Genomic DNA, 57,671 nt, shown 5'->3' with positions numbered 1-57,671 from the left:
CAACGTGCGCGTGGACACCCAACCGGAGCAAGCCCAGGATCTGGAAGTGCCCATCACCGCCACCCTGGACGCCCGCAACAAGTGGTCCTATCTGGCCGGCGTGGGCCTGAGCACGGATATCGGCCCCCGATTGCGCCTGGGCCTGGAAAACCACCGGGCCAACCGCTCGGGGCATCGCTACAGCGCGGACCTGGAACTGGCACCGGTGCGCTCCAGCATCGGCCTCAACTATCAGATCCCCCTGGGGGATCCAGCCCGTGAACGGGTGGATCTCACCACCGGGTTCCAGACCGAAAGCACCGACAACGCCGATGGCGACCTGTTCACTCTGGGCATCGCCCACATCCGGCAGAAGCCCTCGGGCTGGACCCACACCCGCTTCCTCCGCTACGAACACGAGGATTATGAGATCTCTGATACCCGGGGCACCTCACGTCTGCTGACCCCCGGGCTGGAGTGGTCCCGTATCCAGTCAGATCACCCCATCTTCCCGCGCCAGGGTTGGCGCCTGAGCGCCAACGTACGTGGTGCCTCCGAGGACCTGCTCTCCACCGTCACCTTCGGCCAGGCCACGGGTCGGGCCAAGCTGATCATCCCCCTGGGCCGGGGTCGGCTGCTCACCCGGGCTGACGCCGGCATCACGGCAGTCGACGAATTCGTGGAGCTGCCCAGTTCCGTGCGCTTCTTCGCCGGTGGCGACAACAGCGTGCGCGGCTATGGTTATCGTGAACTGGGCCCCACCGATGACGACGGCGAGGTGATTGGTGGGCAGCACTTCTTCACCGCCAGCCTGGAGGCCGAGTACCCTATCGTCGGCAAATGGAGTGCCGCCGTCTTCGTGGACGGCGGTAACGCCTTCGACGACCTGGACGACTACAAGGCCAAGTACGGCGTCGGCGCCGGTGTGCGCTGGCGTTCACCCATCGGCCCGATCCGTATGGATATCGCCCACCCGACCGATGGCGACGACAATTTCCGACTGCACCTGACCATGGGGATGGACCTGTGATACGCCGCGCCCTGATCAGCCTCGCCGTGGTGCTGTTGCTGCTGGTGGCCCTGGTCCCCGGCCTGGTGACCGCCCTGGTGGCCACCGAACCCGGCGCGCGCCTGCTGGTGAAGCAGGGCGTGGGCTTCGTGCCGGGGGAGCTGCACATCGAGCAGGTGAGCGGCACCCTGCTCAGCGGCCTGCGGGCCGAGGGAGTGGTCTACACCCACGAGGCCCTGACCGCCTCCCTGGAAAGTCTCGACCTGCAGATGGAACTGCTGCCCCTGACCCGTCTGACGGTGCATATCAATGCACTGGATGCCCAGGGTCTGGAGCTCACTCTCACGCCGGATCCCAACGCGCCACCGCCGGACCCGGATGAGCCCTTCACCCTGCCCGAGGCCATCCCCATGCCGGTCACGGTGGATCTGACCCAAGGGGTGATTCAGAACATCCGCTTTCGCACCCAGGAGCAGGCCGAACCGATCCTCGTGGATGAGGTGCGCCTGAGCCTGCACCTGGATGCCGAGCGTGCCCTCATCCGTGATCTGAACGTCCAGACGCCCGACGTCCAGGCCAGGGCCTCCGGCCGTGCGGCTCTGGCCCAACCTTACCCCCTTGCCTTGTCGCTGGACTGGCAACTGGATCTGCCCGAGGCCACCCGGGAGCTCTTGCCGAACGAACCCGCCCGCGGGCGACTGGCCCTGGAGGGGGACCTGGACAGTCTGGCGATCCATCACCGGGTGCTGGGCCCGGTGTCCCTGCTCAGCGCCGGTCGCATCGATCAACCAATCACCGATCTCCATCTTGACCTGGCCCATCAGTGGGAGCCCTTCGAGCTGGAACTGGCACCCGAACAGCGCCTGTCCGTGGCCTCGGGCACCCTCACCACGCGAGGTGGTCTGGAGGCTTATGAACTGGGCCTGAGCGCGGCCCTGCAGGTCACCGACCTGCCCGCTGTAAACCTGGCCCTCGCCGCCGATGGGAACCTGGAATCCCTGAATCTGGCTCCCCTGTCCGTGACCAGTCCGGCCGGCAACCTGGAAGTGGCCGGTCGCCTGGGCTGGGTCGATGCCCCGGACTGGGCACTACAAGTCCGTGGACGGGACCTGAATCCCGCTGAGTTCATGGCGGACCTGACCGGTCGCCTCAACCTGGATCTGCACACCCAGGGGCGTCTGGATCCGGAACAGGGGGTGGTGGCACAGGTGGACCTGCAGCGTCTGGCGGGGCAACTGCGTGACTATCCTGTGACGGGCCAGGGGCAGGTAGTCATCGACGGCACCACCCTCAACACCCCCGGCTTGAGACTGGGCGTGGGCGACAACCGCCTGAGCACCCGCGGTCGGATGAGCGATACCCTGGCACTGGACTTTGATCTCAATGCCCCGGACCTGCCAGCCCTTTGGCCGGGCCTGGAAGGTCGGGGCACCGCCAGTGGACAGGTGAGCGGCCCCCTGGAGGCCCCTGTGATCTCCACCCAAGCCGATATCCGTGAGCTGGGCCTGGGGGATTTCTCCCTGGCTCGACTGGACCTGGATCTGGAGGCCGGGGTGAGTCCCGACAACCCCGTACGCCTGGACCTGCAAGCCCGCAGCCTGCAGCTGGGCGAGGGCCTGGAGTTGCGCAGCCTGAGCCTTCAGGGTCGTGGCACCGCGCAGGCTCATGAGATGACCCTGGACCTGGAAGCCGATCAGGGCCAACTGGGACTCACCCTGGCCGGCGCCCTGAACGAAGGGCCCGCCTGGGCGGGCCGGCTGACCCGCCTGACCGTGGAGCAGCCCCAGGCCGGCGCCTGGCAGCTGGAAACCGACGTGGGGCTCAATGCCTCCCCCAGCAGCGCGCGTCTGGAAGACCGCCTCTGCCTCGCACAGGACACGGCCCGGTTGTGCCTGAACGGTGACTGGTCCGCTGAGGCAGGCACCACGGCCGACCTGCAACTGAACGATCTCTCCCTGGCGGTGCTAAAACCGTTCCTGCCCCCCAACCTGCGGCTGGATGGCTCAGTTGGGGCCACCGCCAGCCTGCGCCTGGACGATCAACTGTGGCTTGAGGCACGGGTGGAGCCCAGTGCCGGCGAGATCCGTCTGCGGGACCTGGACGACGAGGAACACATCATTCCCTACCAGGACGGCCACGTGGATCTGCAAGTGGATGACCGGGACATCACTGCCCGCCTGGCGCTGGGCTTTCTGGAGGGCGGACGCATCAATGGCCGACTGGACGCCCGTCAGCGGGACGACAGCGACCTGAATCTGGACGGTGAGCTCCAGGTGGCCCTGGACGAATTCCGCTGGCTGATACCACTGGTCCCCCAGGTGACTGACCCCGGAGGTCGCCTGCGGGTGGACCTGGCCGTGAACGGCACCACCGCCGACCCTCGCATCGAAGGCCAGCTGAACCTCACCGAGGGCACAGCCTTCATCTCCGAGGCAGGCATTACCGTGGAGGCCCTGAACCTGAACCTGCGCAACGACGGCCTGGAACGTCTGGTTTTCGAAGGGGACATGCGCTCCGGTCCCGGCACCCTGGCGGTGGATGGCGAGGTGCAATTGGGCGATGAGGATGACATGCCCATCATCATCAACATCCGGGGGGACCACTTCCAGGCAGTCCGCCGCCCCGATATCCAGGCCCAGGTCACCCCGGACTTGCGCATCACGATCATTGGCCAGCGGGTCATCGTCACCGGCCAGGTGGAGATCCCCAAAGCACGGGTGGAACTGGTGGAATTGCCGCCCCAGGCCGTCTCCGTCTCCGGGGACGAACTCATCGTGGACAAGGGAGACGAGGAGCAGGAAGGCATGATGGTGATCGCCCGGGTGCGTGTCATCCTGGGTGACGATGTGCGCATCAGTGGCTACGGCCTGGATGCCCGTCTGACCGGCGACATTGCCGTACAGGACTCACCGGGCATGCCCACGCGCCTGGTCGGCGAGGTGCGTGTGGCCGAAGGCCGCTACAAGGCCTATGGGCAGGACCTCACGGTGGAGCGGGGCATCATCCTGTTCCAGGGGCCACCAGAGAATCCGGGCCTGAATGTGCGTGCCTCACGGCGCGTACCCGCCCACGATGTGGTCGTGGGGCTGGAGATCGGTGGCACCCTGGATGAACCACGCTCACGGGTCTTTTCGGAGCCTCCCATGGAAGACAGCGAGGCCCTGGCATTCCTGGTGACGGGTCGCCCCCTCTCCGGGGCAGGCGAAGGTGACGGCAATGCCATCGTCTCCGCGGTGGCTCTGTACGGGATCGAACAGGGCGGCTTCATCACCGATCGAGTGGGTCAGGAACTGGGCCTGGACGAGTTTACCGTAGACACGGATACCGGACTGGAAGAGTCGGCCCTGATGATGGGCAAATATCTCTCCCCGCGCCTCTTCCTGCGCTACAGCGTGGGCCTGTTCGATCGAGTCAACACTGTCATGCTGCGCTACGAGCTCTCCCGCAACCTGAGCCTGGAGACACGCTCCAGCAGCGAGGCCCAGAGCATGGACCTGCTTTATCGGCTGGAGCGTTGACTCACGGCCCCTGCGCACCCGGGACAAACGCGATGCCCGGGTGCCGCACTGGGACAGACGCTGGAGATCTGACCTCAGCGCTTGAGCTTCAACTGGGACAGGTCACGCACGGCCCCCTGTGAGGCCGAGGTGGCCATCAGGGCGTAGGCCTGCAGGGCCTGGCTCACCACCCGCTGGCGGCTCACCGGCTGCCAGGCCCGCGCCTCGCCCCGGGCCTCCATGGCCTGGCGGCGTCGATCCAGTTCCGCATCCTCCACGGCGACACGGATGCTGCGACCGGGGATATCGATCTCGATGGTATCCCCCTCTTCCACCAGACCGATTGCGCCCCCCTCGGCCGCCTCTGGAGACACATGACCGATGGACAGTCCCGAGGTGCCCCCGGAAAAGCGCCCGTCGGTGATCAGGGCGCAGTCCTTGCCCAGTCCCTTGGACTTCAGATAGCTGGTGGGATAGAGCATCTCCTGCATGCCAGGGCCACCCTTGGGGCCCTCGTAGCGGATGATGACCACGTCCCCTGCCTTGATCTGATCCGCCAGGATGGCCTCGACCGCCGTATCCTGACTCTCGAACACCCGCGCCGGACCGGAGAATTTCAGGATGCTCTCATCCACGCCTGCAGTCTTCACGATGCATCCGTCCATGGCCAGATTACCCGCCAGCACCGCCAGCCCCCCGTCCCGGGAGTAGGCGTGGGCCACGTTGCGGATGCAGCCCTGTTCGCGATCCAGATCCAGGTCGTCCCAGTGTTGTGACTGGGAGAAGGCCTCCTGGGTGGGCACCCCGCCGGGTGCCGCCAGATAACGCTCCCGCGCCTCTTCCGAGCGGGTGGGTCGCGCCACATCCCATTCATCCAGGGCCTTCCCCAGGCTGGGGCTGTGCACCGTGGGCACATCCGAGTGGATCAGGCCACCCCGATCCAGTTCACCCAGGATGGCCATGACCCCACCGGCCCGATGCACGTCCTCCATGTGGTATTTCTGGGTGGCCGGGGCCACCTTGCAGACATTGGGCACCTTGCGGGAGAGCCGGTCGATGTCCTCCATGGTGAAGGGCACTTCCCCTTCCCGGGCCGCCGCCAGCAGATGCAGCACCGTATTGGTGGAGCCACCCATGGCAATATCCAGGCTCATGGCATTCTCAAAGGCCTTCATGCTGGCGATGGAGCGGGGCAGCACGGCGGCGTCGTCACCTTCATAGTAGCGCCTCGCCAGCTCCACCACCTGGCGACCCGCCTGCAGGAACAGTTCGCGACGGCCGGAATGGGTGGCCAGCAAGGAGCCATTGCCGGGCAATGACAGGCCCAGGGCCTCGGTCAGGCAATTCATGGAGTTGGCGGTGAACATGCCCGAACAGGAACCGCAGGTGGGGCAGGCGGAACGCTCATATTCCATCACGCTCTCATCGCTCTCCCCAGGCGTGGCCGCTGCCACCATGGCGTCCACCAGGTCCAGACTGATCACCTGCTCGCCGCGGCGCACCTTGCCCGCCTCCATGGGGCCGCCGGAGACAAACACCACAGGAATGTTCAGGCGCATGGCGGCATTGAGCATCCCGGGGGTGATCTTGTCGCAGTTGGAGATGCACACCAGGGCATCGGCGCAGTGGGCACTCACCATGTATTCCACCGCGTCGGCAATCACCTCCCGTGAAGGCAGGGAATAAAGCATGCCGCTGTGGCCCATGGCGATGCCATCGTCCACTGCAATGGTGTTGAATTCCTTGGCCACGCCGCCGGCCTTCTCGATCTCCCGCGCCACCAGTTGTCCCAGGTCCTTGAGATGCACGTGCCCAGGTACGAACTGGGTAAAGGAATTGGCGATGGCGATGATCGGCTTGTCGAAGTCCCCGTCCTTCATGCCGGTGGCGCGCCACAGGGCGCGGGCCCCGGCCATGTTGCGTCCGTGGGTGGTGGTGCGAGATCTGTACTGGGGCATGGGGTGATTCCGAAGATTGTTGCTGATGGCACACAGTCTACACCGGCACCCGATCCGTTCCGAGTGCCCTCACCGCAAATCATGCGGCGAACACCCGCTCCCGCGGGGTACCACGGGTGAATTGTCATGCTTCTTTACAATGCCAGGCGATAAGCAGCCCCCAAAAACACCATCCCCTTGATTGATCGATAGAATTCAGCATGGGCACAAACCCTGCAGGAAGTTCCTCAAGATAAGCCGAAGACAGGCCATTACGCATGGACTCTGGTGCCATGAACGCACACAGGTTGCTCTGGGTGGACCTTTTGGACAACCCGGAGACCCCGCCCTTTTTGACGCCTGGGTGGGAAATCCTGGTCGCTTCCTCACTGGGTGAAGCAGAGACCCTACTCAGGGATCCCAGCATCATGGTCGGGGTCTTTTCGCTGAGGCCCGACTCACTGGAACACCTGCCGGCGCTGGAGCGCTTTCTTCAGCATCACGGCACCCGGGAATGGCTTGCCCTGGTGGAACCCGACCTCCTTTGGGATCCTCGAGTACGCGAGATCCTGCGCCATTGGTGTTACGACTTTCATTCCTTCCCGTTGGATACTCCCCGGCTGGAAGTGGTGCTGGGACATGCCTTCGGCATGGCGGCACTGCTTGCTCAATCGAGCATCCCCTCCTGCGGCTCGGGAGAAGAGGATCCCCTGACTGGTGAGAGTCCTTCCATGGAACAGGTACGCCGCACCATCTGCAAGGTCGCGCGCGTGGCCGCCCCGGTGTTGATCACCGGCGAGAGCGGCACCGGCAAGGAACTGGCGGCTCGCGCCGTACACGAGGCCTCCCCCAGGGCCGGCAAACCCTTTGAAGCCATCAATTGCGCTGCTGTGCCCGCTTCTCTCATTCAATCGGAACTCTTCGGTCACGAGCGCGGGGCCTTCACCGGTGCCCATCGCGCCCGAGGTGGCCGGGTGCAGGCCGCCCATGGCGGCACCCTGTTCCTGGACGAGATTGGTGACCTCCCCCTGGAGGTCCAGGCCTCATTGCTGCGGTTCCTGCAGAACCAGACGGTGCAGAGGGTGGGCAGCGACCATGAAGACAAGGTGGATGTGCGTGTCGTGGCCGCCACCCACGTCAACCTCACCGACGCGGTGAAGGAGGGGCGTTTCCGGGAGGATCTGTTCTACCGCCTGGATGTCCTGCACTTCGAGATGCCACCGTTGCGGGAGCGGGATGGGGACGGCGTGCTACTGGCACACCATTTCTTTCAGGCCTTCGCCCGGGATCGCAGTGCCCGGGTGAAGGGGTTCAGTGCATCCGCCCTGGAGGCCATCCGCCGACACCCCTGGCCCGGTAACGTCCGGGAACTGATCAACCGCGTGCGGCGGGCCATGGTGTTGTGCGAGAACCGTTTCATCCAGCCAGAGGACCTGGGGCTTGAGGACGCCCTGGAAAACACCCTGCCCCAGGCCTCACTGGAAGCGGTGCGGGCAGAAGCGGAACGCAAGGCCATCACCCGAGCCCTCAGAACCTGCGAGGGCAATGTATCCGCCGCGGCTCGCCGCTTGAATGTCTCGCGCATCACCTTGTATCGGCTCGCCCGACGCCATGACATCCCCTTACAGGGACAAACGACCGTCAAGAGCTAACCCATGACATGGCGCGCGGGCAAGGCGGCATCGCCCAACATGCCTGCTGGATGCCTGCCTACCCGGACACCCCCTGCAAAGGAGCCCCAAGGACATGAGATTCACCCGCACACACCTGGTACTCGCCTGTTCCATATTGCCATGGGTCATTCCCCAAACGGCCTGGGCCCAGGAGGCACCGCCCCGAGAGGTTGGCGAACGCCCTCCCCAGGAAGAAGCCCAACCCGACGTGGCGGCGGTTTTCCAGGAGCGCGGGCTGCTGACCCCCAAGGGGAGCTGGGTGGTGGAGCCGTCCCTGCAGTATGTGCATAGTTCATCAACCACGGTGGCAGTGGACGGCTTCACCATCCTGCCCGCCATTGCCGTCGGACTGATCGACATCAGCGAGGTACAGCGAGACACACTCACTGCAGCCCTTTCTTTCAGATACGGTCTCTCCGATCGAACGGAAGTGGGCATTCGTATCCCCTATGTCTGGCGGGATGAGTCACTGCGGCGGCGCGAGGTTCTGGTGGGTGCTGATGCCGGAGCACTGAGCGAATCTGATGGCGACGGCCTCGGGGACGTTGAACTGGCCCTGCATTACCAGTTCAACCGTGCGGTCACCGGTAAACCCTTCTTCATTGGCAACTTCAGGGTAAAGGCGCCTACCGGATCATCTCCCTTCGATGTGGACCGAGTGCCGGCAGTGAACAGTGACGGTGAAGAGATACCCGGGCTGTTCATCCTCCAGGAGCAACCCACCGGCTCGGGTTTCTGGGCCATCCAGCCCAGCCTCACCATGACCTATCCCACGGATCCAGCGGTGATCTACGGCAACATCAGTTACCTGTGGAATATCGAACGTGACGTGGATGACGACATCGGCAAGATCAACCCGGGCGATGCTCTGGGCATCAGCCTGGGCACCGGGATCGCGTTGAATAATCAGACATCCATCAGCCTGGGCTATGACCACAGCATGGTCTTCAAGACAAAATACGAACGCGGCGCCCCACTGGACCCCTCATTCGACCGCATCCAGGTGGGTACCTTCCTTTGGGGCCTGTCACACCGCTTTTCACCGCGAACCAGCATGAACCTGTCCGTGGGGATCGGAGCCACCTCGGCCGCCCCGGACACCCAGGTCACACTGCGCATTCCCATGCGGTTCTGACATGTCCTCGCGAGGCGACTCAGTAGCCCCGCAAACCCTGAATCACCTGCGCATCCAGCATGCGACGCATGTCCATGCGGTTCAGGTTCATTCCCGCCAGGTCCACATTCAGGGTGGTCTGATTGCTGATGATCTGATTGCTGAGCTGGTTCTGGACAACGGATGCCCAGTTTGAACCGGATAGTGCCTGAACCGTCAGGCCATCCAGGGCATTGCGGACGTGTACTCCACCAGTCGCCATAGGGGTACCAACGCCGGACCGGTCCATCAGCACTGTGCGAGCCACCACCTCGCCATTGATGGCCGTGGTGCGCTCGATGCCCAGGGCCAATTCAAAGCCTTCACGGCGAATCAGGCCACCCCGCTGCTCAGCCAACTCCTCATCGGGCACCACGGCCCACCTCATCGCGGCAAGGGGGTCGCCGGCAGCGCCGTCGAGGGTCGCAGGCCAATCACCGTGGGCGGGCAGGACAAACCCCACGACACAGGTCAACAGCAAAGCCTTGGGCGGGCGACACAGCAGCCGCCCCATCGTCGTTCGCAGACCCGAAAACCATTGCATGTTTGCCTGCACCTCGGCTGCTACCAGTCAGAATGGCGTGGCAGAGCCAGGAGAAAATCTGCCAGCCCATCACGCGCCAGGGCCGTGCCATAGGGGGGCGTGGTCAGGGCCTCCCAGGACACAGGGGCGTTGAAATGTTCGCGCCCCAAGTCCAGGCGGTCACGAATCAGGAAAAGAATATCGTTACTGCGAATCGCCTCAAACTCCGTGCGACCGTAGTCTTTCACTCCCAAGGCGGGATCCCCCACCAGCACGCGGTCACGCCGAATACCCTTGACCACAACGAAATGGCGATACCCTTCAATATCCACCAAGGCAATGGCGGGAATGCCCAGTTCTTCCAACTTTTCCAGGGGGATTCGGAAACCATCCGACGCGATGCCCTGAGTACCCAGATAACGCTTCATATCCAGCATTGAAAAACCCTGCTCCCGGATGCGCGCCTGATCCCCCATCTCGTACATGGTGTCAAAGGTCTCGCGTTCCCCGGTGGATCGATCGTAGTGATAAGTCAGCAGGGTCGCCAGAGCCGCCGACCCGCAACTGAAGTCATATCGCTGGCGCACCACCGTCTTGAAACGCATACCCTGCAGACTGGTCACCGACATCTCGTGAGTACCCATGGCTCCCGGAATATGGACCATCCCCGAGCCCTGCCCTATCTGCGGCATGACCAGAGCCAATGCACCGCAGGTGATCGCTACGGCAAACACTCGACTCCACTGGCTGACACTCGCCATGAAATTATGGCGCCACATTGACATTGAGAATCAGGGATTCCTGGATGATCACATTGTGACCGGAGTTCTGGATCACCGTGCTAATCCCCTGGGCATGATCAAAAGCCCCCGTACCCAGCACGTTGTCGCCGCTGGCAAAGGCTCCCTGCATTTGAGTATTGGACAACTGAGCATTGGATGTCATGTGACCCAGTTGTACGGAAGAAATGTTATACATGGCGCGCTGATTCCCCAGCGTCTCCGCGCCCACGGCCGCCGGCAAGTGCAGTGATTCAGTCTGCGCCAACACGGGGGCCGTCACCAACAACATCAACACCAGGGGAAAACCGTTTCTCCCCCATGCACTACCTCGCTTGGCGCCCATCACCCTTCACCTCCTGGGTCCTGGAGTTGGCCGGGACCAGAGGCGGTGGTCGTCTGCCCACCGCCTCTGGTCACCTCTCAACAGACGTCAGGCGCGGGGGTTACTGACCCAGGCCCAGGTGTGCCTGCACGGACACCTGCTGCTGGGTGAGACTGTTGGTGCCGCTGTTCTGGGACACCTGGGTAATACCCGCGGAGTTGCTCAACCCACCCTCACCGATGGTGTTATAGGCCGAATAAGAAGATTCGGACTCAATGTGGAGCGAGGTATTGGTCACCGCACCACCAAGATCATTCTCGCTCACCACCATGGCGCCAATGTTGAACGAATCGGTGACACTGTTATCGGTGGAGATGCTATTGTCGTTATTACTGTCCACGACGTTATTACTGTTATTCACGCTGCTGTTCGAGTTATCGTTGTTACTATTCGCGACATTGTTGCTGTCGTTCATGCTGTTATCGGAGTTATCCGACGAGTCATTCCCGGAGTCCGCAATATTGGTGTTCCCGGAATCAGCGATGTTCGTGCTGTTATCGTTCTGAGAATTGTCGTTTCCGGAATCGGCCACATTGGTGCTGGCATCCGTATTGAATGAATCGCTGACGTTACCAGAATCGCTGGTATTGCCGCTATCGTTCGTGCTGTTATTGCTGTTGTCGTTGTTGGAGTCCGTCCAGGCCATATTGTTACTGTTATCGGAATTATCGCTATTGTCCGAGTTATTGCTATTATCCGAATTATTGCTGTTATCGGAGTTATCGTTCAGCGAGTCCGTCCAGGCCATGCTGTTGTCGGAGTTGTTGCTGTTGTCCGAATTGTTGCTGTTATCGGAGTTATTGCTATTGTCCGAGTTATCGTTCAGCGAGTCCGTCCAGGCCATGCTGTTGTCGGAATTATTGCTGTTATCCGAGTTGTTGCTGTTATCGGAATTGTCGTTCAGCGAATCGGCCCAGGACTGGTTATTGCTGTTATTGGAAGCGTCATTGCCGGAGTCGGCAACATTGGTACTGGCATCCGTTTGGGAATTATCATTCCCGGAATCCGAAATACCAAGGCTGGTGCTGGCATCGTTCTGAGAATTGTCATTACCGGAGTCGGCAATATTGGTGTTGCCAGAGTCCGCAACGTTGGTGCTGGCATCCGCCTGGGAGTTATCATTCCCGGAGTCTGCGATATTGGTACTGGCATCCGTTTGGGAGTTATCGTTCCCGGAGTCCGCCACACTGGTGCTGGCATCATTCTGAGAGTTGTCGTTCCCGGAATCGGCGACATTCGTATTACCCGAGTCCGCCAAATTGGTGCTGGCATCACTCTGGGAGTTATCATTCCCGGAGTCGGCCACATTGGTGTTGGCCGAGTCACTCACACTATTGTCCGAGCTGTCATTGGCAGAGTCAGTCAGGCTGGTGTTGCCTGAGTCAGCAATCGGAGTATTGAAGGATTCGCTGGCATTGTAGGAATTCTGATCCCCAAACTCACCTTCGCCGGTGTTGGCAGCATCCGCCCAAGCTGGGGCAGACATACCGAAGGCCAGGGCAATGGCTGCGGAGATTGCGGTCTTCTTGAACGTCATCATGAAATCATTCCTCCTCACTTGAGCTGTCGTCCGGCCGGCGGGCGAAGGGCCTTACCAGTCCGTAAACCCACCTTTGCAACAAGCAGGCCAAAACAAAAAAATCAATCAAAAACAACATCTTGAAACGCATCAGGCGCAGCAATGTCCATAAGTGCACATTTTTGGGGTCGAAACCTGTTCAGATGCTGTTACACCTCAAGGCATAAGCACATAGCCAAACACCGGGAAACCCCTTTCAGGCCTGGCCTGCGGGGAGACAGGCACACCTGTCACGCTTGCGATACACCGACTCATATTCCAACCGGGTTCGCATTGTTGCCCTGGGCCAGGCAGCGTATCTTGGAGAAAACTCACCTGGAGCCCTGTCATGCACCAGCCTGACCTCATGCACATGCTCAAGCGGCTCATCGAAATCCCCTCGGTGAGCAGCGTCTCGCCGGCTTACGACATGGGAAACCGGCCGCTGATCGACGCACTGGCAGGATGGTGCGAGGCAGGAGGCTTTCGGGTGGAGATCAAGCCCCTGCAGGGCGTGGCGGACAAGGCCAACCTGGTGGCCTGCCTGGGCCAAGGGCCAGGGGGGTTGGTACTGGCCGGGCACACCGACACCGTACCCTGCGACCCACACCTGTGGTCCCAGGACCCCTTCCAGGGCGTCATCCGGGATGACCGTCTCTACGGCCTGGGCAGCTGTGACATGAAGAGTTTCCTTGCCCTGGCCCTGGAGGCGGCAGCGGGTTTTGACCCAAAGGATTTCCGACACCCGCTGGTGATCCTGGCCACGGCGGACGAGGAGAGTTCCATGCGCGGTGCCCGGGCCATTGCCGAGGCCGGGCAGCCCCTGGGACGACAGGCCTTGATCGGCGAGCCCACCAACCTGCGTCCCGTGCGCATGCACAAAGGCATCCTCATGGAGGGCATCAGAGTGAATGGCCAGGCCGGGCATTCCAGCGACCCCAGCCTGGGGAACAGCGCCCTGGAGGGCATGCACCGGGTGATCAACGAGATCCTGGCCTGGCGGGACGAACTCCAGGCCGCCCACCGGAGCCCGCAATTTCAGGTGGCTGTCCCCACGCTGAACCTGGGTCACATCCACGGCGGCGACAACCCCAACCGGATCTGTGGCCAGTGCGAGCTCCATATCGACCTGCGCCCCCTCCCCGGCATGAACCCGGACGCGCTGCGCCGGACCCTGAGCGAACGGGTGAGGAAAGCACTGAAGGGCACGGGCCTGGATCATGAAGTCTTTCGCCTGATCCCAGGCATCCCCCCCATGGAGACACCCGCCGACAGTGAACTGGTGCGGGCGACCGAGGCCCTCACCGGCCATACCGCCGAGGCGGTGGCCTTTGGCACGGAAGGCCCCTTCCTGCGCCAGATGGACATGGACGTGGTGATCCTGGGTCCCGGGGACATCCGCCAGGCCCATCAACCGGATGAATACCTGGCCCTGGACCGCATCGACCCGATGCTGAAGATCCTACGCGGGCTCATCCAACGGTTCTGTATCGAGCCGTAGCCCTCAAGCCAGGGGGATTGACGCCCCTGCCCCCGCGGATGGAGCGCGCCCGCGTTTGGCAGCGGGGCAGGCAATTGCTTATCATCGTGCCGCAGACGCCCTCACCGCCTAAGGACCTGATGGCCTTGAAGAAAACCCCTACCTCCCCCCATGTCGCCTGGTTTCGGGACGCCGCCCCCTACATCAATGCCCACCGGGAACGCACCTTCGTCATCTGTTTTGGTGGCGAGGCAGCCCTGCAACCGGGCTTTGCCACCCTGCTGCACGATATCGCCATCCTTCAGACCCTGGGTGTGCGACTGGTCCTGGTGCACGGGGCGCGTCCACAGATCGAGGAGCGGCTGCGTGCCCGAGGGGCACAGATACAGTACGTGAACGGCCTGCGGCTCACTGACGATTCCGCGCTGCAGGCGGTCAAGGAGGCGGCGGGTTCGCTGCGCGCGGAGATCGAGGCCCTGCTGTCCATGGGGCTGGCCAACACCCCCATGTCCGGGGTGCGGGTTCGGGTCTCATCCGGCAACTTCGTCACCGCCCGCCCCCTCGGGGTGCGCGGTGGCGTGGACTATCAGCACACGGGCGAGGTCCGGCGGGTGGACACCGAGGGCATGAAACACCACCTGCGAGCCGGCGACATGGTCCTGCTGCCGCCCATGGGCTACTCCCCCACGGGGGAGATCTTCAACCTCACCGCCGAGGACGTGGCCACCGCCGCCGCCACGGCCCTGGGGGCGGATAAACTGATTTTCTTCAGCGATACCCCCGCCTTGCGCGATACCCGCCGGCGCCCCATCACGCAGATGACCGCGGATCAGGCCCAGGCGCTCCTGAACGGTCGTCGCCGCCTGCCCGAGGAGCTGGCCGCGCACCTGAAATGTGCCATCAGCGCCTCGCGCCAATCCGTGGAGCGCGTACACCTGGTGGACCGTCACCGGGACGGCGCCCTGCTCATGGAGCTCTACACCCGCGAGGGGGCCGGCACCCTGATCACCGGGGAGAACTACGAACGCCTGCGTCAGGCCACCATCGAGGATGTGGGTGGCATCCTGGAACTCATCCAGCCCCTGGAGGTGGAGGGTATCCTGGTGCGGCGCTCCCGCGAGCAACTGGAACTGGAGATCGAGCGGTTCTATGTCATCGAGCGCGACGGCATGATCCTCGCCTGTGCCGCCCTGTACCCCTCAACCGAGGAGGCCGTGGCGGAAGTGGCCTGTGTGGCGGTGCACCCGGATCACCGCGGCGGTGGCCGGGCCGACATGCTGGTGGAACACCTGGAGGCCCAGGCCCGCGACCTGGGCATCACCCGGCTGTTCGTGCTCACCACCCGCACCGCGCACTGGTTCCGGGAGCGGGGGTTCGAACCCGGGGAGATCCAGTCCCTGCCCATCAGCCGGCAGCAGATGTACAACATCCAGCGAAATTCCAAGATCTTCATCAAGCCGCTCCAGCCCCGGTACAAGCGCCGTCAGCTCGCCTGAGAGGCCTCAGCGCTTGCGCGCCAGGGTGAGACCATCCCCGATGGGCAGCAGGCTCAGGGTCACGTTCGGGTCCTCGTGGGCCAGGGCATTGAAGGCGCGGATGGACTCTGTATCGGGTTCGTGGTCGTTGGGGTCGGCCACCCGGCCACCCCATAGGGTATTGTCCAGACAGACCACCCCGCCCGGGCGCATCAAACGCAGGCAACGCCGATAGTAATTCACGTAATTGGCCTTGTCGGCATCGATGAAGGCCAGATCAAAGTGGCCCGCCTGGCCGTCTGCCAGAAGGCCATCCAGGGTGTCCAGAGCCGGCGCCAGGCGCAGATCAATGCGATCGGCCAGTCCGGCCTCGGCCCAGTAACGACGGGCGATGGCCGTCCACTCCTCGCTGATGTCGCAGCACACCAGCTCCCCGTCTTCAGGCATGGCCCCCGCCATCCAAAGGGCGCTATAGCCTGTGAAGGTACCGATCTCCAGGATGCGACGTGCTCCCAGCAATTCCACCAGCAGCCCCAGAAACTGGCCCTGCTCGGGCGCCACCTGCAGGTTGTGCTCGGGCATATGGGCGGTTTCCTCCCGCAGGCACCGATACAGGGCGGGCTCGCGCAAGGTGACCGAGCGCATATACGCCTGCAGACGCTCATCCATTGGCGTAGTCAGGTTGGACATCAGGGGACTCCTTGGCGTGCTGTGTCGCCGGGCCGTGACGGTTCCGTCAAAGCATTGTCAAAGATTTCGGTTATAATCCGCCCATCCGGAGACAGAGCGGTGTCTTTTTATACACCTTTTGTCTGGAAATTGCCTTACCCCTGCTCACGGAGGTAGTCATCATGAGCTACACGGGCGCGCAAGTCAGACCACTGCGAATCCTTCAGATCACCGATCTCCACCTCTGCCCGCAGCCGGGCGATGTCATGGATTCGGGCATCAACACCGATGATAGCCTCCAGCGTGTGCTCGCCCAGGTCAAGCAGCAGGAGCCGCACCTGGATCGAGTGCTCGTGACCGGAGACCTGGTCCACGAGCCGGTACCCGAGGCCTACCAGCGGGTCAGCAGACAACTCAGCCCCCTGCCCTGCCCAGTGCATTGCCTGCCCGGCAACCATGACGATGCCGATCTCATGGAGGACACCCTCGCGGCCAGCAACCTGCATTGCGGCAAGATCCTCAGCCTCGACGACTGGCTCATTGTACTGCTAAACAGCACGGTGCCCGGAGCAAGCCACGGCAAGCTGGACGAGGCCGAGCTGGAACTGCTGGAAGAGAGTCTCTCCCGCCACCCATCAAGCCATGCACTGATCTGTCTGCATCACCCGGTGATCCCCGTCGGCAGCCCCTGGATGGACCGCATCGGGCTGTGCAATGCCGATGACTTCCTGGGCGTCATCGATGAGCACGACAAGGTGCGCGGCGTGCTCTTCGGCCACGCCCATCAGGCGGTGGACAGGACTCGCAACGGCGTGCGTCTGCTGTGCGCGCCCTCCACCGGTGCCCAGTTTGCCCCCAGGAGCCAGACCCCGCGCCTGGACGACCTGCCCCCCGGTTACCGGCGTCTGGACCTTTTCCCGGACGGGCGCATCGACACCTGGGTGAATTACCTGCCGCAGGTACCCGAATGGCGGCTGTGCGGCACGTAAGGCACAGCCCTTACTCGATCCCGTTGCTGGTGCGCGGTACGGGGCGGCTGGCATTCACCATCAGTACCAGGGAGCGCCCCTGCAGCGGATAGACCTCGTGGCTGTGGAACTTGCGATGGTCCGGACGGGGCCCGCGGGGGTAGACCGTATCCAGGAGCACATCCCAGCGGGTGCGCTCCGGCTTGGCCGGCAGTCGAAAGGAAATGGCTTCGTGATCCGAATTCATTAACAGCAGCATATCGGTATCCCGCACCCGCCGACCGCGCTCGTCATACTCCTCGAACAGATCCCCCGCGATGAACATGCCCAGACTGCGAGCAAAACCCTGCTGCCAGTCCTCGTCGTCCATCTCCTCGCCATCGGGGCGGATCCAGGCCAGGTCCTTCACCCCGGCCCCCATGATGGGACGCCCCTGGAAGAAATGCCGCCGCCTCAGTGCCGGGTGTTCACGCCGCAAGGTGATCAGATATTGCACGAATGGCAGCAGGTCGCGCCCATACTCATCCAGGGCCCAGTCCATCCAGGAGATTTCGTTGTCCTGACAATAGGCATTGTTGTTGCCCTGCTGACTGCGCCCGCGCTCATCCCCGGCCAACAGCATGGGAATGCCCTGGGAGAGAAACAGGGTGGCAAGAAAATTGCGCTTCTGCCGCGCCCGAAGATCCAGGATGTGCTTGTTGCGGGTGGCCCCCTCCTCGCCACAGTTCCAGGAGAGATTGTGGCTCTCGCCATCCCGGTTTTCTTCGCCATTGGCTTCGTTGCGCTTGTCGTTGAAGCTCACCAGGTCATCCAGGGTGAAGCCATCGTGACAGGTCACGAAGTTGATGCTGGCGTAGGGCCTCCGGCCACTGGACTCGTACAGATCCGATGAACCGGTAAGACGATAGGCCATGTCGCCGATCAGACCATCCTCGCCCTTCCAGTAGGCACGCACCGTATCCCGGTAACGCCCGTTCCATTCGGTCCAGCCTACCGGGAAGTTACCCACCTGATATCCCCCCTCACCCAGATCCCAGGGTTCGGCAATCAGCTTCACCTGGGAGAGCACCGGATCCTGGTGAATGATGTCGAAGAAGGCGCCCAGACGATCCACCTCGTGCAGTTCACGCGCCAGCGCCGAGGCCAGGTCGAAGCGGAAACCATCCACGTGCATCTCCTGCACCCAGTAGCGCAGCGACTCCATGATCAGCTGCAGCACCCGCGGGTGCTGCATGTTCAGGGTATTGCCGCAACCGGTGTAGTCCATGTAATAGCGCGGCTCGTCGTGCACCAGCCGGTAGTAGGCCCTGTTGTCGATGCCACGAAATGACAGTGTGGGGCCCAGGTGACTGCCCTCGGCCGTGTGGTTGTACACCACATCCAGGATGACCTCGATCCCCGCCGAGTGCAGGGTCTTGACCATGGTCTTGAACTCGTTCACGTGCCCCGAGGCGCTATAGCGCATGTCCGGCGCGAAGAAGGACATGGAATTGTAGCCCCAGTAATTGCGCAGCCCTTTCTCCACCAGGTGCCGGTCATCCAGAAAGGCATGCACTGGCATCAATTCAACCGCGGTCACGCCCAGGCGCTGCAGATAGGACACCACCGGGGCCGTGGCCAGCCCGGCATAGGTACCACGCAGCTCCGGGTGCACCTTGGGATGCTGGGCCGTGAAGCCCTTGACGTGGAGTTCATAGATGACCGTCTCGTGCCAGGGGGTCTTGGGAGGCTTGTCGTCCCCCCAGGTGAAAGCGGTATCAATGACCTGGCACTTGGGCATGCCGGGAGCGGAATCCCGGGGGTCCATGACCAGATCCGCCTCGTCGGCGCCGATGCGATAACCAAACAGCGCATCATTCCATTTCACATGCCCATACAGGGCCTTGGCATAGGGATCGATGAGCAGTTTGTTGGGGTTGAACCGATGCCCGGCGGCTGGCTCCTGAGGGCCATGCACCCGGTAGCCATAGAGCAGCCCCGGACGCGCCTCCGGCAGATAGCAGTGAAAGACCTGATCGGTCTGCCACCGCATTTCAATGCGTTCCAGCTCCCGCCGACCACTCTCGCTGAACAAGCACAGCTCCACCCGCTCAGCATGCTCGGAAAACAGCGCGAAATTCACCCCTTCACCATCCCAGGTGGAACCCAGAGGATAGGGACTGCCGGGCCAGATGGCCCAGTTCGGTTGGTTCATGCGGATAACCTTTTGCGCCTGTGGGCGCCCATGGAAAACACGCGGCCGCAGGGACCGACGCTATTATGATCACCCGAGCATCACCCCGTCGGTCAATGGGCAGGGGGCATTGGCTCAGGCCGCGGGCATGTAATAATGACACGGCGCAAGAACCACCGCTCTGGAGATCCCTGCCCCCCATGACAGTCGCCACCATCGAAGCAGACCCGCGCCTGGAGGCCATTCAAGAATGGCTCCAGGCGCTGTTGGGGCCCGACACGCCCCCGCCCACCCTGCTTTCGGCCGATGCCAGCTTTCGCCGCTATTTCCGCCTACGGGACCACAATGCCTCCCGGGTGATCATGGATGCCCCGCCCGACAGGGAATCCGCCGAAGACTTCGTGCATATCGCCGAAATCCTGCAGGAACTGGGCCTCAGCGCGCCGCGCATCCATGCCTTTGACCGGAGCCAGGGATTTCTTCTGCTGGAAGACCTGGGCGATCACACCTTCAGTCGCGCCCTGGGCGAGGGCGCCGACGAGGCGGGTCTATACCGACTGGCCACCGACACACTCGTGGAACTGCATCGCAACTGGTCACGCCATCATACCCGTCGCATCCCCCCCTACGACGAGACTGCGCTGCTGCGCGAAGCCGATCTATTCACCCAATGGTACTGGCCCGAGGCCTTTCACGCAGGATGTGACACCCACGTACAGGAAAGATTCCAGCAGGCCTGGCGCCAGGCACTGGAGCCGGTGTATCGACTTCCCCCCACCCTGGTGCTGCGAGACTATCACGTGGATAACCTGATGGTGCTGGCGGGCCGCCAGGGCGTCGCCGCCTGCGGCCTGCTGGACTTCCAGGATGCCCTGATCGGCTCACCTGCCTATGACCTGGTCTCCCTGCTGAGGGACGCCCGCCGGGACGTGGATCCCACCGTGGCCGAGACCATGGTGGCCCGCTACCGGGATGCCTTCCCGGGCCTGGACGCCAACACCCTGGACGACAGTTTCTGGATCCTGGGGGCGCAACGCACCACCAAGATCATTGGCATCTTCACCCGCCTGTGGCGACGTGATAACAAACCCTCGTATCTGCGCCACCTGCCGCGGCTGTGGCGCCTGCTGGAACAGGAACTGGCCCATCCGGCGCTCACGCCGGTACGTAAGTGGTTCGACACCTACCTGCCACCCGAGCACCGCCTGGCCCTCCAGGCCGGGGTATTGGCACGCTCCGATCAGCCCCCTCTCCAAACCCAGATTCGACCGGAGACCTGAGCATGCATGCCATGATCCTGGCCGCCGGTCGTGGCGAGCGCATGCGCCCGCTCACCGATCACACCCCCAAACCCCTGCTCTGCGCCGGCGGCCGCCCGCTGATCGTGCATCACCTTGAGCGACTGGCGGCTGCCGGCTATCGGCACGTGGTCATCAACCTGGCCTGGCGGGGCGAACAGATCCGCGAGCACCTGGGTGATGGCCGGACATGGGGCCTGAACATCCAGTATTCTCCCGAGCCCGAGGCCCTGGAGACCGGCGGCGGCATTCGTCAGGCCCTGCCCCTGCTGGCATCCGACCCCTTCCTGGTCATCAATGGAGATGTCTGGAGCGACCACCCGCTCACCCCGCCTGCGCTGTCCCGCGATACCCTGGCCCACCTGATCCTGGTGGACAATCCACCGCATCATCCCGGGGGAGACTTTCGGCTTTGCGGGGAACGGGTGCTGAATGGGAGAGAGATCGCGGCCCCCTGCCTTACCTTTTCCGGCATGGGCTGGTACCGTCCTGCCCTGTTTGCGAACACGCCCGCCGGGGCCTTCCCCCTGGCTCCGCTGCTACGCAAGGCCATGGACCGTGGCCAGGTCACCGGTGAACATCACCCCGGGCAATGGCTGGACATCGGCACCCCGGAGCGCCTGGCGGCCCTGGATCAACGATTGACCTGATCCCCCCGCTTGGGACACAACTCAATCCCCGCTAGAATTGTGCCAAGGATTCAAGGCCACACCGCCCTTCTCGATAGGTACCCGACACCATGCAACTGCCCACCCCCCCCGTCCTGCTTCCCCTCGGCGTCGCCCTGCGACTGCTGCCCGACGCCGTTCACACCCGGCTCTTCTCGACCCTGGTCAACCACCTGCTCAAGGGACAACCGGCGGCGGAGGAACTGGGTCCACTGGAAGGCAAGCGCATCTGCCTCTCGGTTACGGACCACCCGGGTGGGATCTGCTTTCTGGTGAAGGAAGGCGGCGTCAGCCCCTGGGACTGCAAGGCGGATGACGACTGGGACGTGCGCATCCGCGGCCGCCTGGAAGACTTCTGGCGCCTGGCCGCCCGCGCCGAGGACCCGGACACCCTGTTCTTCAGCCGCCGCCTGGACCTGGAAGGCGAGACCGAGGCCGGCCTGTACCTGAAGAACCTCCTGGACACCGCCGAACCCGACTGGGAGAGTCATATCCACGCCGTCCTGGGAGAGCGTGCCGGTGCCAAGGCCGTGTGCATGCTCAATCAGCTGGGCCTGGGCAAGCTGCTGCCGGGTGGGCTGCACCCGAGCCAGTAGACATACTCCCCGCATCAGAGGCCCCTCTCCCGCCTGCGGGAGAGGGGTTGGGGTGAGGGCCGTCGTCCGCACCGTACCCACCGCCCCCCTCTTCCCCAGCTCTTCTCCCCCAAGGGGATAAGAGAGATTCAGGTGCGCCTGCCAAACAGATCATGCTCAGAGGCCTCGTCCACCTCCACCTCCACAAACTCCCCCACGGCCAGCCCCTGGCCCTCCTCCACGAACACCAGACCATCCACCTCTGGCGCGTCCGCCGCTGAACGGGCGATGGCCGTGCCCTCGGCATCGATCTCGTCCACCAGCACCGTCATGCGCTGCCCCACGTGACGGGCCAGACGCGCCTGGCTGATCCCCGCCTGCATCTCCATGAAGCGCGCCAGGCGCTCCTCCTTCACCGGCTCGGGCACAGCGTCGGGCAGTGCGTTGGCCGGCGCGCCCTCCACCGCCGAATAGGCAAAGCATCCCACCCGATCCAGTTGCGCCTCCTGAATAAACTCCAGCAGTTGCTCGAAATCGGACTCCGTCTCCCCGGGGAAGCCGACGATGAAGGTGCTACGCAGGGTCAGATCCGGACAGATCTCGCGCCAGCGATGAATCCGCTCCAGCACCCGCTCCGTGGCCGCCGGCCGACGCATCGCCTTGAGCACCCGCGTGCTGCCATGCTGCAGGGGCACATCCAGGTAGGGCAGGATGCGGCCCTCGGCCATCAGCGGGATCAGGTCATCCACGTGGGGATAGGGATAGACATAATGCAGGCGCACCCACACCCCGAGGCTACCCAGGGCCTGGGCCAGGTCCTGCACGTGGGTGCGCAGCGGGCGACCGCCCCAGAAACCGGTGCGATATTTCACATCCACCCCGTAGGCACTGGTGTCCTGGGAGATCACCAGCAACTCACGCACCCCGGCCTCCACCAGCCGCTCGGCCTCCGCCATCACCTCGCCCACCGGGCGGCTCACCAGATCCCCGCGAAAATGCGGGATCACGCAGAAACTGCACCGATGATTGCAGCCTTCGGAGATCTTCAGGTAGGCGTAGTGGCGAGGCGTGAGTCGCACCCCCTGTGGCGGCACCAGGCTCTGATAGGGGTCGTGCGGGGCGGGCAGATGCTCGTGCACTGCCCCCATCACTGCCTCGAAGGCGTGGGGTCCGGAGACCGCCAGCACTCCTGGATGAGCGGCACGCACCTTATCCGCGTCCGCCCCCAGGCACCCGGTGACGATCACACGCCCGTTCTCCGCCATGGCCTCGCCAATGGCCTCCAGCGACTCGGTGACTGCCGCGTCGATGAATCCACAGGTGTTCACCACCACCAGATCGGCGTCCTGGTAGGCACCGGTGATGCCATAGCCCTCCGCCCGCAGACGCGTCAGGATGTGCTCGGAATCCGACAATGCCTTGGGGCAACCCAGGCTGACAAAACCCACCTGGGGCACAATCGCCTGCGGGCTGCTCACGATGCCCCCTCAGCGCGGATACCCGCCGGTAAACACGGATATTTATACACACTGGCCACCGTAGGCACCGCGGTGCCTACACGCTTCTCTTCCAGACCGCAACAGGTCACGCTGAACAAATTCAACTCCAATAAAAACAAACAGTTAGAAATATGTACAAAAAATGACCGATCTGACTCAAGCCTTGACGGCACGCGCCCTGGAGGCACTTTACCCCAATTCATCCACATACTTATCCACAGCTTTTGTGGAAAAGAGAAGAAAATGAAGCGTTGGGGAGGATTTAGCTGCAAAGGCTCATGCGTCGTTTGGAAAATGGCGGCTAAACCGAGCGGCAGATCTTTCGGACCCATCGGTCCGCCTGGGCGGGCCTTGCCACCCGGAGCGAGGTCCAGTATATTACTCGTCTTTTTTCAGCGCTACAGGCTTTCGAGGGTGCTTGCATGAAGCCGGAAATTCATCCTGATTACCATGAAGTGAACGTGACCTGCAGTTGTGGGAACGCGTTCCAAACCCGCTCGACTCACAAAGGCGACGCCCTGAACGTGGAAGTCTGCTCTGCATGCCACCCGTTCTACACGGGCAAGCAGAAGATGCTCGACACGGCTGGGCAGGTGGACAAGTTCCGTCGCCGCTACGGCATGTAACACCCGGGGCTCGCCCCATGGCAGGAAAGATGAGATGGAGCACAAGGGCGCCATGGGTCGGCGCCCTTGTTGCGTTGTGTCTGGGCACAGCCCAGGCAGCCGACCTGCCCGACAGCTGCGGAGGCCCTCAGGGCCACATCAACCCGGGGCAGGTGAATCACGTCTATGACGGCGACAGCGTGCGCCTGACCAACGGCACCCGGGTGCGGCTCATCGGCCTGGATACGCCGGAGATCTTCTGGCACGAGCAAACGGTCGAACCCTACGCCCACGAGGCCCGCGACACGCTCATGGAGCTGCTGCGGGACCACGACCATCGGGTGCTGCTGGTGCATGACGCGGAACGCAAGGACCGCTATCAACGCACCCTGGCCCACCTGTTCACACCTGACGGCCAGCCCATCACCGCCCTGCTGCTGCGCCAGGGGCTGGCCACCGCCATGACCATACCCCCCAACGACTGGCACCTGGACTGCTACCGCGACGCCGAGGCCCTGGCCCGCGCCGAGGCCCTGAAGGTCTGGTCACTGGAACACCTGGAGGCCTTCGAGGCAGAGGAACTGCCCCGCGACGCCGAGGGTTTTCGCATCGTGACAGGAGAGGTGGTCCGCCTGGGGCAGAGCCAACGCGCCCACTGGATCAATCTGGAAGGGGATGTAGCCTTTCGCATCGACCGGGAAGACATGCACTACTTCCCCGACCTGGATATCGACGCCCTACGGGGCGAGCGAGTGGAAGGCCGCGGTTTCGTCTACACCCACCGAGGCCAACCCCGAATCCGCATCCGCCACCCGGCGGATCTGCGCATCCTGGAGTAGCAAAAAGGGGACAGACACCTTTTCCGTGCGCGCCGCTGGCGCACGGAAAAGGTGTCTGTCCCCTTTTTGCTTCCGAAGCTCCCTTCTCCCCCATGGGGGAGAAGGGCTGGGGATGAGGGGGTGGGGGAGGCGCTGTGCCGGCCCTCGCCCCAACCCCTCTCCCCTCAGGGGAGAGGGGCTCAATATGGGGGAAAGAGGGGCGGGTCTGCCCCCCGTTTCTGATCAGGGCAGCAGGTGCGCCACCCCGTCGCGCTCCTCGCGCAACTCCTGCTCCGTGACCTGCATGCGCTCGCGACTGAAGTCATCAATCTCCAGCCCTTGCACGATGCTGTAATCGCCATCCTTGCAGGTCACCGGGAAGGAATAGATCAGGCCCTTCTCAATGCCATAGCTGCCATCGGAAGGCACGGCCATGCTCACCCAGTCGCCGTCCGGCGTCCCCATCACCCAGTCGCGGATGTGATCCACAGCGGAACTGCCCGCCGAGGCGGCGCTGGAGGCACCACGCGCCTTGATGATGGCGGCACCGCGTTGCTGCACCGTGGGGATGAAGTCCGATTCATACCAGTCCCGCGGCACCAGACCAGAGGCGGCATCACCCTTCACGACGGCCTGACTGATATCCGGGTACTGGGTGGCGGAGTGATTGCCCCAGATGATCATCTTCTGGATGTCGGTGGTGGAAGCGCCGGTCTTGCCTGCCAGCTGCGCCATGGCACGGTTATGGTCCAGACGCGTCATGGCAGTGAAATTGCGCGGGTTCAGATCCGGGGCATTACGCTGGGCGATCAGGGAATTGGTATTGGCCGGGTTACCCACCACCAACACCTTCACATCACGACTGGCCACGGCATTGAGCGCCTTGCCCTGCTCGGAGAAGATGGCGGCATTGGCCTCCAGCAGATCCTTGCGCTCCATCCCCGGGCCGCGCGGACGGGCACCTACCAGCAGGGCCACGTCCGCCTTGTCAAAGGCCTCTTCCGGCTTGTCGGAGGTGGTGATCCCCGCCACCAGCGGGAACGCGCAGTCTTCCAGTTCCATGACCACACCACGCAGCGCGTCCATGGCCGGAGTGATTTCCAGCAACTGCAGGATCACCGGCTGGTCCTTGCCCAGCATATCGCCCGAGGCGATGCGGAACAGCAGGCTATAGGAGATCTGGCCAGCAGCGCCGGTAACGGCGACGCGCATGGGGTTCTTCATGAAGCTACCTCCAGTAAGGTCTTTAATTTGGTGTAAATGCTCGGCCCCGAGCAGCAGCACTTGTGGTCCCGCTGCTCGAAGACGGACAAAGGATACACCCCCACCCCTTGGTTTTCCGCATGGCCCACACTGTTGGGCCAACGCATGACCTGTCAATCAGGCCTATTTATTGTTGTCATCCTTGGTGCCACTCTGAGTAAAGGCCTGCCAGAACAGCTTCTGCATGGCATCCATATTGGCCACGCCACTCTGCATCAGCGGCTGCATCATCGCCAGGGATTCATAACCCTGCTGCCCCTCGCGCATGCGCTTGGACAGATCTTCCATCATCTCCTGCTGCAGGGGCGCCACATCGGGCAGGCCAAGAAAGGCACGGATTTCTTCGGGGGTGGCATCCACCTCCACATTGATCTTCATGGGAACTCCTCCGCCTGTCTGATGATTGCAATGCTGTGACCGGGACGGACAAAAGTAAAGCCGCATCGCGGTTTATCACGCCCCCCTGCATACACGTTACCAAAACCCACCCCATCACGCAGGTACGACCTCGCCCCCGTGGGAGCGGCCCTGGCCGCGAAGGCTTTTCCCATGAAGAGGCCACCGATGTACCCGAACCCCGGTGGGGCCGTGTCTCCGGGAGCGGGTGTTCGCCGCATGGATGCGGCGGTCAAGCCTACAAGGATGTATTCACGGCGTCCCGCGGACAGAGATACGGCCCCACCGGGGTTCTGCCCCGGACATCAAGCTCAGGCAACCGGGGCTTCGGCAGAGTATTCGCGGCCAGGGCCGCTCCCAGGGGCAACCACCGCTGGCACCAGGGGCACCAGGGGCACCGGCTGGCACCGCTGGCACCGCTGGCACCCTGGCATCCTGGCATCCTGGCATCCTGGCACCCTGGCACCGGAGGCACAGGGGGGCACCGCCAGGATGGCCCTGCTGCATCGCGGCGGGTAGACTCCCACCGGTGAACACGCCCACCTATTTGATCGACTCCAGCATCTTCGTCTTTCGCGCCTGGTTCGCCCTGCCCGAGACCATCACCTGTCGCGATGGCCACCCGGCCAACGCGGTCCATGGCTTCGTGCGGTTCGTGCACACCTTGCTGCAGAGCGAACGACCCGCCCGTGTCGCCTTTGCCTTCGACCAAAGCCGGGGCACCTCCTATCGTCATGCCCTCTACCCCGCCTACAAGGCCAACCGCCCCCCGGCCCCGGAAGAGCTCAAACGCCAGTTCGCCTGGTGCCGGGAATTCGTGAGCGCCCTGGGCCTGGCCCACCTCTCCAGCCCGACCTTTGAGGCCGACGACCTCATTGGCACACTGGCCGCAAGGGAACGCCAGGCGGGTCGCGCGGTCGTACTGGTCACCGGCGACAAGGACCTCTCCCAGCTCGTCCACGAGGGGGATGTGTGGTGGGACCCGCACCGCAGTCAGCGGCTCGACCCCCGGGGCATTGAAAAACGCCTGGGGGTACGCCCCGACCAGGTGGCGGATCAGCTGGCCCTGGCCGGAGACAAGGTGGACAATATCCCCGGCATCCCCGGCGTGGGCATGGCCACGGCGGCCCGCCTGCTGCGCCGCACCGACACCCTGGAGGCCCTGCTGGCGGACATCCCGGCCATTGCCCACATGCCCCTCCGCGGCGCCCGGCGCCTGATGGGGCTGGTGGATACCCACCGCGACACAGTGCGTCTGGCCCGCCAACTCACGGGCATCCACCTTCAGGCAGATCTGCCGACAGGGCTGGACCTGGAGCGCGGAGGTCCGGATGGGGCCCGCCTGGAAGCGCTGATGGACCAACTGGCCCTGCCACCCTCCCGGCGGTTTGACTGGGAAAGCATCTGACAGGACAACGTGCCCACGCCCCCACGGCGCCCACCCGTACGGGTCGTTCGCGAACGACCCCAAACGGAGCACCGGAAATCACCAGGCCATCGGGATACGCCGATGACAAGTTACACGCCGTCGGGGCGCTTCCCGAAGCGCCCGTACAGAGAGACACGAACACAAGACCTGCACCTCATCCGTTCGCGCCCATCGGGAACGGCCCCAGGCCTTTCAGCCACCCATCGCCTTGTCGGTATGTCGAGACCATGAACATGAACAGCCGCCCAGCCATCCCCGGAGATTGCCCACGCCCTGCCCATCGCCTTCGCCAGGCAGTCGTGGGCGGACTCTTGCTCACCCTGCTCTGGGCGGCCCCGGCCCACAGCCACCCCCATGCCTGGATCGACCTGCAGGTCACCGCCGTCTTCAATGCGGATGGCCACATCACCCAACTACGCCAGGCCTGGCTGATGGACCCTTTCTACAGCACCTTCCTGCTGGACGACATGGCCCAGGATGCCAGCGGCGACACCCAGGAAGAGCGTCTCGACAGCATCGCCCGCAAGATCATCGAAAACCTGGATGATTATCATCACTTCACCGAGATTCATCATGGCGACACCGCCATCCAGGACGCCAGGGCAGAAAATCCCCAACTGGTGCAGAAACAGCGTCGCCTGGAGTTGAGCTTCAAGCTCAGCTTCCAGCAACCCCTGGATCCCACCGAAGCACCCCTGAAGTATGCAGTGTTCGATCCCACCTACTTCATCGAGATCCTGCATGCCGAGAGTGGCGGCGTCCATCTGGAGGGCGGCTCCGAGCGCTGCGACATGGACCTGCGCATCCCGCGCCCCGACCCCGCCTTGGTGGCCCGGGCCGCCGTGCTCGACTACGACCAACAGGGCGACCCCGACATGGGTAAACACTTTGCCGAACGGGTGACCATCGAATGTTCCCGCTGAGTGCCCGCCGCGCCCCTCATCCCCGGCCCTTCTCCCCAGAGGGGAGAAGGGAGTCACGCTACTGTCCCACCGAAGGCAGAAGGGGGTCGTCGAGCCCCTCTTCCGCCGAATGCAGAAGGGAGGTGAGCCCCTCTCCCGCTGGCGGGAGAGGGGTTGGGGTGAGGGTGGAAGGAACGAAGGCTTGGGGTACGGGCCGACCCTGGAGCCTACTCACCTTGTTCATCCTCCTCATCGCCACCCTGCTCCCACTCGGGCATGCCACCGCCTCCCCACTCACCGGCGGCGCCCCGGCCCAGGAAAGCGCACAGGCGCAGGATGCCCCGGCAGAGGCCATGGAAGCCGACAGCCTCCTGGACCGCTTCGTCGCCTGGACCATCACCCAGCAACGGGCCCTGCATCGCCAGCTGGCCGATGGCATGGAGGCCCTGCAGACCGCCCCCACGGCGGCCAATGCCGGCGCGCTGATCCTCATCAGCTTCCTCTACGGCATCTTTCATGCGGCAGGCCCTGGACATGGCAAGGCGGTGATCACCACCTATCTGCTCACCCACCGACAGTACCTGCGACGCGCCCTCACCCTGTCCTTCGCCGCTGCCCTGATGCAGGGGCTTACCGCCGTGATCGCCGTGGCCACTGTATTGTTCATCGTCGGTCGTACGGGCCGGGATGCCATGGGGCAGGCGCCCATGCTGGAGCAGGCCAGCTTTGCCCTGGTGGCCCTGCTGGGGGCCTGGCTCGTGCTGCGGGCACTGCGGCAGTTGATCCGCATGATCCGGGAGCGGCGCCGCAAGCCTGCGCCCTCCCCTGCAGCCGGTGCCGCCCCGGTGTTCATGGCGCCACCCTCACCGTCGGGGGCACCCGCACCCCTGGCGCCATCCATCACCCCTCATGCAGCCCATCACGAGCAAGGCCCCGATTGCGGCTGCGCCCATCACGTGGACCCGGGCCAGGCCGCCCGTGCCGATAGCCTCTGGGCCATGCTGGCCACGGTCGTGGCAGTGGGCATCCGTCCCTGCACCGGAGCCATCCTGGTCCTGGTGGTGGCCCATATCATGGGGCTGTGGGCCGCAGGCATCGCCGCCGTGATGGCCATGTCCGTGGGCACGGCCATCACCGTGTCGATTCTGGCCATCGTGGCGGTGCAGGCCCGCGCCCTGGCTACCCGGCTCTCCGGCGGACCGGGCCTGAAGGCGCAGATCGTCGGCCATGGAGTCGGCCTGCTGGGCGGACTGCTCATCCTGGGCATGGGGCTGATCCTGTTCATGGGCAGCCTCACCAGCCGCGTACCCCATCCCATGGGCCTTTGAAACCATGACCCCTTCCCGCAAACCCCTTTCCCGCAAATCCCAGGCTTCAGGCAGGGAGTCCGCCCGCGTCATCCTGTTCAACAAGCCCTTCGACGTGCTCACCCAGTTCACCGACAAGGAGGGTCGCAAGACCCTGGCCGACTTCATCCCGGTCCCCGGGGTGTATGCCGCCGGCCGCCTGGACAGGGACAGCGAGGGCCTGGTGGTACTCACCGACAACGGTCGGCTTCAGGCACGCATCAGCCACCCGGACCATGCCATGAGCAAGACCTACTGGGCGCAGGTGGAGGGCATCCCGGACGAGGCCGCCCTGCAGGCCCTGTGCAAGGGGGTGGAACTGCGCGACGGGCCCACCCAACCGGCCCGCGCCCGCCTGATGGACGCACCTGTGCAGCTCTGGCCCCGCGACCCGCCCATCCGCGAGCGTCGTCACATCCCCACCACCTGGGTGGAACTCACCCTCTCCGAGGGCCGCAACCGCCAGGTGCGACGCATGACTGCCGCCGTTGGCCACCCCACCCTGCGGCTGATCCGTTACCGTGTGGGCTCATGGACGCTGGATGGTCTGGGACCAGGGGCGTGGTATACAGTGCAGGCCTAATCCCCCTTGTACACCTACCCGCCCCGGGTATCCGGCTCCCTTGGAAACCTTGAGAGCACCGCACCCCGTACGGGCGCTTCGGGAAGCGCCCCGCGGAGGCATCCGATGCCCCAATGCCAACCCGCCAGGCCCCATCAACCCCGGACACACCGCCGGGTCGTTCGCGAACGACCCCTACAGGCATTCTGACCCGCCCCTTATCCACCCCCCCAGGCCATCACAACCCACGGATAGACCGCCGGGCCCGAGGCACACCCTTTCGCGGCCAAGGGCCGCTCCCACACCAGCCCCCCTTGCGGGAACTTGTGTCACGGCCTTAGAGTCATCCATGGATGTGCACCGGGCACTCACCCGGAAGGGGTTTATTGATGTCATCGATCCGACTGGCCGGCCTGCTCATTCCGGCCCTGCTCCTGCTGCCGGGAATGGCAGCGGCCCTCACCTCCCAGAGCGCCGCCGAGCGCGATGCTTTCGAGCGCGCCGAATCGGCCCTGAACCGCGGAGACCGCCAGGCCTTCCAAACGGGCGTCAAGGCCCTTCAGGGGTATCCGCTACTGCCCTACCTGCTGCATGCCGACCTCAACGACCGATTCCCTCAAATCTCCTCGGGCGAGGTAGAACAATTCCTGGATCGCTGGGGCGATACGCCGCCGGGGCGCCGCCTGCAGGTCCGGTGGCTCACCCAACTCGCCCAGGATGAAGACTGGGGCACCTACCGACAACACTACCAGGAGGGGCTGGGTACCACGCTCACCTGTCATCACCACACGGCCCTGCTCAAGACGGGCCAGCGCAAACGGGCCCTGGAGGGTGTGGAAGCGCTCTGGCTGGTGGGGCGATCTCAACCCGATGCCTGCGACCCCGTCTTCGATGCCTGGCGTGACGCCGGCCGCCTGACCCCCCGACTCGCCTGGGATCGCTTCAGCCTCGCCATGCAGGCCGGCCAGACCGGCTTGGCCCGCTACCTGCGCCGCTACATGCCGGAAGAAGACCGCACCTGGGCCGATCGCTGGATCTCCCTGCATGCAGACCCCCAGGGCATCAAGGATATCCACTGGCGAGCCGACGCCCATCCCCACGCCAGCGAACTCCTCACCCACACCTTCAACCGACTGACCCGCGATGATCCACGCAAGGCCCTGGAGATATGGGAAAGCGCGGAGTCCGACTGGGGACTGAGCCGCCAGGACGCCCTGGACACCCAGCGCTTCATCGCCCTGCGACTGGCGGTGCGCGAGCGCGAGGCGGCTCTGCCCCATCTGGCATCGCTTTCACATGCCGTGTTCGATGATACCCTTCGACAATGGCAGGCCCGCGCCGCCCTGGCAGGCCAGGACTGGGAGACCGTGGCCCGCGCCATCACCCACCTGTCGGCTGACAGCCGTAGCGAGGATGTCTGGCGCTACTGGCATGCCCGTGCCCTGGAGCAGTTGGGCGACGACAAGAGCGCCCGCACCCTGTACGCGCGAGTTGCCGAAAGCCGCAACTTCTACGGCTTTCTCGCCGCCGACCGCATCAATGCGCCCTATCGCATCGGCCATCGCCCGCTGGAGGTGGAGCCCGGCCGCCTGGAAGACATCGCCCAACACGACACCCTGCGACGCGCCATGGAACTGCGTGCCCTGGGGCGCCACATCGACGCCCGTCGGGAGTGGTTCTACCTGCAAAACCAACTGGAGGGCGATGACCTGGCGGCAGCCGCCCTCCTGGCCCGCGGCGCGGGCTGGCACGATCGGGCCATCTTTGCGGCGGCCCGAGCCCAACGCTATGACGACATCGACCTGCGTTTCCCCCTGGTGCACGCCGGGCTGATCACTGAAAAGGCCTCGGAGCAGGGCATCAACCCCGCCTGGGCCATGGCCGTGGCCCGACAGGAAAGCGCCTTCATGGAAGACGCCCGCTCCCACGCAGGGGCCCTGGGCCTGATGCAGATCATGCCCGCCACCGGACGCTCCATGGCCCCCAACGTGGGCCTGAGCATCAACCACAACCTGCAACTGCTGGATCCACGGGTCAACGTGAGCATCGGCACCTATTACCTCAAGCGCAATCTGGAGGGGTTTGGTGGGCATCCGATGCTCTCCACCGCCGCCTACAACGCCGGCGCCGGCCGGGTGCGCAGCTGGCTGCCCGATTACACGCTGCCCGCCGATGTATGGGCTGAACTGATCCCCTTCCACGAGACCCGCGACTATGTGCGCCGTGTGCTCGCCTATCAGGTGATCTACGAGGTGCGCATGGGCCTGACCCCCACCACCCTGAGCAGCCTGCTACCGCCGGTGACACCCCGCGCGCGATTGAGTCAGTCCCAGATCCGGCATCAAACCCGCTGGTCCGGCGATGACCACCTGAGCCAACCGCTGACGGAGATCTGCGATGCACCGGGATATACGGAGACTCCTTGCCTATAAAGGGCTCAGGCCCTCACCCCGACCCCTCTCCCGCCAGCGGGAGAGGGGCTCACCCCCCTCTCCCCCGAACGCAGAGGGACCCGTCTCCCTTCTCCCCTCGGGGGAGAAGGGCTGGGGATGAGGGGGAAGCGGCGGGCACTCCACCCCCTTTACATCCCCCAGCAGAGCGTTCCATCCTGACCTTCCACCCACACCCCCAAGCCGCCATGACCCTCTGGCAAAACCTCTCCCACCAGATCACCCAAGCCAGTGGCAAGGCCTTCACCCTCAAGAACTACCGGGGGGCCGGGGGTGGCTGCATCAATGAGGCGGCGGTGCTGGAAGGCAAGGACGGTCGCAGCTTCTTCGTCAAGCTCAACCGCCCGGAACTGGAAGACATGTTCGCCGCCGAGGCCGAAGGCCTGCAGGCACTGGGCGAGCCAGGGGAGATCCGCGTGCCCACACCCTTGTGTCATGGCATCACCGATGGGCGCAGTTACCTCATCATGGAACACATCCCCCTGGGCGGTCCGCGCCACTCCCGCGTCTTCGGGGAACAGCTGGCCCGGCTGCACCAGCACACCCAGCCCCGCCATGGCTGGCACCGGGACAACACCATCGGCAGCACGCCGCAGATCAATACCTGGAGCAACGACTGGGTTCCATTCTGGCGCGAGCATCGCCTGGGCTACCAAGTGGAGCGTGCGCGAAGCCAGGGCGCCGGGCAAACCCTGGTGGAGGCCGTGGAAGAGTTGATGGAATCCCTGCCCGCCTTCTTCCAGGACTACCAGCCCCAGGCCTCGGTCCTGCACGGCGACCTGTGGGGCGGCAATCACGACTCAGACGCGCAAGGCAACCCGGTGATCTTCGACCCGGCGGTGTACTACGGCGACCGGGAGACGGACGTGGCCATGACCGAGCTGTTCGGCGGCTGCGACCGGGACTTTTACGCGGCTTACGATGCGACGTGGCCCCGGGACCCGGGGTATGGGGTGCGCAAGGACCTGTACAACCTGTACCACCTGCTGAACCACTTCAATCTGTTTGGTGGGGGCTATGCGGGTCAGTCGGAGCGGTTGGCACGGCGGCTACTGGCGGAGGTTCGGGGGTAAGAACAAGCACCCCCCTGACCTCCCCCGCCCGAGTCTCCCGCAGCACCTCCCACCCCGCCGGCAATCCCGGCGCCGACGCATCCGACTCATATTCCAGATACACCCGCGCCCCCGGTCGCAATAGCCCGGGGCGCTCCAGAGCCTCGATGGACTCCACCAGCAGCCCCGTGCGATAGGGCGGATCCAGAAACACCAGATCAAACCCCTCATCGCACTGCCTGAGATACCCCAGCCCATCCCGGGCCTGCACCTCGATCTGCTGAGCGCCCAGGGCCGCCACCTGCTCCCGCAGGTGGACCGCCAACCGGGCATCACGCTCCACCATCACCACCCGGGAGGCCCCGCGCGAGGCCGCTTCAAACCCCAGGGCCCCGGAGCCGGCGAACAGATCCAGGCACCGGGCCCCAGGCATGATCGGTTGCAGCCAGTTGAACAGGGTCTCGCGCACCCGATCCGGCGTGGGCCTCAGGCCCGGCGCATGGGGCACCGGCAAGCGACGGCTGCGCCAGGCCCCGCCGATGATCCGCAGCCGCCCGGGGGCGCCCCGGCGCGGCGCGCCCCTCAACCCTCGCCTCCGACGATCACCGTCACCATCCGATCAGGGTCCACGCGGCGCGCAAAGGCCTCGTTCACCTGCTCCGGGGTCAGGGCCTCCACCTTGTCCGTGAAGGTGTCCAGAAAATCCAGGGGCAGATCATAAAAGCCCATCATGGCCACGTGATCCAGGATCCCGGAATTGCTGGCCGTGCGCAGCGGGAAGCCTCCCACGATATTGCGCACGCTGGCGTTCAACTCATCCTTGTCCAGCCCCTCGGCCACGAAGTCCTCCAGGGTGGCGCGCATCACGCCGATGGCCTCGTCCGCCTGGCTCACCTGGGTCTGCACCCCCATGATGAAGGGGCCATCCTGGGCCATGGGCGAGAAATAGCTGAACACGCTATAGGCCAGCCCCCGCTGGGTGCGCACCTCATCCATCAGACGGGAGGTGAACCCGCTGCCGCCCAGGCGGTGGTTGCCCACATACAGGGGGAAGTAATCCTCATCCCCCCGGGCCATCCCGGGCTGCCCCATGAACACATGCACCTGTTCGGAAGGGAAGGAAACCCGCACCGTCTCGGCGGACTCCAGGGCCGCCACCTCCGGCAGGGCCGGTGCCGGCTCTCCCTCAGGCAGGGCCGCGGCCACCCGCTCGGCCACCGCCTCGGCCTGCTCCCGATCCAGGCCACCGACCAGGGCCAGCACACCGTTTCGGGCCACATAATAGCGTTCGTGGAAGGCCTTCAGATCGTCGGTGGTGACGGATTCCAGGCCCTCCCGCGTGCCAATGGGCATGCGCGCATAGGGATGATCGCCGTACACCGCTTCATAGAAGGTGCGCCGGGCGATCGCCCCCGGGTTCTGCTCCTGGGCCTGCAGGGCCACCCGGGCCTGGCGCCGTGCCCGGTCCAGCGCGCGCTGCTCGAAATGAGGCTGGCTCACCGTGGTCACAAAAGTCTCCACCGCCGTCTCCATCCAGTCCGCCTCGGTGAGGGTGCGCAGGGAGGCCATGGCCATGTCCCGCTGCGAGTCGCTGCTGAACTGGGCCCCCACGCCCTCAAAGCGCTCGGCGATGGCATCCGCATCCCAGTCACCGGCCCCATCGGAGAGCAGGGTATTGGTCAGCCGCGCCAATCCGGGCTGATCGCCGTCCCGGGCACTGCCGCCATTGAAGACCAGTCGCATGTCCACCATGGGCAGGGCGGGGGCCGGCACGAAATACACCTTGAGCCCGTTATCGGTCTCCCAGTGCTGGATGTCATCCTCCCCCGCCCCGGCGCCTGCCGGCAACCCAAACACCAGCGCCAGAGCCAACACCATCCCCTTCCACCTGTGGGAGCGGCCCTCGGCCGCGAAGATCGAAGCCCCCTCACCCTCCAGTGCCCCCCTCTTCGCGGCGAAAGCGCCGCTCCCACACTCAACCCCATCCACTTCAACCTCCCAAGCCAATGCCCCCCTCCCGTGGGAGCGGCCCTTGGCCGCGAAAATCGAAGCCACGGTCGGTTCCCCCTTCACCATCCACAATCCAGTCATCATCAACCCCCTCACCGCAGGTGCCCTTCAAAGTTGCTCGGCGGATCATCCGGATCGATGGGCTGTGGGTCCAGCCAGGCCACCGTACGTTGATGCGGGTCGAAATAGCGCCGCGCCACCTCCTGCACCTGCTCGGCCGTGACCGCGCGCACCCGCTCGGCGAAGCGCTCACCCTCTTCCCAGGACAACCCCACGCTCTCCAGCATGCCCAGCTGCATGGCCTGCCCCTGGATGGAATCCCGGCGGTACACGTCCCGCGCCACCACCTGGGCCTTCACCCGCTCCAGTTCAGACGCACTGACGGGTTCGTCCTTGAGCCGTTCCAGGGCCTCAATCAGGGCCTGCTCCACCTCGTCCCGATCCGCATCGGAAGAAGGCGTGGCGCTCACCATGAACAGGTTGTCCAGACGCGAAAACGGCGTGTAACTCACCCCGGCGGAGGCCACCAACTCCCGCTCCCGTTCCAGTTCACGGGGGATGCGGGCACTTTCACCGCCGTCCAGCACACCGGAAGCCACCAGTAGGGCATAAGGCTCCCAGGATGCCTCGGCAGTGAGCAGCACCGGCACCTTGTAGCCCATGAGCAATTGCGGCACCCGTGCCGGTGCCTTGACGGTGATGCGCCGCTCACCCAGCTGGCGGGCCTCGGTGCGGGATTTCACCTCGGGCAACGCCTGGGCGGGGATATCGCCGAAATGGGCCTTGGCCATCTCATGCACGTGATCCGGGTCCACGTCCCCCACCACCACCAGGAGGGCATTGTTGGGGGCATACCAGCGCTCGTACCAGTCGCGCATATCCGCCACGGTGTATTCGTCGATATCCACCATCCAGCCGATCACCGGCATGCCATAGGGGCTGTTGAGCCAAGCGGTGGCATTGAAATGCTCCCGGGTGAGGGCATTGGGGTTGTCCTCGGTACGCAGGCGGCGCTCCTCGCGCACCACCCGCATCTCCTGGACGAACGCATCCTCGGGGAGGGCCAGGTTCTGCATGCGGTCCGCCTCCAGTTCCAGGGCCCGGTCCAGATGCCGGGCGGCCAGTTGCTGGAAGTAGGCCGTGTAATCGCGGCTGGTAAAGGCATTCTCCCGGCCCCCCAACTCGGCGATGATGCGTGAGAACTCTCCCGCCGGATGGGCCTCCGTGCCCTTGAACATCATGTGTTCCAGGGCATGGGAGACCCCGGTGATGCCCCCATGCTCATGGCTTGCACCCACCCGATACCACACCATGGACGACACCACGGGCGCTCGGGTGTCGGGGCGCACCAGCACCTTCATGCCATTGTCCAATTCGTATTCAAAGACGTCGCTCCCCGACCCGGCCAGCGCAGGGCCGGTGCCGAACAGGAGCAATGCAAGGCAAAGCAGCAGGGCTTTCTGTTTCATTTCGGCGGACGTTCCTCAGTGGTAGGATGTGGCAACTTGATCACCGTAGACCTTCTCAACCCATGTTCGGTTTCAGAAAGAAGAAAAAGCCCGAGGAGCCCACCCAGGCCCCCAAGCCTTCCGAGGCCCCCAAGACCTCGGAAGACAACGCGACCTTCGAGGCTCTGGAGATCATTGAGGCCCCCGAGGGTATCAGGTCTCCCAGGCGGGACAAGGCCAGCCCTGCGCCCAAGGATGCGCCCAGGGACGCCCCCAAGGTCCAACCACCCCAGCCCCCGAAGGCACCCGAGCCCAAGCCTGCGGAGGCCAAGGCCCCGGCCCCCCCGGCGACCGACAAACCGTGGGAGCGGCCCTCGCCCGCGAAGCCAGAACCCGACAAGGCCCCCGAGCCCAAGCCCGCGGAAGCCAAGGCCCCGGCCCCCCCGGCGGCCGACAAACCGTGGGAGCAGCCCTCGGCCGCGAAGCCAGAACCCGACAAGACCCCCGCCGACCAGGAAGCCCCCCCCGCCAGCAAGGCCGGCCTCTTCTCCCGCCTGCGCAAGGGCCTGTCCAAGACCTCCTCCACCCTCACCGATGGCATGGCCGGTCTGGTCATGGGCAAGAAGGCCATCGACGATGAACTGCTGGAAGAGCTGGAAACCCGCCTGCTGATGGCCGATGTGGGCATCGAGGCCACCGAGGAGATCCTGGACAACCTGACCTCCCGTGTCGCCCGCAAGGAGCTCAAGGACGCCGAGGCCCTGGTCAAGGCCCTGGAAGCCGCCATGGTGGATGTGCTCCAACCCGTGCAGGAACCCCTGCAGATCGACCGTGATCACAAGCCCTACGTCATCCTGGTGCTGGGCATCAACGGCTCGGGCAAGACCACCACCATCGGCAAGCTCACCCACCGCCTGCGCTCCCAGGGCCTCTCGGTGATGCTGGCCGCGGGCGACACCTTCCGCGCTGCCGCCGTGGAGCAGCTACAGACCTGGGGTGAGCGAAACCAGGCCCCGGTAATCTCCCAGGGCAAGGGCGCCGATTCCGCCTCGGTGATCTACGATGGCCTGCAGGCCGCCAAGGCCCGCGGCATGGATGTGCTCATCGCCGACACCGCCGGTCGCCTGCACACCCAGAGCAATCTCATGGATGAACTCAAGAAGGTGAAACGGGTGATACAGCGCCTGGAGCCGGAGGCCCCTCATGAAGTCCTCCTGGTGGTGGATGGTGGCACCGGTCAGAACGCCCTCAACCAGGCCCAGGACTTCGACCTGGCCATGGGCGTCACCGGCATTGCCGTCACCAAGCTGGACGGCACCGCCAAGGGCGGCATCCTGTTTGCCATGGCCCAGAAGGTGGGCATCCCGGTGCGCTTCATCGGCGTGGGGGAGAGCATCGAGGACCTGCGCGAGTTCGACGCCAGGGACTTTGCCCGGGCACTGCTGTCGGATGGCGCTCAAAAGGAGTGACGGCGCCCCTGGCGCCATCCCCAATCCATGATCCACCTGAAAAACGTCACCAAACGCTATCCCACCGGCCATGAGGCCCTGTCCCGCATCAATCTCAAGCTGGACAAGGGCGCCATGGCCTTTCTCACTGGCCACTCCGGCGCCGGCAAGAGCACCCTGCTCAAACTGATCGCCCTGATCGAGCGGCCCACCCGCGGCCGACTGATCGTCAACGATCAGGACCTGGCGGGGATGGCCCCCCGGCAAGTCCCTTACTTTCGCCGTCAGATCGGCATCATCTTCCAGGATCACCACCTGCTGCATGACCGCAGCGTCTTCGACAATGTGGCCCTGCCCCTGGTCATCCAGGGCTACCGGCAGCACGAGATCGCCCGTCGCGCCCGGGCCGCCCTGGACCGGGTGGGCCTGCTGCACAAGGAAGGCGCTGCCCCCATCACCCTCTCCAGTGGAGAGCAACAGCGGGTGGGCATCGCCCGGGCCGTGGTGCACAAGCCCGCCATCCTGCTGGCCGACGAACCCACCGGCAATCTGGACCCGGAACTGTCCCGGGAGATCATGGAGCTGTTCATCCGTTTCAATCAGGTAGGCACCACCGTGATGATCGCCAGCCACGACCTGGAACTCATCTCCAGTCTGGGCAAGCCCATGGTGCGGCTGCACGAGGGGCATCTGCAGCGCGAACGTGCACCGGAGTCCGCATGAGATCGCGCCGTCGCCTCAGCCAGCCCACCATGCACGCCCGCTTCCAGGCCTATGGCGTCAATCATCTGCGGGCCCTGGTGCTGAGTCTGGGCAAGCTTTATCGGGCACCGTTTTCCAGCGTACTCACCCTGCTGGTGATTGCCATCGCACTCACCCTGCCCAGCCTCCTCTATCTCATCCTGGGTAACCTGCAACAGGTCACGCCCCAGTGGGACCGCACGGCGCAGATCTCCGTCTTTCTGGAAGCCTCCGTGACGGATGACCAGGTTCCTGCCCTGGCCGGCCGCCTGGCGCAACGATCCGACGTGGCCGCCGCCGAGGGGATCACCCGCGAGCAGGCCCTGGAGGAATTCCGTACCCATTCCGGGTTTGGCGATGCCGTGGACGCCCTGGGGGAAAACCCGTTGCCGGCCGTCATCCTGGTCACTCCGGCCCTGAACACCCAGTCGCCGAACGACCTGGAAGCCCTGGTGGCCGCCCTCAACCAACTCCCCGAGGTGGAAAGTGCCGACATGGACATGCAATGGGTACAACGCCTGTACGCCATCATGGACACGCTGGAGCGCACCACCGAGATTCTGGCACTGCTATTGGGTCTCGGGGTCATCCTGGTGGTGGGTAATACCATTCGCCTGGATATCCAGAACCGGCGTGAGGAGATCGAGGTGGCCAAACTGGTGGGCGCCACCGATGCCTTCATTCGCCGTCCGTTCCTGTACGGCGGCTTCTGGCTGGGCCTGGGCGGCGCCCTCACCGCCCTGCTCATTGTGACCCTCACCCGCATCCTCCTGGCCCACCCGGTCCAGGATCTGGCCGCCCTCTACGGCGGCCAGTTCGGCATCCAGGGCCTCACCGCCACAGACAGCCTCATCCTCCTGGCCACCGGCGCCATCCTCGGCCTGGCCGGCTCCTGGGTCACCGTAGGCCGCCACCTGCGGGACATCGAGCCATCCTAGGGCGGGAAAAGGGGACGGGGAAAAAAGGGGACGGACACCTTTTCTGAGCGCGCCGCTGGCGCGCGGAAAAGGTGTCCGTCCCCTTTTTTCCCCGTCCCCTTTTTGCTTCGAGGGTTGAATATTAGAAAACAATAATTCGATAATGAACGCCTGGGCGCACAGGGGGAGGCGACCCAGCCTCTGCCTGGTGCCGCCCGCGCAACTCAAATGAATGCATTTTGGGAGTGATCTGATGAAACAAACCCTGTTTCAGGAAAAGTACCCGGTTTTCTACTTTGAAGTGAACAAGTCCGAGACCACGTTTCAGTCGGTCCCGGAGATCCTGGCCTATTTCAAGGAAAAGGTGGACGCACACCCGGTCGCCCAATACATCGGGGAATTCGACCACTACAGTCACACCAAGCAATTCGAGGACGGGGAGATTGCTCCCGAGATACTGGACGCCCAGCACATCCTGTTCTGCTTTGGCGTCAAGCTCCCCACCCCCCGCGCCATGGCCGTTCGCCCCCGATCCATCGGCGTATGCGAGATGGCGGATCGTTTCGTCATCGATTTCCTTGAGGCCCCCATGCCATTGGCCAACAACGCCATGGAAGAGTGGACCAAGGCAGTCTGCAACAAATAACCCCAAAAACGGGGACAGATTTATTTTTTGCGCTGCAACAACCCACCATTGACCCGGTCGGCCTGCCCATTTTTGCCCAGGAACTCCACCCCCCTTAGCACTCCAACGGCTAGACTGCTAAAATCACGGCATTCCGGTAGGAATGGGGAGGACGCCAACAATGAACACCGCGCTAGTCGCCACGAAAGACAACCTGGCCGTACCGGTCGGCAACCTGGAGAGCTACGTCCAGGCGGTCAACCAGTTGCCCGTGCTGGAGGCCGAAGATGAAAAGGCCCTGGCCCGTCGCCTGCGCGACCACCAGGATCTGGAGGCCGCGCGCACACTGGTCATGCACAACCTGAGGTTTGTGGTGCATATCGCACGTGGCTACTCAGGCTATGGACTCGGGCTGGGAGATCTCATCCAGGAAGGCAACATCGGCCTGATGAAGGCGGTGAAGCGCTTTGATCCGGAGATGAACGTCCGGCTGATCTCCTTCGCTGTCCACTGGATCCGGGCCGAGATCCATGAATTCGTGCTGCGCAACTGGCGTATCGTCAAGGTGGCCACCACCAAGGCTCAGCGCAAGCTGTTCTTCAACCTGCGTAGCGCCAAGCAGCGCCTGGGCTGGTTCAATCAAAATGAAGTGGAGACAGTCGCCCGGGACCTGGGCGTCACCCCGCGCGAAGTCATGGAGATGGAATCGCGCATGGCCGGTCAGGATATGAGTTTCGACCCGGAACCCCAGGATGACGACACCCACTACCTGCCCCCCTCCGCGTCCCTGACCGACCACAACGACGACCCGGCCCAGGCCCTGGAACGCAGCGACTGGGACAGCTACCATCACGCCCGCCTGCAACAGGCGCTTGAGACCCTGGACGATCGCAGCCGCCAGATCCTTGCCCGCCGCTGGCTGGCCGAGGACAAGGCCACACTGCACGAACTGGCCGCCGAATACAGCGTCTCCGCCGAGCGCATCCGGCAACTGGAAAACAACGCCATCGGCAAGCTACGCAAGGCGATGGCAGCGTAACCAGCCTCGCAAAAAGGGGGCGGGAAAAGGTGTCCGTCCCCTTTTCCCGCCTTTTCCGCGTCCCCTTTTTGCCCCTACCCCAGCAGAATCACCGAGAAAAAGCTCAGCCAGGCCAGGATGACCAGCGCCACTACAAAGGTCATGGCGCCGTTGTCGAAACTGAACATGGGGTGCCTGAGCACTGGCAGGCGGCGGGCTGCGGCGGCCCATTCCGATAATTTGCTGATCATCGCTTATCCTCCTCCCGGGGCTCCCGGGATACGGGATCCCGATGTGGGATCCGGGGGTCATCGTCGTCCATGAGGATCCGATGAGCCGGACCCTCCATATCGTCATACTGCCCGGCACGCACCGTCCACAGGAACGCCGCCAGAATGACCGCCATGAAGATGATCCCCAGAGGGATCAACAGATACAGAATATTCATGCGCCGTTACTCCCGCCCGTCGGACTCTGGTCACGTAACCTCAGGGCATTCACCACCACCAGCAGCGAACTCAGGGACATCCCCAGCGCCGCGATCCAGGGTGTAATCAGGCCCAGAGCCGCCACCGGTAATGCTATGGAATTGTAGCCAATGGCCCAACCGATATTCTGACGGATCACTCGCGCTGTTTCCCGGGCCTTGTCCAGGCCCGCCGGCAGCACCGCCAGTTGATCCCGGTAGAGAATCATGTCGGCGCTGGCCTGAGCCAATTGCGTGCCTCCGGCCATGGCCAGGGATACCGTGGCCCGGGAGAGTATCGGGGCATCGTTCACCCCATCGCCCACCATGGCCACCCGGGCGCCTTGCGCCTCCAGGGCTTCAAGGGCCTCCAGCTTGTCGGCGGGGGTGAGGCCGCCCCGGGCATCATCGATGCCCAGTTCCTCCGCCAAGCGCTTCACCGTCGCCAGATCATCACCCGAGAAGACATGCAGGTTCAGGCCGCGTTTCCTGAGAGCCTCCACGGTGGGCACGGCATCGGGCCGCAGCCGGTCCTCCAGGGTGAAAAGGGCCAGCGGGCCGGTTTCGTCACCCAGGGCGATGGTGGTGCCGTGTTGAGCGTGCTGCCGGGCCATCTCGAGAAGGTGGCTGCCTGCCTCGCCGCCGATCAGTTCGGCCACAAACCGGGGACTGCCGAGGCGCACCCGCTTACCCTTAACGCTCATGCATCGCGGTAGTGAGTCCCCCCAATGATTAAAGATACGCTTCAGGCCCCTCTCCCCTGCGGGGAGAGGGGTTGGGGTGAGGGGCGAGGATTGGCACAGTGCCTGCCCCCTCCCCCTCATCCCCAGCCCTTCTCCCCCGAGGGGGAGAAGGGAGTGCCTGTAGCTGAACCTTGGTTCTTTCACGTTAACCCAGCCCTCGACACCCAGGCCCGGGAAGGTCCGGGGCCCGTCATCGTCCGGTGCCTCCCCTTTCGCGGCCGAGAGCCGCTCCCACATGCCATCCCCATCAGCACCGGCCTCTGGGGCCAGAACTCCGCCCCCGTGGGAGCGGCCCTCGGCCGCGAATGTCGAAGCCTCACAAGCCCAGGCATTCACCTCATGCTCCGCCGCCTCCAGCAAAGCCCGGGCCACCGGATGCCCCGACCCCACCTCCAGCGCCGCCGCCATCCGCAGACAGGTACCACGATCCCAAGCCCCCAGCACCTCCACCCCGCGCAGACTCAACCGCCCCTCCGTCAGGGTGCCTGTCTTGTCAAACACCATGTCGGTCACGCTGGCCAGCCCCTCCAGGGCTTCACCTCGGGCCGTCAGCAGGCCGCGCCCGGTCAAGGCCCCGGTGGCCGCCGTGATCGCCGCGGGTGTGGCCAGGGCCAGGGCGCAGGGGCAACTCACCACCAGCATGGCCACCATCACCCAGAAGGCCCGGACCGGATCAATCCACCACCAGGCCAACCCCACCAGAACCGTGAGCACCAGTACGGCCCCCACGAACCACCCGGTGCCCCGTTCCGCCAGCACCGCCAGACGCGGCTTCTGGGTCTGCGCACGGTCCAGCAGACGCTGAATGGCCGAAAGCACCGTATCGGCGCCCACCTGCTCCACCTGCATCACCAGGGGACTCTCCACATTCATCGTCCCTCCGGTCAAACGATCACCGCGCCCCCGGGCTCGGGGCACACTCTCCCCCGTCAGCAGAGACTCATCCACGCTGGAGCGTCCGGATTCCACCGCACCATCCGCGGGGACCGCCTCTCCTGGGCGAACACGTACTCGATCCCCTGGGGAGAGCTCCGTCACCGACACTTGCTCTTCACCCGCCTCGGTCAGTCGTGTGGCCACCGCGGGCAACAACCGCCCAAGCGCCTCCGTGGCCTGCCCCGCCCGCTGACGCGCCGACATCTCCAGATACCGCCCGGTGAGCAGGAAGAAGACAAACATGGTCACCGACTCGAAATACACATGTTCATGACTCCCGGTGACGGTGGCCCAGACGCTGGCCAGATAGGTGGAACCGATGGCCAGCGCCACCGGCACATCCATCCCCAGCCGACGCCGCCGCACATCCCGCCAGGCCGAGGTAAAGAAACCGGCGCCCGCATACACCACCACCGGCGTGGCGATGAACAGGGCCACCCAGCGCAGGAAGCGCATCATGCCTTCCTGCCCCGGGACATCGTGCCCCAGCCACAGGGCCACGGCGATCATCATCACCTGCATCATCCCCAGCCCGGCCACCGCCAGGCGTCTCAGGGCACGATCCCGCTCCCGCTTGAACGATGCCTCCTGACGCCCGGGGTCAAACGGATGGGCCCGGTAGCCGATCTCGTGGACGGCCTGGAGGATCCGGCTCAGTTGAACCCGGCTGGCATCCCAGCGCACCCGGGCCCGATGCGTGGAATAATTCACCGAGAAATCCAGCACCCCCGGCAAGGCCTTCACATGGCGCTCACTCAACCACACACACGCAGCACAGGTGATGCCCTCCAGCATCAGCGAGGCCTCGCGCACATCCCCCTCGGCCACATGCACGAAGCCGCGCTGTACCTGCTCGGTATCGTATAGATCCAGACCTGCCAGGGGCGCCAGCGGGTCTGGTGGGCCATCGGGGGTCTCGGTGCGGTGCCGGTAATAGTCCTCCAGACCGGCCTCGACAATGGCTCCCGCCACCGCCAGACAGCCCGGGCAACAAAAGGCCCGCTCCTCCCCCAGTACCTCCCGGCGAAAATCGCTGCCCTCGGGCACTGGCAAACCGCAGTGATAACAAGACTCCCGGGTCACCCTTCCCTCACGGAGGTGACACCACGCTGTTCGTGGAGATCCTCACCACGGTATACCTGCAGCAATAGATCCCAGCGCCCCGGGGCCGGGAAGCGCAACTGCGTCTGGTACAGACCCGGCCCCACCTCACGCATCTCGAACACCTGATCCATGCGCTCATCGGACGGTCGCAGGAACTCACCCACCACCCGCGCCCGGGTGACCGGGTCGCCGTCCCGGTCGGTGACCTGCACCTGAAAGGTATTGGCACGATCCATACGGGGCGCCTCCAGCCATCCCTGATGCACCTGCCAGCCCCGCTGGGCCTGCACCTGGGCCTGCTGCATGTACTCCTGGGCCAGGGCCTGATTCTTGTGAGAGATGTGCACGGCCGTACCCGGGAAGAAGGAGGTCACCTGCTCGGCGCCACTGCGTGGCTCCGGCAGCAGACGCCCCACAAGATGGCTGGGCATGCCCTGATGAGCCACGGTCACCAGGATGCCGTTGACCGTGGCGATGACGATAAAGAACCCGATGATGGCAGCCGGCGCCCAGTGCACCCGCAGTCTGCCCGCCTTCTCCCCCCGCCCCTTCTGGGCCTCGATCTGGTTCATGATGATGCCCAGGCCGTAAGGGGTGATCACGTAGAAGGCCAGATGGATGGCAAACACATCCGCCCCGGGCCAGAAGACCACGGCGATGGGGATGAACACCAGCAGGGTGAACACCAGCACCGTCAGCGACGTTTGGTAAGCCCGCAGACGAGTGAAGCGATAGAGCACAAAGAACAGGACGATGCCGGCGAGGACGCCGAGGCTGAGGGTGAGGACTAAAGGATCCATGATGTTGTTGACCTGCTGAAAGTAGGTATCAATTCAGACACAACGCCCGCCTCCCCCCTCATCCCCGGCCCTTCTCCCCCAAGGGGAGAAGGGAGTTGATAGCCCCGCCTCCCCCTTTGGTCGGGAAGCTGATAGCCCCTCCTCCCCTTTGGTCGGGAAGTTGATAGCCCCTCTCCCGCTGGCGGGAGAGGGGTTGGGGTGAGGGGAAACACGCGCCCCTCACCTCAAAATAAACTGCGACTCCACCCGCACCACCGCCATCCCCTCCGGCTCCACCGGCACCAGCTCGAACATCAGATCCTGCTGCCGCGGCGCCCCCGCGGGCGCATCCTGACGCACCCGCGCCAGCAACGTGGTGCGCTGCTCCGGCATCAGGCTGAGGCGCTCGATGCGCCCCGTATCCAGCTCCGCGCCATCCAGCCCGCTCAGCCTCAGTTCCAGGACCACCGGGTGCTGGGACTTGTTGTGCACCTTGATCTCGTAGCTGTTCTGAATGGAGCCATCCGAGAGCTGCACGAACAAGGGCTGGCGCACCTGACTCACCGAGGCATCCAGAGGCGTCTGGTGGGCGATGCCCCACACCAGCAATACAATGATCAACACCAGAGGCGCTGCATATCCCAGGGTCTTGGGCTTGAAGTACCGCGTGCGCCGGCCCTCCAGGGCATTCTCCGAGGTGTAGCGCACCAGCCCCCGGGGCCATTTCAGGCCATCCATCACCGTATCGCAGGCATCCACGCACAGAGCACAGTGGATGCACTGGTACTGCAACCCATCGCGGATATCGATACCCACCGGGCACACCTGCACGCAATAACCACAATCGATGCAGTCGCCAACGCCCCTGGCCTGGCGCGCCTCGCGGGTGCGCAGACCCCGCATCGGTTTGGTCCGGCCCTGGGTGCCCTCCCCGCGGGCGGCGTCATAAGACACGATCAGGGTATCCCGATCAAACATCACGCTTTGAAAGCGGGCATACGGGCACATGTAGGTGCACACCTGCTCACGCAGCAAACCGGCCAGCAGGTAGGTGGTGAGGGTGAGCAACCCGGTGGTGGCATAGGCGGCAAAGGCCGCCTGACCGGTGAAGAAGGCCACGACCAGGTCCGGGGCATTGGCCCAATACAAGGTAAAAGTCAGCCCGGTGGCGAAGGCCACTGCCAGCCATAGCGCATGGGTGATCCCCTTGAGCACCAGGGCCCGGCCCCCCCCCTGGCGGTCCAGCCGCATCCGGGCCGCCCGATCCCCTTGCACCCAACGCTCGATGAGCATGAACACATCGGTCCACAGGGTCTGAAAGCAGAAATAGCCACAGAACACCCGTCCGGCAATGCCGGTTACCAGGAACAGCAGCAGAGCCAGGATGATCAGCACCGCCGCCAGCCAGAAAATATCCTGCGGGTGCACCAACAGGTCGAAGAGGTAGAAACGCCGCCCGGGGATGTCGAACAGCACGGCCTGATTGGCAGCGTGCTGACGATCCCAGCGCACCCAGGGGAGCAGGAAATAAACCCCGTAGGCCAGGGCCAGCACGCCCCATTTCAGGTTGCGGAAGCGCCCCCGGACGGTCCGGGGGTAGACGGGAATCCGGGCCTGGTACTGACTATCGGCCATGCGCGCTACTGGCCACCCCCGAACTGGTGAACATAAGTGGCCAGCACCTTGATCTCGGCATCGGAGAGACGATCACCAAAGGCCGGCATCTCCCGCTGCACACCATCATGCACCAACTGGCTGATCAAGGCGCGGCGGGCGGCGTCATCTTCGGCACCCGCCACGTCGATATTCGACCAGATATCGTTGGTGAGATCCGGAGCCCCTTGCGACCGCAAACCCGTGCCATCGGGTCGATGGCAGGTATAACACCCCCCCTCGCGGCCCTGGAAGATCTCCTCTCCCCGGGCAATCCGTTCGGCATCCCCTTCGTAACCCGCCAGGCTCAGCACATAGGCCGCCACGGCGTCCCGTTGCTGTGCGTCCAGCGCATCCCGAAAATCGGGCATGTAACCCAGCCGACCTTGAGTGATGGTCCCGGCGATGGTTTCCACCTCACCGCCCCAGTGCCAGTTATCATCCGCCAGGTTGGGATAGACCCCCATGAGCCCCGCGCCGCCCGTCTGATGGCAGGCAGCGCAGAAGTCACCAAACATCCCCTGACCATAGGAGTTCACAAAGGCCAGCTTGTCGGTGTTGCCGAGCACATCATCCAGGGTGCTGTCGTCAATCACCTGCAGGAACTCCTGCTGACGCTGTGCGGCATCGCTGTTCTGCATCTCGCGCACCAGCAGGGCACGGCTGTTCCAATGCGTGCTGCGCTCCTCACCATCCACCTCGAAGGTCACCCGGCTCAGCCCCTTGGTGAAGGTATCGGCCACCGGCCAGGCGGGATAGAGCAGCCAGTAGATCAGGGAGAAGATCACCGTGGCGTAGAAGCCCCACAGCCACCATCGGGGCAGCGGGTTGTCGTACTCGCACAGATCCCCATCCCAGGTGTGACCTGTGGTCTTCACCCCCTGGCCGGAGGCGTCTTCAGGTCTTTGTCCGGATTCGCTCATGACCGGTCCTTCCTATCTTCGTCGCGCGCTTCGGACTTCTCATCATCAAACGGTATGTAGCGGTAGGACTCGAGACGCTCCGAACGGCTGCGACTGGAAAACAGATAAATGATGATGCCCACGAAGGTGCCGAAAAACAGCAGCAACGCCACGATCTTGCTGTTGCCCAGATCCGTGATCCAAAGCCAGAGGTCTGCCACGTCAACACCCCATCATCGAAACTCGACGAAGTAACCCTCGTCGTACTCACTGAAATCCACCAGCGTACCCAGCATCTGCAGGTAGGCCACCACCGCATCCATCTCGGTGATGCGCGACGGATCACCATCAAAATTGCCACGACGCGCCTGGGCTTCCAGATTTTCCCGGGCATCATCGATGTGCAACATGCGCGCGGTCTGTTCACCAAAGCGCTCCAGGTTGGCCTGGTACTCCTCCTCGTTGACGGAATACGGCACGCCCACCTGACGCAATGAGCGCATGCGCTGCTCGATATCGTCATAAGCCAGGCCTCGACGGGCCAGCCATGGATACCCCGGCATGATGGACTCGGGCACCACCGACTTGGGCTCGATCAGGTGGCGCACATGCCACTCGTTGGAATATTTGCCGCCCACACGGGCCAGGTCCGGACCGGTGCGTTTGGACCCCCACTGGAAGGGATGGTCATACATGGACTCGGCCGCCAGGGAATAATGCCCGTAGCGCAGCATCTCGTCCCGAAAGGGTCGCACCATCTGCGAATGGCAGTTGTAACACCCCTCGCGCACGTAGATGTCCCGCCCCCGCTGTTCCAGCGGCGTGTAGGGGCGCACCCCATCCACCTCCTCCACCGTATCGTTGATGTAAAACAGGGGAACGATTTCCACCAGCCCGCCGATACTGATCACCACCAGGGTGAGGATGACCAGCAGGCCGGCATTGGTCTCGATGGTTTCGTGCTTCATCTTCATGGCTGCTCATGGCTCCCTGATCAGGCCCTGGCCGAGGCTTCGGTGCCGCCGGCCACTCGCGATTCCGCTGCCTTCTGGGCGCGGTACACGGGCATGACGGTCTTGTAGATGTTAAAGGCCATCAACAACATCCCGGCCAGGAACAACCCGCCACCCAGGGCCCGCACCACGTAGGGCTGATGCAGGAACACCACCGTCTCGATGAAGGTGTAGGACAGATTGCCGAACTCATCAAAGGCCCGCAGCATCAGCCCCTGCCCTATCCCCGCCACCCACATGGCCGTGATGTACAGCACGATGCCGATAGTGGCCAGGAAGAAGTGCACATACACCATGCGGATGCTGTAGAGCTGGGTATCCCATAGCCTCGGGATCAGGTGATACAGGGAGCCAAAGGTGATCATGGCCACCCAGCCCAGGGCCCCGGAATGCACGTGGCCCACCGTCCAGTCGGTGTAATGCGACAGCGCATTCACGCTCTTGAGGGACATCATCGGCCCCTCGAAGGTGGCCATGCCGTAGAAGGACAGGGAGGTGATCATGAACAGCATGATCGGGTCGGTGCGCAGCTTGTCCCACGCCCCGGAGAGGGTCATCACACCATTGATCATGCCGCCCCAGGAGGGCAGCAGCAGCAGGATGGAGAAGGTGGCCGACAGGGTGGTCACCCAGTCCGGCAGGGCCGTCCAGTGCAGGTGGTGCGCCCCCACCCACATGTACAGAAACACCAGGGCCCAGAAATGCACAATGGACAGCCGGTACGAATAGATGGGCCTTCCCGCCTGCTTGGGCACGAAGTAATACATCATCCCCAGGAACGCGGCAGTCAGGAAGAAACCCACCGCATTATGGCCGTACCACCACTGGGTCATGGCATCCTGAACCCCGGAGAACAGGGCATAGGATTCCAGACTGAACAGGCTCACCGGCACCGCCAGGTTATTAAAAATGTGCAAAAGGGCCGTGGCCAGGATGAAGGCCATGAAGAACCAGTTGGCCACATAGATATGCGGCTGGGTGCGGCGCAGCAGGGTCATCAGGTAGACCAGGAAATAGGCCACCCACACCACGGTGATGAGGATATCGATCTGCCAGGTGAACTCGGCATACTCCCGGCCCTGGGTAAAGCCCATCATGTAGGTGATCGCGCCCAGGAACACCGCCAGGTTCCACCCCCAGAAAGTGAACTCCGCCAGCCGCGAGCCGAAGAGCCGCGTCTGACAGGTACGCTGCACCACATAGTAGGAGGTGGCAAACAGGGCGTTACCACCAAAGCCGAAGATCACCAGGGTGGTATGCACCGGCCGGAAGCGCCCGAAGCTGATCTGGGCAATATCGAAGTTGAGGAAGGGAAACGCCAACTGCGAGGCGATATACACCCCCACGCCCATGCCCAGCACGCCCCAGACAATGGACATGATGGCAAACTTCTTGACGATGGCGTAGTTGTACTGCTCGGAGGGGGCAACCGGCGCACTCGACCGGCCTGCGTCTGCGGTACTGGACTGGGCCATGATCTGGTCTCTTATGATTCCCTTGGAAAAGGTATAGACCTTTCCGTGGAAAATTGCGACCGATCAAGGCCGCCGCCAAAACCTGACTCTAATTCAAGGAATTGACTTATGCGAACAAGGGGAATTGATGGGGGCAGAACCTCTGTTAATGGGTAAAAAGGGGACAGACCCCTTTTTACCTGAGTTCCAGCTCCCTTCTCCCCCCGGGGAGAAGGGCCGGGGATGAGGGGGAAGCGGCGGGCACCCACCTCACCCCGCCCGAATCGGAATCATCCCCTCCGGCAGCCCACTGGGCGCCGGCGCGTCCGGCACCCAGGCGTGCCCGAACACCACCTCATAACTGGCCGGCAAAAGCCCCTCCTGCCGATATTCCTCATAAGCCGTCTCCAGCGCCCGCAACCGCCCCGGCGATGTCAACCCCCTGCCCCGCCCGGACAAGGCGTTGGTCGCCCCGATCGCCTTCAGATCCCGCATCAACCCCCGCACATCCGGATACGTCACCGTCATCCTCTCCACATCCATCACCGGATCGGCAAAACCGGCCCGCACCAGGGCATCGCCGATATCGTGCATATCCATGAAGGCATTCACATGGGCGCAACCATCCACCACTTCCCAGGCACGACGCAACTCCACCAAGGTATCTGGCCCCAAGGTGGTGAACATCAACAGCCCCTGGGGCGCCAAGACCCGCCGAAACTCCGCCAGCGCCCGGTCCAGGTCATTGCACCACTGCACCGTCAGGCTGGAAAAGATCAGATCAAAGCTGGCCTCGGCAAAGGGCAGCGATTCCACATCGGCACAGACCAGCCCCGGCTTGCGCCACCAACCCGCGCCCCTGGCCGTGGCCCGCAGCATGGCAGGCGACAGATCCAGGGCCACCACCCGGCCACCCCGGTACATCCGTCGCAGGCCGCGTGCCCCCTGCCCGGTACCCGCCCCGGCATCCAGCACACGTGCCGGATCCAGCTTCACCCACTGCAAACGCTCCAGCAGCCGCGAACACACCTCCCGTTGCAAAACCGCCGCCTCATCATACGAGGCCGCCGCCTGATCAAAGGTGGCACGCACCCGCCGTTTGTCCAGGCGATAGGAGGAAGCATCAGTCATGCAAAAGGCTCCGCAGGGTCTCTTCAAAAGCATCAGGTCGGGACAGGAACGGCGCATGCCCGGCCCGCTCGATCACCGGGGTCTTCATGTCGGGCCGCAAAGCTCGCAGCGACTCACCCACGCCCGGCGGCACCAGGGTGTCATATTCGCCCAGGATGGCATGCACCGGGCAATCCAGGGCCGCCAGTTCATCGCGCAGATCCAGATGACGCAACCACACCAGCCCCTCATGCAGGGCCTGCTCCGCCGGCGGGCTGTCCAGCAACCGGGCGCGCAGTCCGCGCAAGGTATCCTGAGCATTATCCAGGCCATGAAACTGCAAGGCCAGAAAGCGGTTCAGCGTGGTGCGATAGTTGGCTGCCAACCCCTGGGCAAAGGCATCCAGCACCGGCACGCGCATGGCATGGGGCCAGTCAGGCCCCTGAACAAAGCGCGGTGTACCGGCCACCAGGATCACCTTTCCCACACATCCTGGGTGCCGCGTCGCGGCACGAATGGCCACCAGGGCACCCAGGGACCAGCCGACGAGGATCAGGGCATCGGAGCCGGGGGAATCCGCCTGAGGGATGGTCGAAGTATCCACCAACCGATCGGCCGCATCATCCAGTTCTCCCAGGCATCCCTCCCCGGCCAGTCGCCCATGTCCGGGCAAATCGACCGCCAGCACCCTCGCCTCATCCTGCAACGCCGGGATCAAGTCGTCCCAAACGCCTGCGTTGAGGCCCCAGCCATGGATCAACATCAATTTCTTTTTCATATCAGCGATCTATGTGTGTAAAAAGGGGACAGACCCCTTTTCCGCGCGCTGCGGCGCGCTTGAAAAAGGGGTCTGTCCCCTTTTTACACACCCCCGTTCGCACTATGATCCCCCCACACTCAGATTGCCCACCGGATCCCGGCCGCAAGGATACCGCTTCATCATGATCGTCCAGATTATCCTGATCATCGCCGCCTACCTGATCGGCTCCCTCTCCACTGCCATCATCACCTGCAAGCTCCTGGGCCTGCCCGACCCGCGCACTCAAGGCTCGGGCAACCCCGGCGCCACCAACGTACTGCGCTCCGGCGGCAAAAAGGCGGCCATCATCACCCTCGTGGGCGATCTGCTCAAGGGGTTGTTGCCGGTACTGATTGCTCAAGCATTCGAACTATCGGGCCTTGCACTGGCAGGGGTGGCCCTGGCCGCCTTCCTCGGACATCTATTCCCCGCCTACCACGGCTTCAAGGGCGGCAAGGGCGTGGCCACCGGACTGGGTGTCCTGCTGGGTCTGCACTGGGCGGTGGGTATCGCCGCCCTGGTCACCTGGCTGCTCGCCGCCGGCATCAGCCGCATCTCCTCCATGGGCGCCCTGGTGGCCGCCACCCTGGCCCCCATCTGGATCGCCCTCATTCTGGGTGACTTCTGGCTCACCATGACCGGCTGCGTGATGATGGCCCTGCTGTACTGGCGTCATTGGGGCAATATTCAGCGGATCCTGGCAGGGACGGAGCCAAAGATTGGTGCTAAAGGACGCTAAAAAGGGGGCGAACCGTTAAAAAGTAAAAATGGGGACAGACCCCTTTTCCGCGCGCCAACGTTAAAAAGGGGTCCGTTAAAAAGGGGTCTGTCCCCATTTTTACTAACGTTAAAAAGGGGTCCGTTAAAAAGGGGACAGACACCTTTTCCGCGCGCCAGCGGCGCGCTCAGAAAAGGTGTCTGTCCCCTTTTTAACGAACGGCGGGCACCATGCCAACCGGAAAAGGGGTCTGTCCCCTTTTTTACAACGCCTCGATCGACCATCTTGCCCGGGCCTCGATCTCCAGCCCGGCCGACTCCCCTGCCGCCAGTCGCAGCGCCCCGGCCAGGGCGATCATCGCCCCATTGTCGGTGCAGAACTCGATGCGCGGATAGAACACCGCCCCGCCTTCCGCCTCGGCCATCTGCGCCAATGCCGTGCGCAGCCGTCGGTTGGCACCCACGCCGCCGGCCACCACCAGACGACCCGCCCCCGTCTCCCGCAATGCCCGCCGACACTTGATCATCAGCGTGTCCACCACCGCATCCTCGAAAGCCCTGGACACATCTGCCGCCAGGGCATCATCCGGGGGCGTATCCCGCAACGTGGTCAAGGCATGCGTCTTCAAGCCGGAGAAACTGAAATCCAGCCCGGGCCGATCCGTCATGGGGCGCGGAAACCGGAACCGCCCCGCATCCCCCTGCTCGGCCAGCCGCGCCAGTGCCGGGCCGCCGGGGTAGCCCAGGCCCAGCAGCTTGGCCGTCTTGTCGAAGGCCTCGCCGGCGGCATCATCCAGGCTCTCCCCCAGGATGCGATACCGACCCACCGCCTGCACATCCACCAGCATGGTATGCCCACCGGACACCAGCAACGCCACAAACGGGAACTCAGGCGCCGGCTCCTCCAGCAACGGCGCCAGCAGATGCCCCTCCATGTGATGCACCCCCACCGCCGGCACCCCCCAGGCCCAGGCCAGACTGCGCCCCACCGAGGCCCCCACCAGCAGCGCCCCCAACAACCCCGGACCGGCGGTATAGGCCACCCCGTCCACCTGGGACGCACTGACTCCCGCCTCGTCCATCACCTGACGCAGCAACGGCAGCACCCGCTGCACATGGTCCCGCGAGGCCAGCTCCGGCACCACGCCGCCATACTCGGCGTGCATGGCCACCTGGCTGTGCAGCGCGTGGGCCAAAAGGCCCCGACGGGTATGGAACAAGGCCACCCCCGTCTCGTCGCAGGAGGTCTCGATGCCCAGCACGCACAGGTCCCGGGCGGGGGCGGATTCGTCGGATAACATCATTTTATGGTTCAAGGCTTTGGATTTTGACGGGAAGGCCACTATAATGCTGGATTCTCCGCCGGAGGTGGAGAGGCTTTGCCCTGAACCCGATTCTGGAACCGAACAACGGTAATGTGACCCTATGCCTCATGTACGAGTAAAAGAGAACGAACCCTTCGAGGTGGCCCTGCGCCGCTTCAAGCGCACCTGCGAAAAGGCCGGTGTGCTGACGGAAGTCCGTCGCCGCGAGTTTTACGAAAAGCCGACCGAAGTGCGCAAGCGCAAGGCTGCTGCCGCGGTCAAGCGTCAGATGAAGCGTCTATCCAAGGAAATTGGTCGTCGCGAGCGCCTGTACTAAGGCCATCCGCACAGATTCCAACCCCGCCCCCCAATCACGGGGGCGGGGTTCCATGACCCGGTCAATGCATCCCTCATAGGGCCTCGCCTCTGACCCTATCCCCGGTCGTGCGGTCGCCAACCGGCGGGCAGGTCGAGCACCGGCCCCGGTAACCGACACCCATGACCCAAACCGCCCCCCTCAAGACCCGCCTCAACGAAGACACCAAGGCTGCCATGCGCAGCGGCGACAAGGCCCGCCTGGGCACCCTGCGACTCATGCAGGCCGCCATCAAGCAACTGGAAGTGGACACCCGCAGCGACCTGGACGACGCCCAGATTCTGGCCGCGCTGGACAAGATGGTGAAGCAGCGCCGCGGATCCATCAGCCAGTACCAGAACGCCAACCGGGAAGACCTGGCCGCCAAGGAACAGGCCGAACTGGAGATCATCCAGGCCTACCTGCCCCAACAACTCTCCGAAGACGAGATCCGCGACCACATCGAGGCCGCCATCTCCGAAACCGGCGCCGAATCCCCGCGCGACATGGGCAAGGTGATGGGGGTGCTCAAGCCCAAACTGCAGGGGCGTGCGGACATGGGGGCCGTGAGTGGGCTGGTGAAGGCAAGATTGTCCTGAGCAACCTGCCCTCCGCCCCCTCATCCCCAACCCTTCTCCCCAAAGGGGAGAAGGGAGCATACCCCCAACAAAGGGGGCAGCCCCCTTTCATAGCCCCTCTCCCGCCGAGGGAGAGGGGACAAGAATTGGCCACCCACGAAGGCGTGATTACGCCCCTCTCCCGCAGGCGGGAGAGGGGTTGGGGTGAGGGCCGGAAACCACCCCGCTTGACCCAGATCGTCATTCCACCCCGCATCCATATACTCATGCAGCCAACCCTTCGTATAATCGGAGGTTTAACCCCACTGCACTGAGAACTCATGAGCCAACTGAAAAACGATCGCTTCCTCCGGGCCCTGATGCGCCAACCGGTGGACACCACCCCCGTCTGGATCATGCGCCAGGCTGGCCGGTACCTGCCGGAATACCGCGAAACCCGCGCCCGCGCCGGTAGCTTCATGGACCTGTGCCAAAACCCGGAGCTGGCCTGCGAAGTCACCATGCAGCCGCTGGATCGCTTCCCCCTGGATGCCGCCATCCTGTTCTCCGACATCCTCACCATCCCCGACGCCATGGGGCTGGGCCTGTACTTCGCCGAGGGCGAAGGCCCGCGCTTCGAGCGCCCGGTGCAGGACGCCAAGGCCATCCGCGCCCTGGGCGTGCCCGACCCGGAAGACAAGCTGCGCTATGTGATGGACGCCGTACGCCTGATCCGCAAGGAACTGGACGGTCGCGTGCCGCTCATCGGCTTCTCCGGCAGCCCCTGGACCCTGGCCACCTACATGGTGGAAGGCAGCTCCTCCAAGGACTTCGCCCTCCTCAAGGGCATGATGTTCGATGACCCGGACACCCTGCACCACCTGCTGGGCGTGCTGGCCGACACCGTCATCGCCTACCTGAACGCCCAGATTGCCGCTGGCGCCCAGGCCGTGATGGTCTTCGATACCTGGGGCGGCGCCCTCAGCCCCGAGAACTATCGCAAGTTCTCCCTGCAGTACATGCAGCGCATCGTCGACGGCCTGACCCGCGAAGCCGACGGCCGCCGAGTGCCCGTGGTGCTGTTCACCAAGGGCGGCGCCCAGTGGCTGGAAGACATGGCCGACACCGGCTGCGACGCCCTGGGCCTGGACTGGACGGTGGAAATCAACGAAGCCCGCCAGCGCGTCGGCGACCGCGTGGCCTTGCAGGGCAACATGGACCCGTCCGTGCTGTATGCCTCCCCCGAAAAGGTCCGGGAAGAGACCAAGAAGATCCTGGCCGGCTTCGGCAAGGGCAGCGGCCACGTGTTCAACCTGGGCCACGGCATCCATCCGAAGATCAATCCCGAGCATGTTGCCGCCATGGTGGAAACGGTGCATGAGGAAGGTCGGAAGTACCACGACTGAGGCTTGATGGTTGAACGTTTGGGGCAGGGGCACCGCAAGCTCCGG

The 57,671-nt window shown here is 64.1% G+C and carries 53 protein-coding genes (1 of these 53 running past the window's edge); 27 read left to right on the top strand and 26 right to left on the bottom strand.

The window, feature by feature from the left end; all coding sequences use genetic code 11:
* Positions 1-1,009, top strand: partial view of an autotransporter assembly complex protein TamA gene (locus LPW29_RS05840; protein WP_238627242.1) — the 3' portion only. The gene continues 767 nt to the left of window position 1, outside the view; only the last 1,009 of its 1,776 coding nucleotides appear in the window; the start codon falls outside the window, past its left edge; it ends in the stop codon at positions 1,007-1,009.
* Positions 1,006-4,506, top strand: coding sequence for a translocation/assembly module TamB domain-containing protein (locus LPW29_RS15610; RefSeq protein WP_238627241.1), 3,501 nt, complete (start codon positions 1,006-1,008; stop codon positions 4,504-4,506). Before LPW29_RS05840 ends, LPW29_RS15610 begins: the two co-directional genes overlap by 4 nt.
* 74 nt (positions 4,507-4,580) lie before the next feature.
* Here the strand turns inward: LPW29_RS15610 and ilvD are convergent, their stop codons facing one another.
* A complete protein-coding gene (gene ilvD, locus LPW29_RS05830) occupies positions 4,581-6,443 on the bottom strand; it encodes a dihydroxy-acid dehydratase (RefSeq protein ID WP_238627240.1) in 1,863 nt (620 codons plus the stop codon).
* A gap of 272 nt (positions 6,444-6,715) precedes the next feature.
* Here ilvD and LPW29_RS05825 point away from each other — a divergent pair, with 272 nt between their 5' ends.
* Positions 6,716-8,074 (top strand): sigma-54 dependent transcriptional regulator, encoded by a 1,359-nt coding sequence (locus tag LPW29_RS05825; protein ID WP_238627239.1) that lies wholly within the window; start codon positions 6,716-6,718, stop codon positions 8,072-8,074.
* A 94-nt stretch (positions 8,075-8,168) separates the two neighbouring features.
* Complete coding sequence (locus LPW29_RS05820) at positions 8,169-9,230, top strand: transporter (protein WP_238627238.1); 1,062 nt, start codon at positions 8,169-8,171, stop codon at positions 9,228-9,230.
* A 19-nt stretch (positions 9,231-9,249) separates the two neighbouring features.
* On the opposite strand, the gene LPW29_RS05815 is transcribed toward LPW29_RS05820, so the two are convergent.
* The 4 genes from LPW29_RS05815 to LPW29_RS05800 form a co-directional block, all read right to left on the bottom strand.
* Positions 9,250-9,792 carry a hypothetical protein gene (locus LPW29_RS05815; RefSeq protein ID WP_238627237.1) on the bottom strand — a complete coding sequence of 181 codons (543 nt, stop codon included), beginning with the start codon at positions 9,790-9,792 and terminating at the stop codon, positions 9,250-9,252.
* Positions 9,793-9,812: 20 nt separating this feature from the next.
* A complete protein-coding gene (locus LPW29_RS05810) occupies positions 9,813-10,532 on the bottom strand; it encodes a C39 family peptidase (RefSeq protein ID WP_370642814.1) in 720 nt (239 codons plus the stop codon).
* 4 nt (positions 10,533-10,536) lie between these two features.
* Complete coding sequence (locus LPW29_RS05805; protein WP_238627235.1) at positions 10,537-10,896, bottom strand: hypothetical protein; 360 nt, start codon at positions 10,894-10,896, stop codon at positions 10,537-10,539.
* A 100-nt stretch (positions 10,897-10,996) separates the two neighbouring features.
* On the bottom strand, positions 10,997-12,475 hold the full coding sequence (locus LPW29_RS05800) for a hypothetical protein (protein WP_238627234.1): 1,479 nt from the start codon (positions 12,473-12,475) through the stop codon (positions 10,997-10,999).
* Positions 12,476-12,842: 367 nt separating this feature from the next.
* Between LPW29_RS05800 and argE the strand changes: the two genes are divergently transcribed.
* Positions 12,843-13,994 carry an acetylornithine deacetylase gene (gene argE / locus LPW29_RS05795; protein ID WP_238627233.1) on the top strand — a complete coding sequence of 384 codons (1,152 nt, stop codon included), beginning with the start codon at positions 12,843-12,845 and terminating at the stop codon, positions 13,992-13,994.
* Between the two features lie 119 nt (positions 13,995-14,113).
* Positions 14,114-15,469, top strand: coding sequence for an amino-acid N-acetyltransferase (gene argA / locus LPW29_RS05790; protein ID WP_090250604.1), 1,356 nt, complete (start codon positions 14,114-14,116; stop codon positions 15,467-15,469).
* A 6-nt stretch (positions 15,470-15,475) separates the two neighbouring features.
* On the opposite strand, the gene LPW29_RS05785 is transcribed toward argA, so the two are convergent.
* The gene (locus LPW29_RS05785; RefSeq protein WP_090250601.1) at positions 15,476-16,138 is read right to left on the bottom strand and encodes an O-methyltransferase; all 663 of its coding nucleotides are present in this window, start codon (positions 16,136-16,138) and stop codon (positions 15,476-15,478) included.
* Between the two features lie 161 nt (positions 16,139-16,299).
* Between LPW29_RS05785 and cpdA the strand changes: the two genes are divergently transcribed.
* Positions 16,300-17,106, top strand: coding sequence for a 3',5'-cyclic-AMP phosphodiesterase (gene cpdA / locus LPW29_RS05780; RefSeq protein ID WP_238627231.1), 807 nt, complete (start codon positions 16,300-16,302; stop codon positions 17,104-17,106).
* Positions 17,107-17,116: 10 nt separating this feature from the next.
* Here cpdA and glgX read toward each other — a convergent pair whose 3' ends face one another.
* Positions 17,117-19,279, bottom strand: a complete 2,163-nt coding sequence (glgX, locus tag LPW29_RS05775) for a glycogen debranching protein GlgX (protein ID WP_238627230.1) — start codon at positions 19,277-19,279, stop codon at positions 17,117-17,119.
* A gap of 179 nt (positions 19,280-19,458) precedes the next feature.
* On the opposite strand from glgX, the gene LPW29_RS05770 reads away from it, so the two are divergent.
* From LPW29_RS05770 to ubiT, 3 genes are all read left to right on the top strand, one after another.
* Complete coding sequence (locus LPW29_RS05770) at positions 19,459-20,538, top strand: aminoglycoside phosphotransferase family protein (RefSeq protein WP_238627229.1); 1,080 nt, start codon at positions 19,459-19,461, stop codon at positions 20,536-20,538.
* A gap of 2 nt (positions 20,539-20,540) precedes the next feature.
* Positions 20,541-21,206, top strand: a complete 666-nt coding sequence (gene murU, locus LPW29_RS05765) for an N-acetylmuramate alpha-1-phosphate uridylyltransferase MurU (RefSeq protein ID WP_238627228.1) — start codon at positions 20,541-20,543, stop codon at positions 21,204-21,206.
* Between the two features lie 89 nt (positions 21,207-21,295).
* Positions 21,296-21,820 (top strand): ubiquinone anaerobic biosynthesis accessory factor UbiT, encoded by a 525-nt coding sequence (gene ubiT / locus LPW29_RS05760; protein ID WP_090250588.1) that lies wholly within the window; start codon positions 21,296-21,298, stop codon positions 21,818-21,820.
* A 128-nt stretch (positions 21,821-21,948) separates the two neighbouring features.
* Here ubiT and rimO read toward each other — a convergent pair whose 3' ends face one another.
* Together rimO and LPW29_RS05750 are read right to left on the bottom strand one after the other, a co-directional pair.
* The gene (gene rimO / locus LPW29_RS05755) at positions 21,949-23,277 is read right to left on the bottom strand and encodes a 30S ribosomal protein S12 methylthiotransferase RimO (protein WP_370642812.1); all 1,329 of its coding nucleotides are present in this window, start codon (positions 23,275-23,277) and stop codon (positions 21,949-21,951) included.
* Positions 23,274-23,630, bottom strand: coding sequence for a hypothetical protein (locus LPW29_RS05750; RefSeq protein WP_238627227.1), 357 nt, complete (start codon positions 23,628-23,630; stop codon positions 23,274-23,276). The genes rimO and LPW29_RS05750 overlap by 4 nt, the downstream gene beginning before the upstream one ends.
* Before the next feature lie 90 nt (positions 23,631-23,720).
* Between LPW29_RS05750 and rpmE the strand changes: the two genes are divergently transcribed.
* Complete coding sequence (gene rpmE, locus LPW29_RS05745) at positions 23,721-23,924, top strand: 50S ribosomal protein L31 (RefSeq protein ID WP_090250583.1); 204 nt, start codon at positions 23,721-23,723, stop codon at positions 23,922-23,924.
* A 29-nt stretch (positions 23,925-23,953) separates the two neighbouring features.
* Positions 23,954-24,742: a thermonuclease family protein gene (locus LPW29_RS05740; protein WP_238627226.1), complete on the top strand. Its 789-nt coding sequence runs from the start codon at positions 23,954-23,956 to the stop codon at positions 24,740-24,742.
* A gap of 222 nt (positions 24,743-24,964) precedes the next feature.
* On the opposite strand, the gene LPW29_RS05735 is transcribed toward LPW29_RS05740, so the two are convergent.
* Both LPW29_RS05735 and LPW29_RS05730 read right to left on the bottom strand, forming a co-directional pair.
* Positions 24,965-25,945, bottom strand: a complete 981-nt coding sequence (locus LPW29_RS05735; RefSeq protein WP_238627225.1) for a malate dehydrogenase — start codon at positions 25,943-25,945, stop codon at positions 24,965-24,967.
* Between the two features lie 162 nt (positions 25,946-26,107).
* On the bottom strand, positions 26,108-26,362 hold the full coding sequence (locus LPW29_RS05730) for a DUF6489 family protein (RefSeq protein WP_238627224.1): 255 nt from the start codon (positions 26,360-26,362) through the stop codon (positions 26,108-26,110).
* A gap of 547 nt (positions 26,363-26,909) precedes the next feature.
* Between LPW29_RS05730 and LPW29_RS05725 the strand changes: the two genes are divergently transcribed.
* From LPW29_RS05725 to LPW29_RS05700, 6 genes are all read left to right on the top strand, one after another.
* Positions 26,910-27,788: a 5'-3' exonuclease gene (locus LPW29_RS05725; RefSeq protein WP_090250571.1), complete on the top strand. Its 879-nt coding sequence runs from the start codon at positions 26,910-26,912 to the stop codon at positions 27,786-27,788.
* Between the two features lie 254 nt (positions 27,789-28,042).
* A complete protein-coding gene (locus tag LPW29_RS05720; RefSeq protein WP_238627223.1) occupies positions 28,043-28,732 on the top strand; it encodes a DUF1007 family protein in 690 nt (229 codons plus the stop codon).
* 215 nt (positions 28,733-28,947) lie between these two features.
* Positions 28,948-30,039: a nickel/cobalt transporter gene (locus tag LPW29_RS05715; RefSeq protein WP_238627222.1), complete on the top strand. Its 1,092-nt coding sequence runs from the start codon at positions 28,948-28,950 to the stop codon at positions 30,037-30,039.
* Between the two features lie 4 nt (positions 30,040-30,043).
* Entirely contained in the window at positions 30,044-30,640 is a 597-nt protein-coding gene (locus tag LPW29_RS05710) for an rRNA large subunit pseudouridine synthase E (RefSeq protein ID WP_238627221.1), read from the top strand.
* Positions 30,641-31,008: 368 nt separating this feature from the next.
* Positions 31,009-33,051 carry a transglycosylase SLT domain-containing protein gene (locus tag LPW29_RS05705; RefSeq protein WP_238627220.1) on the top strand — a complete coding sequence of 681 codons (2,043 nt, stop codon included), beginning with the start codon at positions 31,009-31,011 and terminating at the stop codon, positions 33,049-33,051.
* A 206-nt stretch (positions 33,052-33,257) separates the two neighbouring features.
* Entirely contained in the window at positions 33,258-34,142 is an 885-nt protein-coding gene (locus LPW29_RS05700) for a fructosamine kinase family protein (RefSeq protein WP_238627219.1), read from the top strand.
* Here the strand turns inward: LPW29_RS05700 and rsmD are convergent.
* The 3 genes from rsmD to LPW29_RS05685 form a co-directional block, all read right to left on the bottom strand.
* A complete protein-coding gene (gene rsmD / locus LPW29_RS05695) occupies positions 34,066-34,707 on the bottom strand; it encodes a 16S rRNA (guanine(966)-N(2))-methyltransferase RsmD (RefSeq protein ID WP_238627218.1) in 642 nt (213 codons plus the stop codon). The two genes, LPW29_RS05700 and rsmD, sit on opposite strands and share 77 nt — an antisense overlap.
* Positions 34,704-35,999 carry a M16 family metallopeptidase gene (locus tag LPW29_RS05690; protein ID WP_238627217.1) on the bottom strand — a complete coding sequence of 432 codons (1,296 nt, stop codon included), beginning with the start codon at positions 35,997-35,999 and terminating at the stop codon, positions 34,704-34,706. Before LPW29_RS05690 ends, rsmD begins: the two co-directional genes overlap by 4 nt.
* A 224-nt stretch (positions 36,000-36,223) precedes the next feature.
* Positions 36,224-37,600 (bottom strand): M16 family metallopeptidase, encoded by a 1,377-nt coding sequence (locus LPW29_RS05685; protein WP_238627216.1) that lies wholly within the window; start codon positions 37,598-37,600, stop codon positions 36,224-36,226.
* 191 nt (positions 37,601-37,791) lie between these two features.
* On the opposite strand from LPW29_RS05685, the gene ftsY reads away from it, so the two are divergent.
* From ftsY to rpoH, 5 genes are all read left to right on the top strand, one after another.
* On the top strand, positions 37,792-39,048 hold the full coding sequence (gene ftsY / locus LPW29_RS05680) for a signal recognition particle-docking protein FtsY (protein WP_370642815.1): 1,257 nt from the start codon (positions 37,792-37,794) through the stop codon (positions 39,046-39,048).
* A gap of 27 nt (positions 39,049-39,075) precedes the next feature.
* Entirely contained in the window at positions 39,076-39,750 is a 675-nt protein-coding gene (gene ftsE / locus LPW29_RS05675) for a cell division ATP-binding protein FtsE (protein WP_090255462.1), read from the top strand.
* The gene (gene ftsX, locus LPW29_RS05670) at positions 39,747-40,706 is read left to right on the top strand and encodes a permease-like cell division protein FtsX (RefSeq protein ID WP_238627214.1); all 960 of its coding nucleotides are present in this window, start codon (positions 39,747-39,749) and stop codon (positions 40,704-40,706) included. The genes ftsE and ftsX overlap by 4 nt, the downstream gene beginning before the upstream one ends.
* Positions 40,707-40,938: 232 nt before the next feature.
* Positions 40,939-41,331 (top strand): DUF6858 family protein, encoded by a 393-nt coding sequence (locus tag LPW29_RS05665; protein WP_090255518.1) that lies wholly within the window; start codon positions 40,939-40,941, stop codon positions 41,329-41,331.
* A 160-nt stretch (positions 41,332-41,491) separates the two neighbouring features.
* Positions 41,492-42,349, top strand: coding sequence for an RNA polymerase sigma factor RpoH (gene rpoH, locus LPW29_RS05660; RefSeq protein WP_238627213.1), 858 nt, complete (start codon positions 41,492-41,494; stop codon positions 42,347-42,349).
* 74 nt (positions 42,350-42,423) lie between these two features.
* Here the strand turns inward: rpoH and LPW29_RS05655 are convergent, their stop codons facing one another.
* The 11 genes from LPW29_RS05655 to bioH all read right to left on the bottom strand — a co-directional run bounded on the left by LPW29_RS05655 (position 42,424) and on the right by bioH (position 53,266).
* Positions 42,424-42,579, bottom strand: coding sequence for a hypothetical protein (locus LPW29_RS05655; protein ID WP_177169980.1), 156 nt, complete (start codon positions 42,577-42,579; stop codon positions 42,424-42,426).
* Complete coding sequence (ccoS, locus tag LPW29_RS05650; protein ID WP_238627212.1) at positions 42,576-42,776, bottom strand: cbb3-type cytochrome oxidase assembly protein CcoS; 201 nt, start codon at positions 42,774-42,776, stop codon at positions 42,576-42,578. The genes LPW29_RS05655 and ccoS overlap by 4 nt, the downstream gene beginning before the upstream one ends.
* On the bottom strand, positions 42,773-45,556 hold the full coding sequence (locus LPW29_RS05645) for a heavy metal translocating P-type ATPase (RefSeq protein ID WP_238627211.1): 2,784 nt from the start codon (positions 45,554-45,556) through the stop codon (positions 42,773-42,775). Before LPW29_RS05645 ends, ccoS begins: the two co-directional genes overlap by 4 nt.
* Positions 45,553-46,377, bottom strand: coding sequence for a FixH family protein (locus LPW29_RS05640; protein ID WP_090255471.1), 825 nt, complete (start codon positions 46,375-46,377; stop codon positions 45,553-45,555). Before LPW29_RS05640 ends, LPW29_RS05645 begins: the two co-directional genes overlap by 4 nt.
* A 219-nt stretch (positions 46,378-46,596) precedes the next feature.
* The gene (gene ccoG / locus LPW29_RS05635; RefSeq protein ID WP_238627210.1) at positions 46,597-47,991 is read right to left on the bottom strand and encodes a cytochrome c oxidase accessory protein CcoG; all 1,395 of its coding nucleotides are present in this window, start codon (positions 47,989-47,991) and stop codon (positions 46,597-46,599) included.
* 5 nt (positions 47,992-47,996) lie between these two features.
* Complete coding sequence (ccoP, locus tag LPW29_RS05630; RefSeq protein ID WP_238627209.1) at positions 47,997-48,932, bottom strand: cytochrome-c oxidase, cbb3-type subunit III; 936 nt, start codon at positions 48,930-48,932, stop codon at positions 47,997-47,999.
* Entirely contained in the window at positions 48,929-49,132 is a 204-nt protein-coding gene (locus LPW29_RS05625) for a CcoQ/FixQ family Cbb3-type cytochrome c oxidase assembly chaperone (RefSeq protein ID WP_238627208.1), read from the bottom strand. The genes ccoP and LPW29_RS05625 overlap by 4 nt, the downstream gene beginning before the upstream one ends.
* Positions 49,133-49,144: 12 nt before the next feature.
* Positions 49,145-49,879, bottom strand: a complete 735-nt coding sequence (gene ccoO / locus LPW29_RS05620) for a cytochrome-c oxidase, cbb3-type subunit II (protein WP_238627257.1) — start codon at positions 49,877-49,879, stop codon at positions 49,145-49,147.
* Positions 49,880-49,905: 26 nt separating this feature from the next.
* Positions 49,906-51,399, bottom strand: a complete 1,494-nt coding sequence (gene ccoN / locus LPW29_RS05615) for a cytochrome-c oxidase, cbb3-type subunit I (protein ID WP_238627207.1) — start codon at positions 51,397-51,399, stop codon at positions 49,906-49,908.
* 249 nt (positions 51,400-51,648) lie between these two features.
* On the bottom strand, positions 51,649-52,509 hold the full coding sequence (bioC, locus tag LPW29_RS05610; RefSeq protein WP_238627206.1) for a malonyl-ACP O-methyltransferase BioC: 861 nt from the start codon (positions 52,507-52,509) through the stop codon (positions 51,649-51,651).
* Positions 52,502-53,266, bottom strand: coding sequence for a pimeloyl-ACP methyl ester esterase BioH (bioH, locus tag LPW29_RS05605; protein ID WP_238627205.1), 765 nt, complete (start codon positions 53,264-53,266; stop codon positions 52,502-52,504). The genes bioC and bioH overlap by 8 nt, the downstream gene beginning before the upstream one ends.
* A gap of 163 nt (positions 53,267-53,429) precedes the next feature.
* On the opposite strand from bioH, the gene plsY reads away from it, so the two are divergent.
* The gene (gene plsY, locus LPW29_RS05600) at positions 53,430-54,026 is read left to right on the top strand and encodes a glycerol-3-phosphate 1-O-acyltransferase PlsY (RefSeq protein ID WP_238627204.1); all 597 of its coding nucleotides are present in this window, start codon (positions 53,430-53,432) and stop codon (positions 54,024-54,026) included.
* A 241-nt stretch (positions 54,027-54,267) separates the two neighbouring features.
* On the opposite strand, the gene tsaD is transcribed toward plsY, so the two are convergent.
* The gene (gene tsaD / locus LPW29_RS05595; protein ID WP_238627256.1) at positions 54,268-55,272 is read right to left on the bottom strand and encodes a tRNA (adenosine(37)-N6)-threonylcarbamoyltransferase complex transferase subunit TsaD; all 1,005 of its coding nucleotides are present in this window, start codon (positions 55,270-55,272) and stop codon (positions 54,268-54,270) included.
* A gap of 157 nt (positions 55,273-55,429) precedes the next feature.
* Here tsaD and rpsU point away from each other — a divergent pair, with 157 nt between their 5' ends.
* The 3 genes from rpsU to hemE all read left to right on the top strand — a co-directional run bounded on the left by rpsU (position 55,430) and on the right by hemE (position 57,626).
* Positions 55,430-55,645: a 30S ribosomal protein S21 gene (rpsU, locus tag LPW29_RS05590; protein ID WP_025282869.1), complete on the top strand. Its 216-nt coding sequence runs from the start codon at positions 55,430-55,432 to the stop codon at positions 55,643-55,645.
* A gap of 161 nt (positions 55,646-55,806) precedes the next feature.
* Complete coding sequence (locus LPW29_RS05585) at positions 55,807-56,262, top strand: GatB/YqeY domain-containing protein (RefSeq protein WP_238627203.1); 456 nt, start codon at positions 55,807-55,809, stop codon at positions 56,260-56,262.
* 299 nt (positions 56,263-56,561) lie between these two features.
* Entirely contained in the window at positions 56,562-57,626 is a 1,065-nt protein-coding gene (hemE, locus tag LPW29_RS05580; protein WP_090255490.1) for a uroporphyrinogen decarboxylase, read from the top strand.
* Positions 57,627-57,671 lie beyond the last annotated feature (45 nt).

It is taken from the genome of Ectothiorhodospira sp. 9100, assembly GCF_022227565.1.
Classification (GTDB): Bacteria; Pseudomonadota; Gammaproteobacteria; order Ectothiorhodospirales; family Ectothiorhodospiraceae; genus Ectothiorhodospira; species Ectothiorhodospira marina.
Note: the sequence above shows the minus strand (reverse complement) of the source record. Positions and strands in the feature narration are given on the sequence as shown.

Bases quoted from the DNA above. Each gene is read 5' to 3' on its own strand.
- ilvD (WP_238627240.1), bottom strand. From the start codon at position 6,443: ATGCCCCAGTACAGATCTCGCACCACCACCCACGGACGCAACATGGCC.
- LPW29_RS05805 (WP_238627235.1), bottom strand. From the start codon at position 10,896: ATGGGCGCCAAGCGAGGTAGTGCATGGGGGAGAAACGGTTTTCCCCTG.
- ftsX (WP_238627214.1), top strand. From the start codon at position 39,747: ATGAGATCGCGCCGTCGCCTCAGCCAGCCCACCATGCACGCCCGCTTC.
- ftsE (WP_090255462.1), top strand. From the start codon at position 39,076: ATGATCCACCTGAAAAACGTCACCAAACGCTATCCCACCGGCCATGAG.
- bioH (WP_238627205.1), bottom strand. From the start codon at position 53,266: ATGAAAAAGAAATTGATGTTGATCCATGGCTGGGGCCTCAACGCAGGC.
- LPW29_RS05825 (WP_238627239.1), top strand. From the start codon at position 6,716: ATGAACGCACACAGGTTGCTCTGGGTGGACCTTTTGGACAACCCGGAG.
- LPW29_RS05700 (WP_238627219.1), top strand. From the start codon at position 33,258: ATGACCCTCTGGCAAAACCTCTCCCACCAGATCACCCAAGCCAGTGGC.
- LPW29_RS05730 (WP_238627224.1), bottom strand. From the start codon at position 26,362: ATGAAGATCAATGTGGAGGTGGATGCCACCCCCGAAGAAATCCGTGCC.
- ccoG (WP_238627210.1), bottom strand. From the start codon at position 47,991: ATGGCCGATAGTCAGTACCAGGCCCGGATTCCCGTCTACCCCCGGACC.
- ccoO (WP_238627257.1), bottom strand. From the start codon at position 49,879: ATGAAGCACGAAACCATCGAGACCAATGCCGGCCTGCTGGTCATCCTC.
- LPW29_RS05740 (WP_238627226.1), top strand. From the start codon at position 23,954: ATGAGATGGAGCACAAGGGCGCCATGGGTCGGCGCCCTTGTTGCGTTG.
- murU (WP_238627228.1), top strand. From the start codon at position 20,541: ATGCATGCCATGATCCTGGCCGCCGGTCGTGGCGAGCGCATGCGCCCG.
- plsY (WP_238627204.1), top strand. From the start codon at position 53,430: ATGATCGTCCAGATTATCCTGATCATCGCCGCCTACCTGATCGGCTCC.
- rpsU (WP_025282869.1), top strand. From the start codon at position 55,430: ATGCCTCATGTACGAGTAAAAGAGAACGAACCCTTCGAGGTGGCCCTG.
- rpoH (WP_238627213.1), top strand. From the start codon at position 41,492: ATGAACACCGCGCTAGTCGCCACGAAAGACAACCTGGCCGTACCGGTC.
- LPW29_RS05585 (WP_238627203.1), top strand. From the start codon at position 55,807: ATGACCCAAACCGCCCCCCTCAAGACCCGCCTCAACGAAGACACCAAG.
- bioC (WP_238627206.1), bottom strand. From the start codon at position 52,509: ATGACTGATGCTTCCTCCTATCGCCTGGACAAACGGCGGGTGCGTGCC.
- LPW29_RS05815 (WP_238627237.1), bottom strand. From the start codon at position 9,792: ATGCAATGGTTTTCGGGTCTGCGAACGACGATGGGGCGGCTGCTGTGT.
- LPW29_RS05665 (WP_090255518.1), top strand. From the start codon at position 40,939: ATGAAACAAACCCTGTTTCAGGAAAAGTACCCGGTTTTCTACTTTGAA.
- LPW29_RS05800 (WP_238627234.1), bottom strand. From the start codon at position 12,475: ATGATGACGTTCAAGAAGACCGCAATCTCCGCAGCCATTGCCCTGGCC.
- LPW29_RS05655 (WP_177169980.1), bottom strand. From the start codon at position 42,579: ATGATCAGCAAATTATCGGAATGGGCCGCCGCAGCCCGCCGCCTGCCA.
- LPW29_RS05770 (WP_238627229.1), top strand. From the start codon at position 19,459: ATGACAGTCGCCACCATCGAAGCAGACCCGCGCCTGGAGGCCATTCAA.
- argE (WP_238627233.1), top strand. From the start codon at position 12,843: ATGCACCAGCCTGACCTCATGCACATGCTCAAGCGGCTCATCGAAATC.
- LPW29_RS05750 (WP_238627227.1), bottom strand. From the start codon at position 23,630: ATGGGTCCGAAAGATCTGCCGCTCGGTTTAGCCGCCATTTTCCAAACG.
- LPW29_RS05710 (WP_238627221.1), top strand. From the start codon at position 30,044: ATGACCCCTTCCCGCAAACCCCTTTCCCGCAAATCCCAGGCTTCAGGC.
- ccoS (WP_238627212.1), bottom strand. From the start codon at position 42,776: ATGAATATTCTGTATCTGTTGATCCCTCTGGGGATCATCTTCATGGCG.
- LPW29_RS05705 (WP_238627220.1), top strand. From the start codon at position 31,009: ATGTCATCGATCCGACTGGCCGGCCTGCTCATTCCGGCCCTGCTCCTG.
- LPW29_RS05640 (WP_090255471.1), bottom strand. From the start codon at position 46,377: ATGGATCCTTTAGTCCTCACCCTCAGCCTCGGCGTCCTCGCCGGCATC.
- hemE (WP_090255490.1), top strand. From the start codon at position 56,562: ATGAGCCAACTGAAAAACGATCGCTTCCTCCGGGCCCTGATGCGCCAA.
- rpmE (WP_090250583.1), top strand. From the start codon at position 23,721: ATGAAGCCGGAAATTCATCCTGATTACCATGAAGTGAACGTGACCTGC.
- LPW29_RS05685 (WP_238627216.1), bottom strand. From the start codon at position 37,600: ATGAAACAGAAAGCCCTGCTGCTTTGCCTTGCATTGCTCCTGTTCGGC.
- LPW29_RS05735 (WP_238627225.1), bottom strand. From the start codon at position 25,945: ATGAAGAACCCCATGCGCGTCGCCGTTACCGGCGCTGCTGGCCAGATC.
- cpdA (WP_238627231.1), top strand. From the start codon at position 16,300: ATGAGCTACACGGGCGCGCAAGTCAGACCACTGCGAATCCTTCAGATC.
- LPW29_RS05785 (WP_090250601.1), bottom strand. From the start codon at position 16,138: ATGTCCAACCTGACTACGCCAATGGATGAGCGTCTGCAGGCGTATATG.
- LPW29_RS05820 (WP_238627238.1), top strand. From the start codon at position 8,169: ATGAGATTCACCCGCACACACCTGGTACTCGCCTGTTCCATATTGCCA.
- LPW29_RS05810 (WP_370642814.1), bottom strand. From the start codon at position 10,532: ATGGCGAGTGTCAGCCAGTGGAGTCGAGTGTTTGCCGTAGCGATCACC.
- glgX (WP_238627230.1), bottom strand. From the start codon at position 19,279: ATGAACCAACCGAACTGGGCCATCTGGCCCGGCAGTCCCTATCCTCTG.
- LPW29_RS05690 (WP_238627217.1), bottom strand. From the start codon at position 35,999: ATGGTGTTGGCTCTGGCGCTGGTGTTTGGGTTGCCGGCAGGCGCCGGG.
- ccoN (WP_238627207.1), bottom strand. From the start codon at position 51,399: ATGGCCCAGTCCAGTACCGCAGACGCAGGCCGGTCGAGTGCGCCGGTT.
- ccoP (WP_238627209.1), bottom strand. From the start codon at position 48,932: ATGAGCGAATCCGGACAAAGACCTGAAGACGCCTCCGGCCAGGGGGTG.
- argA (WP_090250604.1), top strand. From the start codon at position 14,114: ATGGCCTTGAAGAAAACCCCTACCTCCCCCCATGTCGCCTGGTTTCGG.
- LPW29_RS05720 (WP_238627223.1), top strand. From the start codon at position 28,043: ATGAACAGCCGCCCAGCCATCCCCGGAGATTGCCCACGCCCTGCCCAT.
- ubiT (WP_090250588.1), top strand. From the start codon at position 21,296: ATGCAACTGCCCACCCCCCCCGTCCTGCTTCCCCTCGGCGTCGCCCTG.